Source organism: Microbacterium aurantiacum, assembly GCF_021654035.1.
Taxonomy (GTDB): Bacteria; Actinomycetota; Actinomycetes; order Actinomycetales; family Microbacteriaceae; genus Microbacterium; species Microbacterium aurantiacum.
Genome location: NZ_JAJPDW010000004.1, coordinates 170,384 through 225,654, shown reverse-complemented (window position 1 = coordinate 225,654; position 55,271 = coordinate 170,384). Strand labels below are relative to the sequence as shown.

The following is a 55,271-nucleotide window of genomic DNA, read 5'->3' as shown; positions in this document are numbered from 1 at the left end:
CGCGCGGGAGGTCCGCGTCGCGGGTTCGAGCTCCGCGAGGTCGGTGGCGGGTGGCGGATGTACGTCCGCGAGGACCACGACGACCTCATCGCCGAGTACGTCGGCGGACAGGCGCCCGCGCGCCTGTCCCAGGCGGCCCTGGAGACACTCGCCGTCATCGCCTACAAGCAGCCGGTGACGCGCTCGCAGGTCGCGTCGATCCGCGCGGTCAACGTGGACTCGGTCGTGCGCACGCTCCTGGCCCGCGGCCTCATCACCGAGCTGTTCGCCGACGCCGAGACCGGCGCCATCAACTACGGGACCACCGACGCCCTGCTGGTCCACTTGGGAATCAACTCCCTCGACGAGCTCCCTCCGATTTCGCCCTTCCTGGAGGGAGCGGAGGAGGTCGGGCGCGCCGAGGGCCTGGACGAAGGAGTTCGCCGATGAGCGATGTCGAAGGTGTCCGTCTGCAGAAGGTCCTCGCGGCGGCCGGTGTGGCGTCGCGCCGCGTGGTCGAGGACATGATCGTCGCGGGACGGATCCGCATCAACGGGGTCGTGGTGACCGAGCTCGGCCGCCGCATCGACCCCGAATCGGACCTCGTCGACGTCGACGGCACCGCGGTGCAGCTCGACCAGACCAAGCGCTACGTGATCCTCAACAAGCCGACCGGGGTCGTCAGCTCGATGCGCGATGACCGCGGCCGCCCCGATCTGCGTCCCTTCGTCGAGCCGTATCCGGAGCGCCTGTTCAATGTCGGGCGTCTGGATGCCGAGACCAGCGGTCTGCTGGTCCTCACCAACGACGGCGACCTCGCGCACGTGCTCGCGCATCCCTCGTTCGGGGTGACCAAGGTCTATATCGCCAAAGTCGAGGGTCGTGTCGCGCCGGCCACCATCCAGCGCCTTCTCACCGGGGTCGAGTTGGAGGACGGGCCGATCTCCGCGGACAAGGCGCGGCTCCTCTCCCGCAGCACGGAGGGGACCGGTTCGCTCGTGGAGCTCACGCTGCACTCCGGACGCAACCGCATCGTCCGACGGATGATGGCCGAAGTGGGGCATCCGGTCGTCGAGCTCGTACGGCGCCAGTTCGGACCCCTCCACCTGGGAACCCTGCCGGCGGGCAAGAGCCGCGAGTTGACTAAAGTGGAGCGCGGCGCCTTGCTCACCCTCGCCCGCGGCGCCACTGCTTCCGAGCATCTGGAGACTTGAGTGACCGACGCCACCGTGCTGGCCACGCGCACGCGCGGACCTGTCCGCATCGTCGGCGCCGGCCTCCTGGGATCGAGCATCGGTCATGCGCTGACCGCCTCGGGGGTCGACGTCGCGCTCGCCGACACCTCGCCCGCGCAGCTGCGCCTCGCCGTCGACTACGGCGCAGGTCGGCCGGCGCGGGAGGGGGACACCCCCGTTCTCGTCGTCGTGGCCGTCCCTCCGGATGTCGTCGCCGACGTGGTGGAGCGTGAGCTCGCGGCCTTCCCGGACGCCGTCGTCACCGACGTCGCGAGCGTCAAGCTCGAGCCTCTGAAAGCGCTGCGCGCGCGCGGCGCCGACCTCACCCGGTACATCGGCTCGCATCCGATGGCCGGTCGCGAGCGCGGCGGAGCCATCGCCGCGCGCGCGGACATCTTCGTGGGCCGGCCGTGGGTCGTGTGCCGTGACGAGGAGACCTCCGCCGCTGATCTGACGATGGTCGAGGCATTGGCCCTCGACCTGGGTGCGACCCCGATCGAGATGACCCCGGAAGAACACGACCGTGCGGTGGCCCTCGTCTCCCACGTGCCGCAGATCGTGTCGAGCCTCCTCGCCGGACGCCTGGCCGACGCGCCGGACCGTTCCCTCCAGCTGACCGGACAGGGGCTGCGGGACACCACGAGGATCGCGGCCTCCGCACCGGAACTATGGGTGCAGATCCTGGGGGCGAACGCCGAGCCCGTGCGCGACGTCCTGAGCGCCCTTGCCGACGATCTGGCGACCGTGGCCGAGGCGCTGCGCGCGCCGGACGCGCCCGGCGCGCGCCGCGCCGTCGCCGACACGATCCGGCGGGGGAACGACGGGGTCGAGAGGCTGCCCGGCAAGCACGGTCAGAACCGCCGATTCGAGCAGGTCGTCGTCATGGTCGACGACACCCCCGGTCAGCTCGGCCGCCTGTTCGGCGAGCTCGGCGAGCTGGATGTGAACGTCGAAGACCTGCGCCTGGAGCATTCGCCCGGCGCCCAGTTCGGTCTCGCCGAGATCAGCGTCGTCCCGGGCGCGGTGCGCCGTGCGGTGGACGGCCTCGAGTCGCGCGGCTGGAAGATTGCGAGCACCACCCCATGACCGATTCCATCCTCGAAACGCCGGTGGTCGTCGCCGTCGACGGTCCTGCCGGGAGCGGCAAATCCAGCGTGTCCCGACAGGTCGCGCGTCGCCGGGGCTACGGCTTCCTCGACACCGGTGCCGCCTACCGCGCCCTCGCGTGGCACGCGCTCGAGCACGGGGCGGACACGTCCGATTCGACCGCCGTGCTGGATGTGCTCGGCGACTTCGACTACGCCATCTCGCTCGATCCCGATGACCGCTGGGTGCGGGTGGGGGACGTGGACGTCACCGCGGCGATCCGCGAGCCGAGGGTGGCGGATGCCGTCAGCGGTGTGGCGCGGGTGCCCGCGGTTCGCCAAGCGCTCACCGCACTGTTCCGCGCCCTCGTGGCCGCGTCCGGTCTGCCCGCGGTGGTCGTCGAGGGCCGGGACATCACGACCGTCGTCGCCCCCGACGCGCCGGCGCGGATCCTGCTGACCGCGGCGCCCGAGGTGCGCGCCGCCCGTCGGAGCGCAGAACTGACATCGCAGGATGCCGCGGCGGTCGCCGAGGCCCTGCACCGGCGCGACGCCGCCGATTCGAAGGTGGTCGACTTCCTCGCCGCGGCGCCCGGCGTCGAGGTCGTCGATTCCACCGACCTGGACTTCGATCAGACGGTGGACGCCGTCCTCGCCGTGATCGACCGAGCCTTGGAGGCTTCCCATGCACACTGACGATCGCGAATTCGACGTCCCCGACGATGCTGCGGCATCCGACGCCCTGGCCCAGCACATGGCCGGTCTCGATGACGACCTCGCCGAGCAACGGGCCGCGGCCCTCCGCGCCGGCCTCGACGACTACGCCCTCGAGGCGGAGGACGCCGAACTGCTGGAGGGCGTCCTCTCCGGTGACGGTGAGATCGAGTACCTGCCGGCGCTCCCCGTCGTCGCCATCGTCGGTCGCCCGAACGTCGGCAAGTCGGCGCTGGTGAACCGCATCCTGGGACGCCGCGAGGCGGTCGTGGAGGACACCCCCGGCGTCACGCGCGACCGGGTGACGTACAAGGCCGAGTGGATGGACCGTCGGTTCACCCTCGTCGACACCGGTGGCTGGGAGCCGGATGCCCGCGGCATCGACCGGTCGGTGGCCGCGCAGGCCGAGGTCGCGATCGATCTGTCCGACGTCGTGCTGTTCGTCGTGGACGCCATGGTGGGGGCGACCTCCACCGACGAGCACGTCGTCAAGCTCCTGCGCAAGAGCGGGAAGCCCGTCTTCCTCGTCGCCAACAAGGTGGACGACGCCCGACAGGAGCCCGAAGCCGCGGCGCTGTGGAACCTGGGCCTCGGTGAGCCGTACCCGGTCTCCGCGATCCACGGTCGGGGTGTCGCGGATCTCCTCGACGAGATCATGAAGGTGCTTCCGGAGATCTCCGCCGTCGCCGGTCACGAGATCGGCGGTCCGCGCCGCGTCGCGATCCTCGGTCGCCCGAACGTGGGGAAGTCCTCCCTGCTGAACAAGGCCGCCGGCGAGGAGCGCGTCGTCGTCAACGAGCTCGCCGGTACGACCCGCGACCCGGTGGACGAGGTCGTGGAGGTCGGCGGCAAGCTCTGGCGGTTCGTCGACACCGCGGGAATCCGCCGTCGCGTGCACCTGCAGCAGGGAGCCGACTTCTACGCGTCGCTGCGGACCTCCGCCGCGCTGGAGAAGGCGGAGGTCGCCGTCGTCGTCCTCGATGTGTCGGAGCCGCTCAGCGAGCAGGACGTCCGCATCATCGACCTCGTGCTGGAGTCCGGCCGCGCGCTCGTGCTGGCCTTCAACAAGTGGGATCGCCTGAACGACGACGACATGGAGGACATCGACCGGCGTCGTTACCTCGAGCGGGAGATCGAGCAGGACCTCGCGCACGTCGCGTGGGCTCCGCGGGTGAACATCTCCGCGCGTACGGGGCGTCACCTCGACAAGCTCGTCCCGGCACTGGAGACGGCTCTGGCGTCGTGGGACCAGCGCATCTCGACCGGCAAGTTCAACGCCTTCCTCGCCGAGCTCGTCGCCGAGCACCCGCACCCGCTCCGCGGAGGCAAGCAGCCGCGCATCCTGTTCGGGACGCAGGCGGCCACGCGTCCGCCGACATTCGTGCTTTTCACGACGGGCTTCCTCGACCCCGGCTACCGCCGGTTCATCCAGCGTCGCCTCCGCGAGGTCTTCGGGTTCGAGGGGACGCCCATCGTGACGAACATGCGGGTGCGGGAGCGTCGCCAGCGCTGACCCCGGCGCGTCGCCAGCGCTGACCCCGGCACGTCGCCGGTGTGCCAGGCTTGCGGGGTGACGAACGAGCGACCGACGCCGAGGAACCCCGGTGACGCGTGGGTGCTCGCTCCGGACGGTGCGCGGTACTGGGGGCGTTTCGGCGCCGCCGGACTTCTCGCCGTGGACGCCGCGCGTGGCATCCTGCTGCAGCACCGGGTGTCGTGGAGCCATTTCGGCGATACCTGGGGGCTTCCGGGTGGCGCACGTCATGAGGACGAGACCGCGACGGATGCCGCACTCCGCGAATCCGCCGAGGAGGCGGGCGTGCCGTCGGGGTCGATCCGTCCGCGGCTGCTGAGCGTGCTGGATCTCGGCTACTGGTCGTACACGACGCTCGTCGGTGACGTCGAGAGGCCGTTCGAGCCCACGATCAGCGATCCCGAGAGCACGGCGCTGGAATGGGTGCCCGCCGACATCGTCCAGGAACGGCCGCTGCATCCGGGGTTCGCCACCGCCTGGGTGCGGTTGCGTGAGCTGCTCTCGGTGCGCCCGGCCGTGGTGATCGATGTCGCGAACGTGATCGGCTCCGTCCCGGACGGCTGGTGGCGCGACCGGGCCGGCGCCGCGGATCGCCTGCTGGCCTCGGTGGCGGAGCGTTCGGGCCGCGGCATCCCCGCAGCGGAGCTGTCGCTTCCCGAGCACACGTGGTTCCCCGAGTGGGTGGCGGTTGTCGAAGGGGCGGGGCGCGGGGCATCGGATCTCGACGGCCTCTCCGTCGTCCGAGCGGATCGTTCCGGAGACGACGCGATCGTCGCCGAAGCCCGACGTCTCGGGGACGCCGGGCGTTCGGTGACGGTGGTGACGGCGGATCGGGAGCTGGCGGACCGATGCCGGGAGACCGGCGCCGTGGTGCACGGTCCCCGCTGGCTGCGAGATCTTCTGACCTGAGTCCGGCCGCATCGCCGACGTGTGGTCAGTGTGCGACGACCTCGACCGGCGCCGTGGCGTCCACCGTGGCGTTCCGCACGAAGGCGGCGAGGATGACCGCTGCGCTCGCGACGATGGCCCCGACGAAGAAGGCCGCGTGTACGCCGTCCGCGGTCGCGGCGACCGGGTTCGCCCCCTCCGAGGTCGCCGCCGCGGCCGTCACCGACATCAGGGTGACGAAAAGCGCCGTGCCCGCGGCTCCGGCGAGCTGCTGCAGCGTGCTCACCGTGGCCGAGCCGTAGGAGTACAGCGTCGGCGGCAGCGACCCGAGCGCGGAGGTCAGCAACGGCGTGAAGACGAAGCCGAGACCGAGGTTCAGGGCGACGTGCACCGTGATGATCCAGGCGATCGGTGTGCCGACATCGAACGTCGTCATGCCCCAGAGCGCTGCGGCGGCGACGATCATGCCCGGGAGGACGAGGGGTCGCGGTCCGAATCGGTCGAAGAGCGCACCGACCACCGGTGCGATGACACCCATGACGATGCCGCCCGGGAGCAGCATGAGGCCTACGGTGAGGGTGTCGAGTCCCAGGACCTGCTGCAGGTAGAGCGGCAGCAGGATGAGCGATCCGAAGAGCGCGGAGAAGACCACGGCGACGAGCACGGTCGCGAGGGCGAACGGTCGCGACCGGAAGGTGCGCAGATCGAGCAGGGCCGAGTCGGTCCGCTGCAGGCGGATCTGGCGGAGGACGAAGGCGACGACGGAGACGGCGCCGATGGTGATCGGAATCCAGACCGGGACCGGGGCATGACCGGAGGCCGCTTCACCGATCGAGCTCAGGCCGAAGATGAGTCCGCCGAAGCCGAGGGCGGACAGGATCACCGAGAGGATGTCGAAGCTCGCCGCGCGGGTCTCGGTGACGTTCCGTACCCACAGGGCGCCGAGGGTCAGCGCAACGACGGCAATCGGGAGCACGAGCCAGAACATCCAGCGCCAGTCGAGGACGGAAAGGATGATGCCCGAGACGGTCGGGCCGATCGCCGGAGCGACGGCGATGACGATGGAGATGACGCCCATCATGCGTCCGCGGCGCTCGGGAGCGACGATCGTGAGCACCGTCGTGAACAGCAACGGCATCATGATGGCCGTGCCCGAGGCCTGGACGATACGACCGAGGAGCAGGACTTCGAAGCCCGGGGAGAGGGCGGCGATGAGGGTGCCGACCGTGAAGAGGCTCATCGCCGTGAGGTAGAGGCTGCGAAGCGGGAAACGGGCCAGGAGGTATCCCGTGAGCGGGATGACGATGGCCATGGTGAGGAGGAAGCCGGTGGTCAGCCACTGGGCGGTCGCGGCCGTGATGCCGAGGTCTTCCATCAGTCGGGGGAGCGCGACGCTCATGATCGTCTCGTTGAGGATCACGACGAACGCCGACACCACCAGGAGGGCGATGACGGTGCCGGGACGGACGGCGCGTGCGGGACGCGGGTCTTCGGACGACAGGGGAGGGAGGTTCTTCTCGAGGGTCACGGAGACGCTCTTTCTCGTTCGGGGCGCGCCGCGCGGTCGAGCGCGGGCGAGGACTCATCGAGTATATGGCAGTGACTGCCAACTTGGCGGCGGGTGTAGAATCTTCCGCATGACGACTGACGATTCCGCGCCCGTCGGCCTGCGTGAGCGACGACGGCGTGAGACGCTGCGCGAAGTGGCGGACGCCGCGCTCACGCTCTTCGAGGAGCGAGGAGTCGCCGCGACGACGGTGGATGAGATCGCCGCGGCCGCCGGCATCTCTCCGCGGACGTTCTTCCGCTACTACCCGACGAAGGAGCATGCGCTCTTCCACGAGGACGAGGAGTACCGCACGATCCGCGTGGCACTTCTCGACGACGTGCGCGGGGGAGCGGATCTCGCGGCGGCGATCGAACACGCGTGGGTGCGCCTGTTCGACGACTTCGATCGACGGCCCGACATCCGTGCGCGGGTGCTGAGGGTGCGGCGTGTGATCGAATCGGAGCCCACTCTTCTCGCGCGCGCGGTGACCAATGACATCGACGCTGCGGACGAGCTCATCGATGCGGCGGTGGAGGCCGCCGGGGCCGACGTGGACGTGCTGACCATCCGTGCGACGGTCGCGGCGATGGACGCGATCATCCGTGTCGTGTTCGGCGAATGGGTGCGGCGGTCCGAGCTCGGCGACGCCGCGAGTGCCGGCGAGATCTACCGCGAGGTGATCGCGGGTCTCGCACCGCTCGGCGCGCACCTCTCCCGAGACGCGGGGAAGTAGCCCACGGCGCCCTCCGATGTGCGGTGGCTCGATGGCGGCAGAGCATCGTGAGGTCACGGCCTTCGACGGCGCGACGATCGCGTACACGGTGTTCGCCGGCGCGGAGCCGGCGATCGTCATCCTGCACGGGCTTGCCGGGAGCAGCAACGAATTCGTCCCGACCGCTACTGCCCTGGCGCCGAGGCGGATGATCCTCGTGGATCAGCGCGGTCACGGCGCCAGCACGCGGACGCCCGCCGATGTGTCGCGGCTCGCGTTCGTCGACGATGTCGTACGGGTGATCGAAGCGGAGGAGCACGAGCCGGTCGACCTCGTCGGCCAGTCGATGGGGGCGCACACCGCGATGCTCGTGGCGGCGCACCGACCTGACCTGGTCCGGCGGCTGGTGATGCTCGAGGGCGACGCCGGCGGAGGGTCTGCCGACGACCGTGCCGCGATCGGGTCCTTCTTCCGGTCGTGGCCGGTTCCCTTCGCTGATCGCGCCGACGCACGAGAGCTTCTAGGCGACGGCGCGCTCGCCCGGGCGTGGATCGCCGATCTCGAGCAGCGGAGCGACGGATTGCATCCGCGGTTCCACGCGGATGTGATGGTTCGGACACTCGGGGTATGAGCGCGCCGAACCGGAGTGAGTGGGAAAGTGTCAGTGCCCCCACCCTTGTGGTCTACGCGGACGGCGGCATGTTCACCGAGGAGCAGAAGGCCGACTTCGTCGCTCGAGGACGACGCGTGGCGCGGAGGGATCTCGTCCGTGCGTCCCACGACGCTCACCTGGATGCGTTCGACGAGTGGATCGCCGTCCTCGGGCCGTTCCTCGCGGCAGAGTGACTCGCCCCTCCGGCCGGGTCAGCGTCCGCGGAGCTTCTCGATGTCGCGGCGTTCCCGCTTCGTGGGGCGTCCGGCGCCACGATCGCGCACCGGCACGAATGCGGTGAGTTCCCGGGGTGGCGGTGGTGGCGTGCGGTCCTCCACCGCCTCCGCCGCGACGTTCGCGCCGACACGCTTCACGATCGTCTGGCGGACGACGAGCATCCGGTCGAACCCCGAGATCCGGACGCGCACCTCGTCGCCGGGCTTGACGGTCTGAGCAGCCTTCGCCTTCTCGCCGTTCACGCGCACATGACCGGCGCGGCACGCGGTGGTCGCCGCGGATCGGGTCTTGTACACCCGGACAGCCCACAGCCAGGCGTCGACGCGGGCGGTGGTGGTCATCGGTCCATGATGTCAAACAGCGGGGCGTCCCGGTCCGGACGCGTCACCCGTCGAGATCGAGTGCCACCACGACGCGATCCGGGCGCGAGCGCCCGACCTCCCGGAAGCCTGCAGCGAGGAACGTGGACAGGACCCCGTGGAACAGCGAGTTCGCGGTATGGCGACGGTCGGCCTCGGGGTCGATCGGATACGCCTCGAGGATCCGCGCCCCGCCGTCCCGCGCGAGGCGGATGGCGGCGTCGAGCAGTACGGCGTTGAGCCCTGCGCCACGGTGCTCTTTGCGTATCGCGAAGCAGGTGACGGCCCAGATGGATGCGTCGTCCCACGGCTGCCCGGACACGGATGCGAACGCGCGCGTACGCTCGAGTCGAGGTTGACGCATGCGCGGTCCGACTCGCACCCATCCCGCGGCGACGTCCTCAACGTAGGCGATCAGCCCGGGCGGCGAGCCTGCATCGATCTCGTCGCGCAGCATCCGGCGCCGCTCCTCGGCCGTGGCGGCAGAGAACTGCGCGTTGGTGAGTGTCCACCACTGGCACTGGCAACTCGCCCCATCGCCGCCACCCGCGAGGGCGTGCTGGACGTCGGCGAAGCGATCGGCGCTGGCGGCTTCCACGGAGACCCGGCTCATGCGCGCGACCCTATTCGCGGCATCCGCCCCCCGCCATGCCCGGCGGTCGCACGCGTTCGCGGATGCCGTTCCGACCGGCTAGGATAGGGGAGTTGTCCGCGCACGCGCGGCTTCCGGGATGTGGCGCAGCTTGGTAGCGCACTTGACTGGGGGTCAAGGGGTCGCAGGTTCAAATCCTGTCATCCCGACAAAAAGCCCTGGTGAGAGGCAACTTTCACCAGGGCTTCGTCGTTTCTGAGGGTGGTCACTGGCTGGTCCACTCCCTCGATCTGCTCGATCCGTCCGCCGCTGAAGTGGACCAATCCTGTTGGGTGTCGTCGGCCACGAAGTGGACCAATAGGGGCCCGTGGAGTGGACCAGAATCCGCGCAGGGCGATGCTCCGGCCCATTCTGGGAGGGTCTGAGCGGGGCTCGGGAGGCGATCACAGGCGGGGTCCGTCGCGGCGGGTGGTGTCCCTTCTGGTGGGGGCTGCGGACAGGAACTGGTTGGCCTGTCGGGCTGCTTCGGCGAGGTGTCGGTGGTCGGGGTGCAGGTAGCCCTTGGTGGTCTCGATCGACTGGTGCCCGAGTATCTCTTGGAGCACGTGCAGGGCGATGCCGGCGTCGGCCATCCAGGTCGCTCCGGTGTGCCGGAGCCCGTGCCGGGTGAGGTTGTCGAACCCGAGCTTTGCCACGAGGTCGTCCCAGTGCGTCGCGTCCCGGACGGTCGCGGTGGTGAGGACCCCGCCGCGTGGCCCGCGCAGGAGCGGATCGTCGGGCTCCTTGCCGTCAGTGAGACGTTCGAGGCTGGGTTCGAGCGCGTAGAGCATCGGGACGGGGCGGTCTCTTCGGCCTTTGGTCTGCTTGGTGACGAGGCCGCCTTTGCCGGGGTAGTGCTGGCGCCTGATCCACACGATGCGGTTCCCCCAGTCCACGTCCCCGGCACGAGCCCTGCGACCTCGGAGCCACGGGCGGCGAGGAGGGCGGCGAGCATGACGTGATCGGAATACGACTGGTGCACCTTCCCGCACGCGGTGGCGAGCTTCTGCAGTGTCGAAAGGTCCGGCAGGGCGTACTGGCGGAGCGCCCCGGTGGTGTGGGCGATGTGCTTGCCGAGGTTGCGGCGGGCGCGGTGCTTGGCCGGATTGATCGAGATGATGTCGTCACGGACGGCCTCGTCCAGGACCCGGACCAGGGGTGCGATGGAGTTCTTGATGGTCGAGGCGGAGTGCTCGGCCTCCCAGCCGTCGATAGTGCGGTCGGTCATCCCAGCGGTGATCGCGCCGGTCCCACGCACAGGATGCTGTTGCCGCTGTCGGCGCTGGGGGAGCGATCTTCCTCATCTGGGTCGACACGTTCGCACGCTCGGCATTCGCTCCGCACGAAGTGCCGGTCGGCGTCATCACCGCTTTGCTCGGTGCACCGGTCTTCGCGCTCGTGCTGCGCCGGGCGGCTAGAGGATGACGATGCTGACAGCCCGTGACATCGTGTGGTCCGCGGGGGGGCCGCGCGATCCTCGACGGTGTCACGGTGGAGGCTCACGCGGGCCAGGTCCTGGGCATCCTCGGGCCCAACGGCGCCGGAAAGACCTCGCTGCTGCGCATCCTCGCAGGCCTGCGCCGGCCCGAGACCGGGGCGGTCACCCTCAGCGGCCGAGATCTTCGAGGCATGCGACGCCGAATTGTCGCCCGACGCCTCGCGATCGTCGAGCAGTCCCCGGAAGTGCACGGCGACATCACGGTGCAGGAGACGGCGGCATTGGGACGCACCCCGCACCGTGGAACGTTCGCGGCCCTGGACCGAGAGCACCGCGCTGCGATCGAACGCGCCCTCTCCCTGACGGGAATGTCACCCTATCGATCGCGGACGTGGCGCAGTCTGTCCGGGGGTGAGCAGCAGCGAGCGCAGCTCGCGCGTGCGCTGGCGCAGAACCCGGAGGTGCTCGTGCTCGACGAACCGACGAACCATCTCGACATCCGGTACCAGCTAGACGTGCTCGCGCTCGTCGCCTCGCTGGACATGACGGTGATCACGGCGCTGCACGACCTCAATCTCGCCGCGCGATTCTGCGACCGGATCGTGGTGCTCCATGGTGGACACGTCCGGGCGTCGGGTGCGCCGGCCGATGTGCTCACTCCCGAGCTGCTGCGCAGTGTCTATGACGTGGACGCCGTCGTCGCGACCTCGCCCTACACGGGATCCCAGGTCGCGACCTATCTCGGAGCGGTCGCGGATCGCGCCGTGCGAGCAGCCGACTGACAGGGGTTGGGGCGGAGGTAGCTCGCGTGCACTCCGCCCAGCGCCAGCCGGCTTCGACGCGTCATCGGGGCGCGACGTGATCCGGTGACGCCCTCCGCTCGGGGCGGAGCCGGCGGGGGAAGAGCGGCAGCTTCCCCTGACTCAGGAGAATCCCGACGAGCACGACGGCGGCGCCGAGCGGCTGAGACCAGGTGAGCCGCTCGCCCAGCACCACCGTGCCGAGGAGGATGCCGACGACCGGTGTGACGTAGGTCACTGTCGAGGCGGAGGTCGCGCCCCAGTCCCGGACGATGTTCGCGTTCCACACGTACGCCAGCCCGGTTCCCACGACGCCCAGCGCGAGCAGGAGAGCACGATGCCGGGCGAGAGCGTGAAGGGCCCGCGCGCGGTGAACGGCGTCAGGATCAGCATCACGGTCGCTGCGAGCCCGACCTGCACGGTCGCGACGGCGACGGCCGGGTATCCCCGTGGCGAGACGAAGCGCCGGAGGTAGACGAACGCGATCCCGTAACTGGCGGTCGCGCCGAGGCAGGCGAGTTGCCCGGGTGGAGCGACGCCTCCGGACGGACCGTCCCAGGGCGCCAGGACGAAGAGCACGCCGACGAACCCGGCCGCGAGGCCCATGACCCGAGTCGCATCGGGCCGTTCCGAGGGAAGCGCGACGAGCGCGACGAGCATCGTCATCAACGGCGTCGTCGCATTGAAGATGCTTGCGATGCTCGAAGGCACGTGCTGCTGAGCCCAGGCGAACAGGAGGAAAGGCGCAACGCACAGAAGCACCGCCACGACGAGGAGATGCAGCCACGCGATCGGATCCCGGGGGAGCCGCTGCCGGATCACGAGACACACGATCACCAGCGCGATCGCCCCGGCGGTCAGACGCGCCAGCACGATCTGGGCGGGGGACAGGCCCTCGAGCCCGACGCTGACGAAGAAGAAGCTCGATCCCACGCCGCGGCCAGAGCGCGTACTGGACCGCCGTCCGGACCTCACGTCGCGTTCCGGGGCTCGTGGGATCTCCGCTGTCCATAGGTCTCATGCTGGCCGCACCGGAATCTCGCGTCTGGCGGGAATCCGCCGTCGCACTCGGATCCGATCCGGCGCGTTCGGTGAGCGCACGTGCCGCCCGGAGGATCAGGTGAGCGAGGACCGGGCTTCGTCCGCCGGGGGAGACGTCGACGCCCATCCGGACTGCCGGAGGCGTTCGACCCCGTCGAGGAGGATGTCGAGGGCGAAACGGAACTCCGCATCCGCGTCGCACTCGTCGCCCGCGCGGGGTGCCGACGTCGCCATGCGCACGATCGCCGGATACTGCTGCGCGTACACTCCCATCGCCTCAGCGCGCTGATCGGCGTCCTCGGGGAGTTCCGGCGTGGGAAGGACATCGCGGGTGAGCCCCCACATGCGGATGCTGAGGGCGTGCATGGCATGGTGGACCAGGTCCGCCGACAGGCCGCCCCGGAAAAGGATGGCCATCAGGGCGTCCATGTGCGCGAGGACGGCGGGTCCGGCTGTGGCCCGCGTTTCAATCGCCTCGGGGGACCACGCATGCCGTCTCATGAGGGAGCGCGCCGAGAGGATGCGCCGTCGGAGCGCGGCCCTCCAGTCCTCCTCGGCAGCGGCCGATGGGTCGGCGATGCAGGCGGCGAGCCGATCCACCATCTGGTCGATCAGCTCCTCGCGGTTGGCACCATCCCTGGCAGCCGGCCTCGTCGATCCGTCGAGGTCCGCGACTTCCGGGCCGCACGCCCCGACCGCAGGCAGCGGGCGAGCTCGCGGCGCAACTGCCCGCGTCCCTGCACGAACAGGGACTGGTAGATCGTCTCGTGGCTCACGTGCATCTCCGGGTCATCGGGATGCTCCAACCGTAGGCGGGCGGCGATTTCCTGCGGCGACCACAGTTGCTCTAGCTGCGTCGTGACAACCTCGAGCAGCCGTCCACCGCAAGCTTGAAGGGCTTCGGGTGGCGGGCCTGCTCTCGTGCGTCCTCATGCGCCCGCCACGCCGAGTACTCCTCCCGCCCGCCGCCGCGCTTGACCTCGCAGTTGACCGTCGACACCGCCCGCCCCAGGGTGAGCGCGATCGCGGTCAATGTGTCACCGCGCGCGAGACCAACCAGGATCTCCTCACGGTCGAGGATCGTCAGATGCCCCTCGCGTGGCTCCCAGCCGAACGGTTTCCCGTCGAGGTGACGCCCTTCCCGCGCCATGCGGCCGACCATCGGGGTCGTGCAGCCGACCTCGCGGGCGATATCGATGAGCCGCCACCCCTTCGAGTGGAGACGGAGCGCGAGCTGCTTCTGCTCGCGACTGAGATGACCATGCTTGCCCTGCAACGAATGCCTCCCGAGATCAGCGCCTGCCTCATCTCACAACACCCATTGCGCTGACCGCTTGAATCCGCCGACTCGAAGATCCATGCCCGGATCACCGGTGCGCTGTATCTGGTGACCCACGTGACGGCTGTGACCGCCGTCATCGCTTACGGGGATGCCGGCGGCATCCGGCTGGGCGTGGCGCTCGAGCTCGTGCTCGCGCTCGGCTGCCTCGGCACAGGCGTGCTGCTGTGGCACCTTCTCCGCTCGTACGGACCCGTCCGTGCGGCCAGCTTCGGCGCTCTGCGGCTCATGGAGGCGGCGGTGATCGGCGCGGCGACCCTCCCGATGCTCGCCATCGCACTCACCGGGAGCTTCGGGCAGCCGCTCGGCGACGCGTTGGTGGAGGTGCACCGCGCCGGCTTCCTGATCGGTCAGGGCATGATCATCAGCGTCAACACGATCATCCTCGGATGGCTGCTCCTCGACGCCCGGGTCGGTCCGCGCGCCCTGGCATTCCTGGCCGTGGCCGGGGGAGTGATCGTCCTGATCGGCCATGGCCTTCAGCTCTTCGGCGTGATCGAGATGGGCGTCCCGATCGCGGGTCTGACGGCGGTTCCGATCTTCGTCTTCGAGATCTGGTTCGCCGTGTACCTCCTCGTCCGCGGACTCCGTCGTCGTGACCCCGTCACCGACGCTCGTTCCGTGGCAGCCCGCGCCTAGGGCGCTCCACCCGAGCCGGAGGCGCCGAAGGCACCGGTGCCTCCGGCGGGATGGAGCGCGTGGCAGTCGTGCTTCGTCCATGGGTCGGGCCGGATGCCCGAAGGCTGTTCGCGGCTGCCCGGAGGGCACCCGCCCCGACCGTGCAGGCTAGAACTGCACGGCATAGCCGCCGCCGGCGACCCACTCGTCCCACGCCGGCTTCGACCAGGCAGCGCCGAGCTCGATGCGCACCCCTTCGGGTGAGATCAGGTACACGAAGCGGATGCGGCCCTCTTCGTCGGTGCCGTGCGCCTCGCGTGTGTATCCGGCCGCCTCGAGGGACGCCGCGTCGGCGTCCAGATCGTCGCTCCAGTAGGCGAGGTGGTGCAGTGCGTGCCCGTCGTTGTCCGTGGTCGACCAGATCCCGGTGGCGGCTTCGATCATCTCCCACTGCGGCGCCTGAGCGCAGGAGGCCGCCCACCGCACGGCAGAGGTCTCCTCGCGTCCTCCGCGTGTGATCGTGACGTCCCGGTGGAGCACGCTCGTCCACGCGAGGTCCATGTCGTTACGAGAACGCTCGATCGCACGGTCGAGATCGTCGACGACGATCCCCACGTGCCACGTCGTGCTGAAGTCGATGGTCATCGTTGGCCTTCCTCTGAACTCTGGCTTGACACTACGCGCGATAGTAACGTTCTCGCAAACGCGGACTTTTTGACCAAAGGTGCTTGACGTCATGCGTAGTGGCGTGCAAAAGTGCGATGGCAACGTTCTCGCTGACCGCACGCTCGACATTCTTCATCCGTCGGCCGGCCACGGTCAGGCATCGGCAACGATCCGAGAACGAAGCCATCACCACGCAACCGCCATACACGCCCTCCCAGCGTCGGTGGTCCCAGAATGGGAACGCTGTCGCACAATCGGGGAACGTTCCCGCACCTAAGGAGCACGACGCAGATGACCACCACCGCCCTCCGACCCGTGGAGCCCGACCTCGTCGAGGTGCTGCAGGGCGCCGTCGCCCAGCGCGGCACCGCCCAGCAGATCGCCGCCGAAGCGGTCCGCCGCCAGGTCGACCGGGTCTTCTTCGTCGGCGTCGGAGGCTCCTGGGCCTCCTCGGTCCCGGTCACGCTCGACCTGCAGCACGCCGGTCTGCCGTTCCCCGTGCTCAACGTGAACGCCAGCGAGTTCACGGCGCTCACGCTTCCCCTCGTGGGCCCCACCTCGCTCGTCATCGCCGCCTCGCACAGCGGAGGCACGCCGGAGACCGTCGAGGCGGCGCGGCTCGCCGCAGCGCGCGGAGCCCTCGTCGTCGGTGTCGCCACCGACACGGACAACCCGCTCGGCGAAGCATCCGCATTCCAGCTGAGCTACGGCAGCGCGCGCACCGTGACGAGCTCGAAGTACGTGCTGCTCAGCGAACTCGCCCTCGCGCTCCGCGAAGCCCACGGAGCACCGGCCGACGGGATCGCCGCGACCCGCACGGCGCTCGAGGCGATCCCCGAGGCGACCCTGGCCGCAACGCTCGCGGCCGACGACCAGCTCGCCGAGATCGCGCGGTCTTACGGCGATGCCGACAACGTCTTCGTGCTCGCGTCCGGACCGCTCACGGGCCTGGCCTACCTTCTCTCCGTCTGCTACCTCGTCGAGATGCAGTGGAAGAAGTCCACGCACTTCACGACGGCCGACTTCTTCCACGGGCCGTTCGAACTCGCCACCGAGGGTCAGCCGTACATCCTGTTCGCCGGCGCGGACGCCACGCGGGCGCACACCGAGCGTGCCCAGCGATTCCTCGACACGCACAACCCGGAGTACCGGGTCCTCGACGCGACCGCCCTGGAGCTCCCCGGCATCGCGCGGGAGCAGCTGCCGGCGGTTCAGCACATCCCCATGGCCTCGATCACCATGCGCCTTGCCGACCACTTCGAGGCGGCCACCGGCCACAACCTCGACGAGCGCCGGTACATGCACCGAGTCGAGTACTGACCGAGATGCGCATGGCCAGCGTCGGCGACAACTGCGTCGACAGATATCTCGAGGAAGGCATCGGGTTCCCCGGGGGCAGCGCGGTGAACGCCGCGGTGTTCGCCGCGCGGCTCGGCGTCGACTCCGCGTACCACGGCATCGTCGGCTCCGACGCCGAAGGACAGGGCATCGTCGATGCGCTGCGCGCCGAGGGGGTCGATGTCAGCGGGGTCCGCGTCTCGGACGAGCAGACCTCGATCACCGACATCCGGATCGACGAGGACGGCAACCGCGTCTTCACCGCGTACGTCCCGCCCATGAGCCACGTCGTCCTCGGCGATGCCGAGCTCGAAGCCCTCGCCGGTCACGACTGGATCCACACCGGACACTCCAGCCGCACCCTCGCGCAGATCCCGGCGCTCAGTAGGCTGGCGCCGGTCATGTTCGACTTCTCGTACACGAGCGTCGAGACCGCCAGCGACGTCGTCGATCACCTCGCCATCGCCGCGTTCTCGCGCGAGACCGAGTCGGAGGAGGCCTGCTTCGCGCTCGCCCGCGATGCTGTCGAGAGGGGCGCTCGGATCGCCGTGGTCACCCGCGGCGCTCGCGGAGCGATCGCGACCGACGGCCGCACGAACCACACGCAGGCCGCCGCCCCGGTCGACGTCGTCGACACGACCGGAGCCGGCGACGCGTTCCAGACGGCGTTCGCACGCGCCGCCTTCAGCGGTGCGTCGATCCCGGACGCGCTCGAGGCCGCCACGGCGTTCGCCGCCACCGTGTGCACGTACCGGGGCGCCTTCGGGCATCCGACGCCCCTCGAAGAGAAGGAGGTGCTCCGTGACCGCTGACGCACTGAAGGTGTCGGGCATCACGAAGTCGTACGGCCATGTGCAGGCGCTGCGCGGGGTGAACCTGTCGGTGCGCCCGGGGGAGGTCCATGCCCTCCTGGGAGACAACGGCGCCGGCAAGTCCACCCTCATGAAGGTCATCGCGGGCGCCGTGGTGCCCGATGAGGGCACGATCGAGGTCAACGGCACGACCCAGTCGTTCAAGGTCCCCAAGGATGCTCAGGATGCCGGGATCGAGACGGTCTACCAGGACCTCGCTCTGGCCCCCAGCCTGACGCCGGGAGAGAACCTGTTCCTCGGCCGGGAGCTGCTCAAGCCCGGCTTCCGCGGACGCCTCGGCATGGTCGACCGCAAGGCGATGAACCGCCGGGCGGAGACGGAGCTGTCGCAGCTCGGCGCGAAGATCCAGCGCTACGACAGCGAAGTCGAAATGATGTCGGGCGGTCAGAAGCAGGCCGTCGCGGTGGCGCGAGCCTCGCTGTGGGGCACGTCGCTCATCATGATGGACGAGCCCACCGCCGCGCTCGGTGTCGCGCAGACCGCGTTCGTGCTCGAGCTCATCGAGCGCGTGCGCGACGAGCGCGGGCTTCCCGTGCTGCTCATCTCCCACAACCTGCCCGACGTCTTCCGGGTCGCCGACCGCGTGACCGTCCTCCGGCTCGGCCGCGACGTGCTCACGGCGTCGATCGACGACGTCACCACCAACGACCTCATCGCGGCGATGACCGGTGTCGCCGACGTCGACCCGAACAGGAGCCACGCATGACCGAGGCCACGCTCACGCAGCCGCAACGGCGCTTCTCGCCGGGCCGCCTCCTCACGAGCGGCAGTCTGTCGGAGCTGACGATCTTCGCGCTCCTGGTGCTGATCGTCGTCGCCTTCAGCCTGCTCACTCCGCCCGGAACGTTTCTGTCGGTGCAGAACATCGAGTCGATCGCGCTCACGGGCTCGCAGCTGGCCCTCATCGGCGCCGGCGTGACGTTCCTGCTCATCGCGGCTGGCATCGACCTCTCCGTCGGCTCGATGGTCGCGTTCTCGTCCGTGGCGGCGGCACAGGTGATGTCGACCATGACCGCGAACCTCCTGGGCGAGGAGCGCACGCTGTGGGCCGTCCTCGGGCCCGTGCTCCTCGGTGCGCTCGTCGCGGTCCTCGTGGGCACGGGCTGGGGCGTCGTCAACGGACTGATCGTGACCCGGACGAAGATCCCGCCGTTCGTGGCCACGCTCGCCACGAGCACGCTCATCCTCGGGCTCACGCAGATCTGGTCCGGCGGCGTCAACGTGACCGGCGCACCCGTCGAACTGCAGACCGCGTACGGCATGGGGAAGTTCCTCGGAGTGATCCCGTACCCCGTGCTCACCGCCGCGATCGTGGTCGCCGTGCTCTGGTTCGTTCTCGCGAAGACCCGCTTCGGACTGCGCAACTTCGCGATCGGCGCCAACCCCGAGTCCGCTCGCCGCGCGGGCATCAACGTCGACCGCCACCTCATCGTCGTCTACGGCATGGTGGGTCTGCTGTCCGGCATCGTCGGGACGATCGACGTCGCCAGGTACACCACGGCGACCATCTCGGGATACACCGGCACGGCGCTGGCCGCGATCACCGCCGTGGTCATCGGCGGCACGAGCCTCTGGGGCGGTCGCGGACGGATGTCCGGAACGATCGTCGGAGCGTTCATCCCGGCGACCCTCACGAGCGGCTTCGTCGTCATGGGCCTGCCCCCGTTCTGGCAGAACGTCGCCATCGGCGTCGTCCTGCTGCTGGCGGTCTGGGCCGACCAGTACCGCCGGAGCCGAGCGGCCCGCGGCTAGCCCGCGAAGGCGGACGGGCGACGAGCCCGAACGCCCCCGACCTGCACCACCTTCCCATCCATGTCCCTAATCAACGCCCGAAGGAGCAACACAATGAACAAGACCCGTGTGGTCACCGGTGCGAGCATCGCCGCCGTCGCCGGACTCCTCCTCCTCACCTCGTGCGCATCGAACAGCGCCGGGTCGCCCTCGGCGGACCCCGGCGACGGCGACACGCTCGAGATCGCCATGGTCCTCAACAGCCAGACCCGGCCGTTCTACCAGACGATGATCGCCGGTGCGGAAGAAGCGGCCGAGGAGCTCGGCGTCAACCTCACGTGGCAGGGCCCGGCCGAGGAGAGCGCCGCGAACCAGACGTCCATGCTGCAGCAGGTAGCCGCGGGCAAGCCCGACGGCATCATCTTCTCCGCATCCGACTCCGTCGCCCTCTCCGCGCCCCTGAAGGCGATCTTCGACGGCGGGACACCCGTCGTGACCGTCGACTCGGACGTCGCCGACCCCGCCGCCCGGCTCTTCACGATCAAGTCGGACGGCCAGGAGAGCGGGACGCTCGCCGCCGAGCGCGCCAACGAGGTCACCGGCGGTGAGGGGAAGGTCGGCTACCTCGGGTACACGCCCGGCATCGAGAGCATCGACCTGCGCCTGTCCGGCTGGGAGGAAGCGCTCAAGCAGTACCCCGGCCTCGAGAACGTCGGCAATGAGTACGCCGGTCTCGACATCTCGGAGAACCAGCTGAAGGCGACGGGCCTCATCTCCCGCGTCCCCGACATCGACGCCATCTACACCTCCTGGGGCAACGCGTGCATCGGCGCCGCCCAGGCGGTCAAGCAGGCCGGGAAGTCGGGCGACATCGCGCTCATCTGCGTCGACGCCGACAAGGAGCAGGTCGATCTGCTCGCCGCAGGCGACGTGGATGCGCTCACGATCCAGCAGGCCGCCGAGATGGGCCGCCAGTCGGTGACCCGCCTCGTGGAGTACATCCGCAACGGCACCGAGAGCGACGACGTGCTGGTCACGCACGTGCTCGCCACCCAGGAGAACATGAACGAGCCCGAGATCGAGGCCCTGTTCTACCGCTGATCGAGGCCGGTTCACGCACCCCGATCCAACCGCAGAGAAGAAGAGAAGCAACATGACAGCACGCCTGGGAATCGACGTCGGCGGGACCTTCACCGACATCGTCGTCATCGACGACGAGGGCAACCGCCTCGTCGAGAAGGTGCCGTCGACCCCGCACGACGCGTCGATCGGCATCCTCGACGGCATCCGGCGCATCGGCCAGACGCGGGGAGTGGATGTCGCCGAGCTCGGGATCTTCGCGCACGGCTCGACGGTGGCGACCAACGCCCTGCTCGAGGCGAAGCTCCCGCCGACGGCCCTCATCGTCACGGAGGGCTTCGGCGATGTGCTCGAGATCGGCACGCAGCTGCGGCCCGCCCTGTTCGACCTCACGGCCGAGAAGCCGCCGGCCTACGTGCCTCGCGACCTCGTCTTCGAGGTGGCCGAGCGGGTCGACCGCCTCGGCGGCGTCGTCCGTGAGCTCACGGACGAGGCGATCGCCCGGGTCGTCGAGCAGGTCCGCGACGCCGGAGTCGAGGCCGTCGCGGTGTCGCTGCTGTTCAGCTTCCGGAACTCCGAGCACGAGCGGCGGATCGCAGCGGCCCTCCGCGAAGCCCTTCCGGACCTCGCGGTCGCCATCAGCAGCGAGGTGGCGCCGGAGATCAAGGAGTACCCGCGGTCGTCGACGGCGGCGGTCAGCGCAGCGCTCCAGCCGCTCGTGGCCCGCTACATGCGCGGCATCATCGACGGCGTCGGCGACGTCGGGCTGACCGCACCGCTGTACATCATGCAGTCGAACGGCGGCGTGATGACGGCTGAAGAGGCCGCACGCAACGCCCACCGCATGGTCCTGTCGGGACCGGCGGCAGGCGTGTTGGCGGCCACCAAGGTCGCGCAGGAACCCGGATACGGGAACCAGATCACGTTCGACATGGGGGGCACCTCGACCGACATCGCGCTGATCCACGAGGGTCGCGCGCAGATCGAGCGCGAGACGCTGTTCGAGGGCCGGCCGCTGCTGGTCCCGCAGTTCGACATCCACACGATCGGCTCGGGCGGCGGCTCGCTCGCCCGGGTCGACCGTGCGGGACTGCTGCGGGTGGGCCCGGAGAGCGCGGGCGCGATGCCCGGGCCCGCCAGCTACGGCCGGGGCGGCACGCGGCCGACGACGACCGACGCGCACGTCGTGCTCGGCCGCATCGATCCGAGCCGGTTCCTCGGCGGCGAGATGGCTCTCGACGTCGAGGCGGCCCGGCGGGCGGTCGAAGAGCACGTCGCCGTCCCGCTCGGAATCACGGTGGAGGAGGCCGCGGTCGGCATCCTCGAGGTCGCGGACTCCATCATGGCCCGCGGCGTGCGGGTCGTGAGCGTGAACCGCGGGTTCGACCCGCGCGAGTTCCAGCTGCTGCCGTTCGGCGGCGCCGGTCCCATGCATGCTGCGAACGTGGCGCGCATGGTCGGCGTGGGCGGCGTCCTCATCCCGTCGAACCCGGGAACGCTCTCGGCCGTCGGCCTGGCCGACTCCGACCTGAAGTACGACTTCACCACCGTCGTCGACCGGGGCCTCGCGGATGTCGACGCGAGCGACATCGAAGCGGCCTTCGCCCCGCTGATCGCCGAGGCCGAGTCGCGGCTCGCGCCCAGCGGCGTCGCGGCCGTCACGCACCTGCGCATCGGCCGGTTTCGGTACGCGTGGCAGGACAACGACGTCGAGGTCATCCTCGGCTCGAAGCCCATCGACGACGCGCTGCTGCAGGAGGGCATCGCGCGCTTCCACCGGCAGCACGAGTTTGAGTTCGGTCACAGCGACCCGGACGAACGCGTCGAGCTGGCCGCCCTCTCGATCGAGTCGACGGGCGTGCTCCAGACCGGGGCATCCGCCGCACCAGCCGCCGAGCCGCACGAGCACGCCGCGCAGCCGGCCACCACCCGGACCGTCTACTTCAAGGACGCCGGATGGGTCGACACGGCCGTGTTCGAGCGCTCCAGCCTCGCGGCAGGCGCCACGTTCGCGGGTCCCGCGATCGTCGAGGAGCGGGAGGCCACGACGGTCGTCCCGCCCGGAGCGTCGGGTCGCGTCGACCACCTCCTCAACCTCATCCTCACCTTCGACCAGGAGGGCTGACATGACCGTCACGCTCGAACACCAGTGGCGCACGGACGCCATCACCGTCGAGGTCGTACGCCACGCCCTCGAGACCATCGCCGAGGAGATGGGCTCGTCGCTCCGGCGGACGGCGCTCAGCGTCGTCGTCAAGGACATGCGCGACTACGGATGCGCCGTGTTCGACGCTCGCGGCGGCCTCATCGCCGCCGCGCTCGACATCCCCACCCTGCTCGCCTCCATGTCGCCGGCGCTTCGTTCGTGCATCGACAAGTGGGGGGACGACATCCACCCCGGCGACGTCTTCGTCACGAACCACCCGTACCAGGGGGCGTGCCAGACGAACGACATCAACCTGTTCGTGCCCGTCTTCGACGCAGCGGATCAGCTCATCGGCTTCACGGGCGTCATCGCCCACCACGCCGACTGGGGCGGCCGCACGCCGGGCACCGCCGCGGCGATCTCGCAGTCGGTGTTCGAAGAGGGCGTCCTGCTGCCGGCGCTCAAGCTCGAGGTGCGCGGTGTGCCCGAGCGGAATCTGCTCGACATCATCGACGCGAACACGCGGCACCCGAAGCAGAACAAGGGCGACCTGCGGGCCCAGGTCGCGTCGGCGCGGGCGGGTGCCCGCCGGTTCCGCGAGCTGGCCGACCGCTACGGTTCGGAGACGCTGCGGAATGCGATCGCCGACCTGTTCGACTACACCGCCGAACGCACCCGCGCTGAGATCGCAGCGCTGCCGGATGGCACCTATACCGCGAACGGGTACCTCGACAACGACGGGATCGTGCTCGACGAGCCGGTCTACATGCAGGTCGACGTCGTCATCAGCGGCGACTCCATCTCGTTCGACTTCGGAAGCAGCGCTCAGCAGATGCGCGGCGGCATGAACATCCCGATCTCCACCACGTGGTCGGTCGTGCACTATGCCGTGAAATGCCTCATGCCCAACGAGGTGCCGTTCAACGAGGGCTCGCTCGCGCCCGTCGTGGTGAACGCGCCCCTCGGAACGGTGACCAACCCCCGGTTCCCCGCCGCCGTCGGTGACCGTCACCTGGCATCGCAGCGTCTGGCGTCGGTCGTGACGAGGGCGCTCGTGCAGGCCGCACCCGGGCGGACGTCGGCGAGCTGGTTCGTCGGCTGGCCCGTGCTGGTGTGCGAATCGCGCTCGCCGAAGTCGGGCGACGGCGTCGTCCTCCTCGCGAACGTCGCGGGCGGTGCCGGTGCCACGGCGAGCCACGACGGTGCGGATGCCGTCGACGTGCACATGGCGAACTGCTCGCTGATCCCTGCGGAGATCATCGAGTCCAACTACGAGCTGCGCATCGAGCAGTACTCGCTGATCGCCGACTCCGGCGGCGCCGGCAAGTACCGCGGCGGGCTGGGGATCCGTGCCGACTACCGCAACATCTCCGAGCAGCCGCTGCGCTTCCTCTCCGAGGCGGAGCAGACCGATCCGGCCTTCGCGCCGGAGGGCCTCGCAGGCGGCGGTGCGGGCGCGAGCGCTTCGCTCGTGCTCATCACGGCAGACGGGATCGAGCACGAGCGGCCCTCGAAGGGCCAGGGCGTGGCGCAGCAGGGCGAGATCGTGAGCCTGCGCGCGGGAGGGGGCGGCGGCTACGGCGACCCCGCGACGCGTGATCGCATCGCCATCGAGGAGGATCTGCGCCGCGGGAAGACCACCCGGTGACGATTCCCGTGCGGCTGGGACCGCCCGAGCACCTGGGCCTCGTCGTTTCCGACATCGAGGCCGCGCTCGGGCGGTTCCGCGCGCTCGGTCACCGGTTCGCCCCCGTGACCGAGCCGCTTGCCCGCATCCGCCGCCCCGGCGGTGCCGTCGAGGAGACGCCCCTGCGGTACGCGACGAGCGGTGGTGAGCTGCCCTACGTGAAGCTCATCCAGGAGGTTCCGGAGAGTTTCTGGCAACAGGACCGGCCGGGCGTGCCCTGGCACCACGTCACCTACTGGGCCTACGACCTCGACGAGGCGACCGCGCGTCTGGTCGCCGACGGGTTCGCCGTGGAGGCAGACGGCCTCGAACCGGATGACCGCGTGCGGTACCGCTTCCTTCGCACGCCCGAGGGAGCGCGGATCGAGCTCGGGCTGCGCGTGAACCGCGATGCCTTCGAGGCGTGGGCCGGCGAGGCGATCTGACGGAGCGGATCGCGCCGGCTTCACGAGCCGGCGCCGGATGCGCTCAGGCTCGCGCGCCGGGGGCTGCGGTCGATTCCCGCTCGATGAATTTCGTGGGGAGGTTCACGATCTCGGGTTGGGACTCCTCACCGCCGAGCCGTGCGATGAGCCGTTCGGCGGCGAGCTGACCGATGCGGTACACGGGCTGCTCGATGACCGACACCGGCGGCTGGACGAGCTCCGTCCATTCGAGGTTGTCGAACCCGATGAAGGAGACGTCTTCGGGGATCCGCAGTCGCAGGCGCCGGATGGCCTGGTACGCGCCGAGGGCCATGGTGTTGTCGATCGCAACCACTGCGGTGGCGGGGTCGGGCTCGGTGAGTCCTGCAAGCGTGGCGCGGATCGCCGATTCGACGCTGTACTCGCCGCTCTGGAACACGAGCCGCGGGTCCACCGGGATGCCGGCCTTGACGTGGGCCCGGAGGTAGCCGGCGAGGCGGGCGGAGCTCGGGTTGAGGCTGAACAGGTCGACCTGTTCGAGATCGGCGTCCCGGAAGATCGCCTGCCAGTTGGACTCGCGCGGCTCGCGCAGCTCGGCGACGATCGCGACGCGCCGGTGGCCGAGGGAGAACAGGTGCGCGACGGCGCGCTGCGTCGCATCGGGGCCGTCGACGAGCACGGCGTCGGTGGGCAGCTGTGAGCTCGCCCGGTCGACCATGACGACGGGCTTGCCGGTGGCGACGGCATCGGCGAGGTGCTCGACGTGCTGAACGTCGGCGGGTGAGACGATGATGCCGTCGACCCGCTTGTCGAGCAGCAGGTCGAGAGCGGCGGTCTCACGGTCGGAGCTCTCGTCGCTGTTGGTCAGCAGCACGCTGTAGCCCGCCGCCTCTGCGGTGTCGGTGATGCCCCGCATGATCCCGGAGAAGAACGGGCTGTGGATATCGGCGCAGATCACGCCGATGGTGTCGGTGCGGCCGGAGATCATGCTCTGCGCGAGCCGGTTGGGGCGGTAGCCCAGAGCGTCGGCCACCTCGGCCACATGGCGGCGGGTCTTCTCGCTCACGCGGCCGTAGTTGCCGAGCGCGCGGCTCGCAGTGGAGACGGAGACGCCCGCGCTCTCGGCGACGTGCTGGATTGTCGGCGACCCATGCTTCATAGGAGAACGTTATCGCACGCGGACCGCCGCGACGGGGACAACGCACCGCGCTCAGGGCAGGGCCAGCCCGAGAGTCCGGCGGACGATGTCGAGTGCGAGCATGCCGGCTCCCTGGGCGCTGCTCGTCTCGCCGAGGTCGCCCGCCAGCGGCAGCGGCCGTCCGAGCTGGGCGAGGTGGGAGCCGACACGGTCGAGCAGGAGCGCGTTGTTGCCGAGACCGCCGCCGAGGACCGCGACGGCGGGATCGGTGACCGAGATGATGCGGTCGCGTCTGCGCTCCCGTCGTCGACGAAGAGAACCTCGAAGCCGCCCGCGGGCGGACTCTGACGGTCGAGGCAGTCCAGCAGCGGGCGGATGTAGGGGCCGGGCGAATAGACGGGCACGATGACGCTCACCGCAGGATCCGTCACCGCATCACCACCGCCTCTCAGCGCACGCTTGGCTGTCACCTTATCGTGGCCGCGCGGAAGGATCCCATCGTCGCGCTGCGATACGAGTGACCCTCGCGCGAAGAGGGCGGGCCGCCCGGCGCGGTCCGTCCTCCTCGCCGTCCCGTGCCGGGGCGGCGCCGACGCTCGGACCGGCATCGCGACGTGCTGCGGCTCAGCCGCCATCGGCACCGCGCTGATCGATATGCTCAAGGGTTCCTTGAGTGCTTAGCGACCTGGCAGACCAGCGTCAGGGGAGGGGCGAGAGAGGCAGGGACGTTCGCGGATCAGGCACCAGTCGCGGACGCACACGTGAGTGACCGGAGCCGTTCGCGAGGCCGGCGCGTTCGCACACGGCGACCCGCTACTGACACACCATCCGCGTCGGCAGTCAGCTGCGGCGCGGGTCAAGTCCCCGGTAGTGGTGTAGCGCTCGGTCCTTCGGTTTGAGGGTTAGTTAGGCGCTGAGTTCGAGGATGCTGTCGGTCACCTCCTCGGGGCTGGTGTCGGCGATGAGGGTGAGTCGGGACTTGGCGAGAATGTCGAGGCCGAGGTAGCGGCGCCCTTCGGCCCATTCGTCGGTCTGTTCGGCGAGAACGGCGCCGACGAGGCGGATGATCGCGTCGCGGTTGGGGAAGATTCCGACGGAGTCGGTGCGGCGGCGGATCTCGCGGTTGAGGCGTTCGTTGGGGTTGTTGGACCAGATCTGCTGCCAGAGCCCTTGGTCGGCGCGGTCCTCGCCGAGCAGCACGACGAATGGGCTGAACAGCGACGCTACCTCGGCCTCGACGCCCTCAGCCGAGCCCGCCGCGTCGGCGAACCCGACCCCGAACCCGAGGAGGTCCCTGAACCCGACTACCGCGCCCTCTCCGCATGACAAGACGAGGGATCACACGCGAACGGACACCACTCAAAAGGACTTGACCCACCAGGGCAGGTTCTGCCAACAGCCCACCGGACCGGAATGAGAAAAGGGCCCGCCTTCGGCGAACCCTTTTCTCATTCCCGCGAGTGGGTTATCGCGGTGGGGCGCATCCCGCCGTGACCGTGTCGCTATGCTCAGGATCAATCACCGGACCTGACGACGCTCCCGGGAGCGATCGGCGGCGTACCCCAGCACCCGGTGTACTCCCCGAGAGGAAAGTCACGCCATGACGGACGTTCACCCGAGTCGTTCCCTTGCCGACGCGCCCCGTGCCGACGACGGATATTACGGCCCCGACAGTGTGTCGTGGCGCGTCTTCGCCGACCCCGGTTCCGCGTTGGGAGCCAAGAACGCGGTCTTCCTCCAGATGCTGGATGCCGGCATGATGACCCACTTCGAACGGGTCTCGCTCACGTCGGAAGGACCGGAGGCGATGGCGGCCCGTTTCGACCGCACGTCGGCGTACCTCCGCGATTCGATCTACGCGGACAAGGCGCACGCGGATGCCGCAGCCGCCCACGTCGACATGCTGCACGAGCGTGCGAGCTGGACGAATCCCGAAACGGGCGAGGTCGTCAGCGCCAAGCAGCCGGAATGGCAGCGGTGGACGTGGTGGACCTACATCTGGTCGGCGGTGCGCGGGTACCAGGAATTCGGTCCCGGCCTGTCGACGGCGGATGCCGATCGGGTGGTCGTGGAATCCCGCATCGGTGCGCAGAAGCTGCACGTGCCCGGCCCGTACTTCGAGACGTTCGCCGAGCTCGACAGCTACATCCGGACGGAGCTGCCGAAGAAGTCGCTGACGATCTTCGCCGCGCTCGCCGGCCACTCGTTGCGGCACCCCGACGTGAAGGGGCCGGTGGCGAAGTGGGCGACGCGGCGGGTGCTGAACGGCGTCCTGTCGCTTCTTCCCCTGGAAGCACGGTACTTCTTCGCCGTCGAGGACCGCAGCGACAAGGAGTTCGCCCGCGGCGCGCGTTTCACCAAGTGGATCGCGAAGCTCTCCCGCAAGAACCAGACCGCCGAGCAGCTCATCGCGCAGGCGATCGGGGAGACGATCGCGGCCCCGTATCGGAAGGTGAGGGCGAAGAAGCCCGTCGCCGCGGCGTGAGGCCGCGGCGCGCCGTCAGGCGTGCGGGAGGAGGGATCGCACCGGGACGGCCGGGTCGACCAGCTGATCGGCGACGACGGGCGTGCGGCGGTCGATCAACCGCCGCGCGGCCCGCACCGCCAGGGGATCATCCACGCTGACGGCACCGACGAGGCGGTCGCCGTCCACGACGAAGACGGTCGGGTGCAGTCCCGGGCGCACGACCTCGCGCGCCGTGCCCGCCATGGCGCCGACGACCTCGACGTGATGTCCGTAGCGGTCCGACCAGAACCAGTCGGCACCGCGACCCGCGGGCGGGAGGCCCAGGATGGCGTCGGCGACATCCTGGCCGTCCGCCCGAGCCGCATCCCAGTGCCCGCTGCCGGGACGGAGCACGCCGTCCTTCCACCGCCGGGCGACGTCGCCCACGGAGTAGATGCCCGGCGCCGACGTCAGGCCGCCGTCCTGGACGACGATTCCGTCATCCACGTCGAGCCCGGCCTCCCGCGCGACGATCGGATCGGTCACGACACCGGTGGCCACGAGCACACCGTCGACCTCGACGGCGTCGCCCCCGGTGAGGTCGACACGCAATGCCCCGCCCGTGGGGACGACGCCGGCCACGGTGTCGCGACGGCAGTCGACACCCGCGGCGCCGTGCATGGCGTGCAGGTGCGCGGCCATCGTCGGGCCGAAGGCGCGTGTGCCGGGGACCGCGGAGGGATCGATGAGGGTGACCTCCGAGCCTGCGGTCCGCAGCGCCGCGGTGGCCTCGGCCCCGATGAGTCCCGCGCCCACCACGGCGATGCGACGTCCCTTCAGCGCATGGAGGGCTTGGGCATCGGCGTAGGTCTGCAGTGACAGGACGCCCGGCAGGGTGCCGCCGGGGAAGGCCGCAGGTCGGGGGGCGGTGCCCGTCGCGAGCACGATCACGTCTCCGGCGAGGAGGGCGCCGTCGTCGAGCCGGAGTGTGCGGGCGGCGGCGTCGAGTGCCACGACGGTACGTCCGGTGTGGACCTCGATCGACGCCTGCGCGAGGGCCTCCGGGGCGGCGAAGGCGAGCGACGACAAGGGGGCGCCGTCGACGAGGACCGTCTTGGAGAGCGGGGGCCGGTCATAGCAGGCCGCCTCCCGTTCGACGATGACGATCTCACCGTCGAAGCCGCGGTCCCGAAGGGTGGACGCCACCGTCCACCCCGCGATCCCTCCGCCGGCGATGAGGACTCGCCGCGGCGCGCTCACGCCAGGCGCTCAGGATTCGGCGTGAGCATCAGCTCGTCTCCGACCACCTCGACGGTGTGGACGCCGACCCCCCGCGTCGCGGGTTGGGTGAGGGCCGCACCGTCGGCAAGACGGAACGTCGCCGCATGCAGAGGGCACTCGACGCATCCGTTCTCTATCCAGCCCTGGGCGAGGGAGGTCTGCTCATGCGTACAGGTGTTGTCGATCGCGTAGTAGCGACCGGCGCTGAAGATCACGGCGATGTCATCCAGGGTGCCGGCCGTGGCACGCGGCACGACGAGCGCGGCATCCTCATCGATGTCGCCCACGACTGCGACCTTGATCGCTTGTCCCGGCGAGGGGGAAATGCTCATGGCGCCACCGTAGCAGCGGCGTCGAGGGGCCACCGGTCGACGAGGACGCGCGCCGCGCAGCCGTGAACTCTTCACGGGACGGACGCGCCTGCGTCATCTTCTCCGCCATCGCTCCTGGCATGCTCAGACCATGCAATCCCAGCGGATGGTCGTGGTCGGAGCGGGGCCTGTGGGGTCAGCGGTGGCATGCCGGGCCGCGGAGCAGGGGTCCTCCGTGGTCGTCGTCACACGCTCCGGCCGTGGCCCGGACATCGACGGCGTGCGCCACATCGCCCTGGACGCGACCGACCGCGCGGCGCTCAGCGCGGCATCCGCCGGTGCCGACGTCATCGTCAACTGCGCCAACCCCGGGTCGTACCAGGCGTGGGAACGCGAGTGGCCGCCCCTCGCGGCGGCGATCCTCGGCGCCGCGGAGGACGTCGGCGCGGTCCTGGTCACGCTGAGCAACCTGTACGGCTACGGCCCGGTCGACGCGCCCATGACGCGGCACATGCTTCTTCGACCCTCCGATCACAAGGGCGCCCTTCGTGCGCGCATGTGGGAGGACGCCCGCGTGGCGCATGAGGCCGGAAGGGTGCGGGCCACGGAGGCCCGCGCTTCTGACTACATCGGTCCGACCGCGCCGACAGCGAGTTCGATCCTCGCCCGCTACGCCGCCGCGACGCTCGCGGGGAAGCCCGCGACGGTCTTCAGTGACCCCGACCAGCCGCACGCGTGGACCGCGGTCGACGACATCGCCGCGACGCTCCTCGCGCTGGCGCAGAACGAGCAGGCCTGGGGGAGCCCATGGATCGTCCCCTCGAGCCCGCCGACGACGGTCCGCGGGGTGTTGAGCGAACTCTCCCGGCTGTCCGGTGCCCCGGCTCCGCGCCTGCGCACACTTCCGCGCCCGGTGGTCCGGATGGGGGGATGGGTGGTGCCGATCCTTCGCGAGCTGGAAGGCGTCCTGTACCAGTTCGACCGCCCGTTCCTCGTCGACACGGCGGAGACGACGGCGGTGCTCGGCATCCGTGCCACGCCGTGGCCGACGGTCCTCGCCGAAACCGCCGTGGCCTGGCGCGACCGCGCGGTCGGCTGAGGGGCCTCAGAGCGCGGAGATCCGTACCCGCCAGCCCAGGCGCTCGAGAGCCGCGCGCAGGCGCTCGGCCTGATCCGCGGCATCCGTCAGAGAGGCGGTCGACCAGACGTCGATCGCGAACGGCGGCGGCTCCCCAAAGCGGGGAAGCTCCACCTCCGCCCACGCCGAAGGCCCCAGCGGGACCCGGGGGAACGCCGTGCCCGCACCCTCGACGACCCCGTCGGCCGCGAAGGCGATCGCGTCGAGGGCGTCGAGTTTGGTGATCGGCAGATGCACGACGAGCGTGATGACGTGCCGCTCGGGATGAGCGGCCGCCGCGGCGTTCCTCCGGGTCTTCCTCACGCCGCCAGAGTGGGGTAGTCCGTGTAGCCGCGGGCGTCGGGGCCGTACACCGTGGCCTGGTCGACGGGGTTCTCCTCGGCCCCGCGCTCCCATCGCTCCACGAGGTCGGGGTTGGCGATGGCCGGTCGGCCGACCGCGACGAGATCGGCGATGTCCTCATCGATGACGCGGATCGCCTCGTCGCGCGAGGTCACGCGTCCGAAGCCCGAGTTCGCGATGAAGATGCCGCCGAAGGCGCGGCGCAGCTCCTGCGGGAGGGCGCCGGAGGGGTCCTCGTGGAGGATGCTCAGATACGCCAGCCCCAGGGGTGCGAGCCCCTCGACCAGAGCCAGGTAGGTCGCGCGGGTCTCATCCGCGTCGCGCTCCCACACGTCCTGGATGTTGTGGGCGGGGGAGATGCGGATGCCGACCCGCTCGGCTCCGATCTCCTCGACGACCGCCCGTGCGACCTCGATGACGAAACGGGCCCGGGCCTCGGGCGAACCGCCGTATCCGTCCTCGCGGCGGTTCGACGCGGGGGAGAGGAACTCGTGGAGGAGGTAGCCGTTCGCGGAGTGCAGCTCGACGCCGTCGATGCCGGCGTCCACGGCGCGCCGAGCGGCACGGACGATCTCGTCGCGCACCGTCGCCAGCTCCTCGGTCTCCAGCGCGTGCGGAACCGGGAAGTCGACCTTCGATCCGTCGGCGAGCCGCGTCTGGCCCTCGATCGCGATCGCCGAGGGCGCGACGATCCGCGCGGTGCCGGTGATGCCGGTGTGCGAGACCCGGCCGCCGTGCATCACCTGCATGAAGACGGTGCCCCCGGCGGCGTGCACGGCATCGGCGACACGAGCCCATCCCGCAGCCTGTGCGTCGGTGGCGATGCCGGGCTGCCCGGGGTACGCGCGCGACTCGGCGCTCGGGAACACGCCCTCGGTGACCAGCAGGCCGATCCCGGCGCGCTGGGCGTAGTACTGCGCCACCAGATCACCCGGCACACCGGCCTCATCCGCGCGAAGACGGGTCATCGGCGCAAGCGACACGCGGTTGCGCACGGTGGTGGAGCCGACGGTGGTGGGGGAGAAGAGCGTCACGGAGAATGTCCTTTCGTTGACCATTGTTCCGGGCCGGGACAACGGTCGGGTCGTGATCGCTATTCCTGGGAGCCCCCTGTCAACCCCGCCGCGCGGCGGGCCCACGGGTCGTACCGTGAGGGCATGGACACCTCCCCTGAGAAGGACGCGCAGCGCGCGACGGATCGGCACGACCAGTTGACCACGGCGCCCGCGGCGACCGAGGAGGACGCCGCGCCCCGCATCCGCGTGACCGAGCACGACGGCATCCGTCGGATCGACATCGACCCGGATGCCGCGGTGCGGCCCGGAGTGGGGCAGACCGGCGCTGATGCCGGGGAATCCGGATCATCCCGCTGATCCGACTCGCCTTCGGGTCACCGGGCGACGGGCACCTGCAGCTCGGTCAACTCCGCGATCCTCAGCGCCCGCGGAAGGGAGCGCCGCGGGGGTGTGACGGACGCGCCGGGTCTCGGGTCAGGCGGACGGGACCTCGCCGGGCAGTGCCTTCTCGATCGCGGCGATCACCTCGGGGGCGTCGGGCTTCGTGCGAGGGGAGAAGCGCGAAACCTCGCCGTCTGGGCTGATGACGAACTTCTCGAAGTTCCAGCTGATCCCCCCGGCCTTGCCGTCGTCGGTCGGCACGGTGGTCAGCTGCTGGTAGAGGGGATGCGCCTTCTTGCCGTTGAGTCGGACCTTCTCCGACATCGGGAAGGTCACTCCCCACGTCGTGGAGCAGTACTCCTCGATCTTCTCCTCCGAGCCCAATTCCTGGAGGAACTGGTTGCTGGGGAACCCGATGACGGTGAAGCCGCGCGGACCGTATTCCTTCTGCAGCGCTTCGAGGGTCTCGTACTGCGGCGCGAGACCGCACCGTGATGCGACGTTGACGACGAGCGCCGCACGTCCACCCGTCAGCTCACCGAAGGTCGTCTCTTCGCCGCGGATGGTGGTGATGGGGATGTCACGAAGGTCCATCCCCGCATCATCCCGCGCCGGGTGGTCGCGCGGCCCGATGTCGGCCCGGTTCTCAGCCGATTCTTACGGGCGCGCCGCGCAGACCCTAGGCTGGCGGCATCCGGGAGGGGATGTCCCATGAGGAATCGGTCTGTGCGCATGCTGGTCATCGCCCCGCTCGTGGCGCTGTTGTTGACCGTCGGGGGATGTGCCGCCCCGGCGGCGACCTCGCCGACGCCGGGGAGCACCGCGGGTACCGCCCCCGCTGTGACGGTGTCGGCGTCCACGGCACCCGTGTCCGCCGTGGACCTGGCCGCCGGCGAGATCGACGAAGGGGTGGCCGTCGATGTCCCCGACGCGGGAGAAGGCGTCGGCGTCACGTTCCGTGAGATCACGCTCGCGCCCGGCGCGAGCACGGGCGTGCACTGCCACCACGGTCAGCTGATCGCGGTGGTCCAGGCGGGCGCGCTGACCCACTACGCCGACACGCATCCGGGCGGCGTGCGCGTCTACGCCGCCGGTGAGGCGATCATCGAGGGCGCGTACTACCCCCACGAAGGCGTCAACGAGGGCGAAGAGCCCGTCGTCCTGTGGGTCACCTACATCATCCCGGAGGGGGAGCCGCTCGCGGAGACCGACCTCGCCCGCTGCGACCCCTGAGCCGTGGCGTCGGGTTGCGGGGGACTGGCAGCCGGGTGAGCATGGACGCATGACGGACGCGCCCGACCCCGCCGCCGACCCCGACCGGGCGGCATCTGCGTCCTCGCGTCGCCGGTGGCCGTGGATCGTCGGTGGAATCGCGACCCTGACGGTTACGGTGGGTGCGGCGCTCGCCGTGTCGGGATTGACTGCCGGGCCCGACGCGGGACCGACATCGGCGCCGATGCCGACAGTCGCGGCGACCCCGTCGCCCGTACCCACCCCGACTCCCACCCCGACGATCACGGAATTCCCCGCGAACACCGTTGCGTACGATCCCGCGGGGCTGGCGCAGGTGGATGTCTTCGCCGTCAACGCGGGGCTTCCCGTCGACGACGACCCGTACGCGGTGCCGAGCGAAGCGATCGCGACTCCCCGCGCGGCGGGCGCTCCCGTCTTCGCCGATCCGACGGCTGAGCCGATCGGCTTCCTCCCGGCGACCCTCCCCTTCGACGGGACGTCGGTTCCGGTCGTCGAGCGGCAGGAGCACTGGCTGAAGGTGCTCCTCGTCGGACGACAGTCCGTTCCCTCGCAGGGGAACGCCGCGCAGGTCGCCGGGTGGGTCCGAGCCGCCGACGTCGACGTCGTCCCCTCCGACGCGCACGTCGAGGTCGCGATCGGCGCGCGCACGATCGACATCGTGCGCGGCGAGGAGCGGCAGACGATCGCGACGGACTTCGCCTGGGGCACCGAGGCCACGCCGACCCCGCTCGGGCGGTCGTACATCATGACCACGCGCGTCGTGCCCGAGTTCGGCTATACCCGCGGGCACCCCATCGTGTACCTGTCGGTGCAGTCCCCGACGCTCGACGGCTTCGGCGGAGCGGATGCCGCGGTCACGGCGTTCCACTACCACGATGAGCGATCGGGGGCGATCTCCAACGGCTGCGTGCGTGTGGATCCCGCCGCGATCGCTGCGCTCGCCGAGCTGCCGGAGGGCACCCCGGTCCTGATCACGCCGTGACGGCCGACTACTTGCTCACCAGGTGGAATCGCCGCGCATGACCGCGTCCGAGCCGCCGTCGATGAAGATCACCTGCCCGCACAGGTGCGCATTCTCCTCGCTGACCAGCCACGCGAGAAGGTAGGCGGCGTCCCGCGGCGGGAAGATCCCGTTGAGCGGCATCGGCACCATCTGCAGGATCGCCTCCCGGGCCTGCTCCGTGCTCGTGAACTGCTCGGTCATCGCCGTCGACACGACCCCCGGGGCGATCGCGTTCAGCGGGATCCCTGCACCTGCCCAATCCGGGGTCGGTGCGTGGCGCCGGATCCAGCGGGCGAGGGCACGCTTCGTAGTCCCGTAGATCGCGTTCGCCTCCTCCGGTGAGCCTGCCGCCAGTTCACGCGCCCGGCTGAGCGCCGCGTCCTCGTCGCCGTCGAGCAGTCGATCGAGGAGCGCGTCGTCCGGTGGATACAGCGATGCCATGGACGCCGTGGCCACGGCGCGGGGCGCGGGGGACTCGGCCAGCAGCGGTCGGAGTCCTTCGAGCGTGGCGACGGCGCCGAAGTAGTTGACGGCCGCGGTGGCGACGGTCGGTGACGCGAGGCCCGCGTTGGCGATCACCCCGTCGACGGCGCCGCCGGAGAGGTCGCGGACGCCGTCGACGAGCGCTCTCCGCCCCTCCGGCGTGGTGAGATCCGCATCGACGTCGCTCCCGCGCAGGTCGACGCCGATGATCCGGTTCCCCCGCTCGGCGAGCAGCTCCGCCGTGGCCCGCCCGATTCCGCTCGCGGCACCGGTGATGACGATCGTGCGTGTCATGCTTCCGTCCTCCATTCCCGTCCGGCGCCGATGCCGAAGGCAGCTGGGATGCGCCGACACCTCGAGTGTCCTCCGACCCGCGCGGATGCCGCCAGGGCCGGGGCCGTGAATATCGCGTCGCCCGTCGGGCACGTCGCGCGTGACATGCTGGGCGAGGACTATCGAGGAGGATCCATGCAGCAGCGACCCTTGGGGCACACCGGACGGAACGTCTCGGTGATCGGACTCGGCACCTGGCAGCTCGGCGCGGACTGGGGAGCGGTCACCGAAGAGGACGCCACCGCGGTGCTCGCGGCATCCGTCGAGCAGGGCGTGACCCTGTTCGACACGGCCGATGTCTACGGCGACGGGCGCAGCGAATCGATCATCGGGCGATTCCTCGCACAGCGTCCTGGCCACGACATCACGGTCGCGACGAAGATGGGGCGACGGATGCCCCAGGAACCGGAGAACTACAGCCCGGACAACTTCCGCGCGTGGACCGAGCGCTCGCGACGCAACCTCGGGGTGGACACGCTCGACCTCGTCCAGCTGCACTGCCCCCCGTCGGCGGTCATCGAGGCGGACGGCACGTTCGACGCCCTGGACGCCCTGGTCGCGGAGGGCGCGATCGCGGCCTACGGGGTCTCGGTGGAGACGGTGTCGCAGGCGCTCGCCGCGATTTCCCGGCCCGGCGTGACGAACGTCCAGATCATCGTCAACCCGTTCCGGCTGAAGCCGCTCGACGAGGTCCTCCCGGCCGCAGCGACCGCCGGTGTCGCGGTGTTCGCCCGTGTGCCTCTGGCATCGGGCCTGCTGTCGGGGCGCTACACCTCCGACACGGCCTTCTCGTCCGACGACCACCGCAGCTACAACCGCCACGGTGAGGCTTTCGATCGCGGCGAGACCTTCTCCGGCGTCGACTACGACACGGGAGTGGCGGCCGCGTCCGAGCTCGCGGCCGCGCTGCCGGAGGGCGTGACCCTGCCCGCCGCGTCGCTCGCGTGGATCGCGGCGCAGAACGGGATCACGAGTGTCATCCCGGGCGCGCGGAACGTCCGGCAAGCACGCTCGAACGCCGCCGCCGCGGACCTCCTCGACGGCGGGTTCGATCTCGCCGCCTTCGATGCGGCCGTCCGGCGCGTCTACGACGAGCGACTCCGCGCGGAGATCCACCCCCAGTGGTGACCGGTCTGCGCGCGCGGTTGTCCACAGGCCGCCCGCGCAGACGTCCAGCGGAGGTTAGCCTCTGCTCGTGCTCATCGAGATCCTCCGCGGCGGCATCCTGCTCGCCTTTCTCGGGTGGGGTGCCGTCCTCGCGATGATCGATGTGCGCACGCACCGGCTTCCCAACCGCATCGTGCTCCCCGCCTACCCGATCGCGCTCGTCGCGCTCGGGTTGCTGGCGGTCGCCGAGGGTGATGGGCCCGCGTTCCTCCGCGCGCTCCTCGGTGGGCTCGTCCTGTTCGGCGCCTACGCCGTGCTCCGCGGCATCCGGGGCAGCGGACTCGGCGGCGGCGACGTCAAGCTCGCCGGTGTCCTCGGCCTCCTCCTCGGCTTCGCCGGGTGGGGGAGCCTCCTGGTGGGCGCGGCATCGGCCTTCGTCGCGGGCGGCCTCTACGCGATCGCGCTCCTCCTTCTCCGCCGCGCCGATCGTCATACCGCGATCCCCTTCGGCCCGTGGATGCTCCTCGGCGCGTGGATCGGGCTTCTCCCGCCCCTGCTGCAGGGGACCGCTCCCCTCTGATCCCCTCTGTCACACATCCGCGGGCATGTCGAGCCCCGGGACACGCGATCGACCGTGGGTATCGTGGCGCACATGGCAGACCTGATCGCGAAAGTGACCGCCTGGGCGCTGGCGCTCCGACCCGTGCGGACCTTCCTGCACTACTCCGAGCGCCGAGGGGCGATGCTCGCGGACGCGATCACGTACCGCGCGCTGTTCTCCGTCTTCGCCGGGGTGTTGTTGGGGTTCTCGTTCGCGGCGCTGTGGTTGAGCGACAACCCGGTCGCCTGGCAGTCGCTCATCAGCGCCGTCGACTCCGCCATCCCCGGTCTGCTGGGGGAGGGCGGGCTGATCGACGTCGACGACATCGCCGCCCCCGCGGGACTGACGGTCGCCGGCATCCTGTCGCTCGTCGGCCTCCTCGGCGCGGCGATCGGCGCCATCGGATCGCTCCGCTCGGCGCTGCGGGCGCTCGCCGACCGCGTCGCCGAGGACACGCTCTTCATCTGGGTGATCCTGCGGAACCTCGCCCTGGCCGTCGCGATCGGCGGGGGCTTCGTGCTCGCCGCCGCAGCGACCTTCGCGGGCACCGCCTTCATCGGCAGCGTCCGGGAGTGGATCGGCATCGGCGACGGTGCGCTCGTCGAGATCGCGACTCGCGGCTTCTCCATCGTGGTGGTCTTCCTCCTCGACGCCGGGCTGATCGCCCTCGCCTTCGTGACACTCGCCGGGGTGAAGGCGCGCCCGCGGACGATCATCGGCGGGGCGGCCCTCGGCGGAGTCGGGCTGGTCGTTCTGCAACAGCTGTCCGGACTTTTCGTCGGAGGCGCCGGATCCAACCCGCTCCTGGCCTCCTTCGCCGCTCTCATCGCACTCCTGCTCTGGTTCAATCTGTCGGCGCAGGTGATCCTCCTCGCCTCTTCCTGGATCATCCTGGGCGTCGCCGAGGACGCCGATCGGGTCCGCGAGCGCCACGGTGCGCCCACGTTCATCCTGCGACGCGTGCGCAAGGCGGAGAACGCCGTCCGGGTGGCCACCGAAGAGCTCGCCGCGGCACGGGAAGCGGCGGAGGCCGAGCGCGAAGCGACCCTCGCCCGGGCGACGGATGCCGCAGCGGTCGGCGCAGCGAAGGACGACACCCGTGGCTGAGGCTCGGTCGATCGTGCCGCTGTTTCACGCCGACGCGATTCGGAGGGCCGAGAAGCCGCTTCTCGAGGCGGGCGAGCCGCTCATGCGTCGCGCGGCGGCGGCGCTGGCGGCGATCGCTCACGCAGAGCTCGAGTCCGCGGGCGAGCAGATCCCGAGCGGCACGCATGTCCGACGTCCCCGTGTCCTCATCCTCGCCGGACCCGGCGACAACGGTGGCGACGCGCTGTACGCGGCCGTCGAGCTGACCGACGAAGCCGACGTCGACGTCCTCCTCGTCAGCGACCGCTTCCACGAGGCGGCCTTCGCTGCGGCGATCGGCGTGGGGGTCCGTCGGGTGGAGATGTCTGCGGCGCGGGATTCCGCATCGCAGTACACGCTGATCCTCGACGGGATCGTCGGCATCGGAGCGTCGGCGGCTCTGCGCGGAACCGCGCGCGAGGCCGTCCGGGTGCTCCGCCCGCTCGTGGAGAGCGCCGAAACGAGCGTGATCGCGGTCGACCTGCCGAGTGGTGTGGATCCCGACACCGGAGCTCATGACGACGTCGTTCTGCCGGCATCCGTCACCGTCACGTTCGGTGGGGTGAAGGCAGGACTCATCGGTGGCGACGGTGCTCCGGTCGCGGGGCGTGTCATCCTGGTCGACCTGGGGCTGGACCTCCCGCCCGACGACGCCGTGGGGAGCGGGGAAATCAGCGGAATCGTGACCGGCTGACGATCCTCTCCCGCCGACCCGGCGCCTTCGCGCGACGTGTCGAGTTCATTAAGGTCTGCTGGATCTTTCCCTGCCGGTATGCGTCCGGGCCCTCGCACCGCTATTTTCTTGTCGTGCCCGATCAAATCTCGCCTGTCTCGAGCAAGCCGTCTCACGCGCTCGCACTCGCCCCCGTCCCCACGCCTCCCAGCACGGTCGACGGCTTCGTCAAGCAGTTCCTGGAGAACCTCAATCTGGAGCGGGGCGTGACCCTCTCCACAGCGAGCCCGAATGACCGATACATCGCACTCGCCACCACCGTGCGCGACTTCCTGGTCGCCCGATGGCTCGAGGACATCCGGCGGCAGAAGGAGGCGCAGGCGAAGGGCGTCTGCTACCTCTCGGCCGAGTATCTGCTCGGTCGTCAGCTCGACAACAACCTCCTCGCCACACGCCTGACCGACATCGCCACCGAGGCTCTGGCGGCGTGCGGCATCGACATCGACGAGCTGCGCGCGCTGGAGGTCGAGCCGGGCCTCGGCAACGGCGGACTCGGTCGCCTCGCCGCCTGCTTCATCGATTCGCTCGCGACGATGAGCGTCCCGAGCGTCGGATACGGCATCCGGTACGAGTACGGCATCTTCCGGCAGACCTTCGTGGACGGCCAGCAGGTCGAGCAGCCGGACGCGTGGCTCACGCTCGGGTCTCCGTGGGAGTTCGCCCACCCGGAGGCCGCCCAGACCATCTCCTTCGGCGGATACACCGAGACGTTCGATGAGGGCGGCGTCACCCGCAGTCGCTGGGTGCCGGGCTGGAACGTCCAGGCTGTGCCGTACAACTACATGGTGCCCGGGTACCACAACGGACGCGTGAACACCCTCCGCCTCTGGCGGGCCGTCGCCACCGACGCCTTCGACCTGCGGATCTTCAACTCCGGCGACTACGAGAAGGCGGTTCGCGCGCAGACCTACGCCGAGAACATCTCCAAGGTGCTCTACCCGGAGGATTCCACACCCCAGGGCAAGGAGCTGCGCCTGCAGCAGCAGTACTTCTTCGTCGCCGCGTCCATCCGCGACTTCCTGGACCACATGCTCACCCCGGGCTTCGACCTCTCCAAGCTCCCCGACCGGGTCATCTTCCAGCTCAACGACACCCACCCCGTGATCGCGGTCCCGGAGTTCATGCGCGTCCTCGTCGACGAGGAGCACATGGAGTGGGATGCGGCGTGGGAGATCACGCAGCAGTGCTTCGCGTACACCTGCCACACGCTGCTGCCGGAGGCCCTCGAGGTGTGGTCGGTGGAGCTTCTCGGCCGGCTCCTGCCGCGGCACCTGGAGATCATCTACCGCATCAACGACGAGTTCCTCGCCGCGGTGCGGGAGCGCTTCGGCGACGACGAGATGCGCATCCGGAACATGTCGATCATCGCGGAGTTCCCCGAGCGATCGGTGCGGATGGCGTACCTCGCCACCGTGGCCGGCGCGAAGGTCAACGGCGTCGCGGAGCTGCACTCGCAGCTGCTGCGCGAGAAGGTCCTCCCCGACTTCGACGAGTTCTACCCGGGCAAGTTCACCAACGTCACCAACGGGGTCACGCCCCGCCGGTTCCTGCGTCTGGCGAATCCGGGCCTGGCCGGCCTCATCACCGACGCGCTCGGTGCGGGCTGGACCGTCGACCTGGAACGTCTGCGGGGCCTGGAGTCCTTCGCGGAGGACCCGGAGTTCCGCGCCCGCTTCGCCGAGGTCAAGGCTGCGAACAAGCGCGTGCTGAGCGATGTGCTGCGCGCGCGGGACGGGTTCGAGGTCAGCGACGGGCACATGCTCGACGTGATGGTCAAGCGCTTGCACGAGTACAAGCGGCAGATGCTGAAGGTGCTGCACATCGTCACGTCCTACGAGCGGATCGTCTCCGGCCGTGTGCGGGCGGAGGACGTCCAGGGACGCGCCTTCATCTTCGGGGCCAAGGCCGCGCCGGGCTACGTCATGGCCAAGCGCATCATCCACCTCATCAACGCCGTGGGGGAGGTCGTCAACAACGACCCCCGCGTCCAGGGACGTCTACAGGTCCTCTTCCCGCCCAACTACAACGTCACCCTCGCCGAGCGCGTGATCCCCGCCGCCGACCTGTCCGAGCAGATCTCCCTCGCCGGCAAGGAGGCCTCGGGCACGGGGAACATGAAGTTCGCCCTCAACGGCGCTCTGACCATCGGCACGGACGACGGGGCGAACGTCGAGATCCGCGAGCTCGTCGGAGACGACAATTTCTTCCTCTTCGGCATGACCGAGCCCGAGGTCGAGGAGCTGTGGACGCGCGGGTACAAGCCCGCGGAGTTCTACCAGCAGGACGACGATCTCCGACGTGCGATCGACCTGATCGCGTCGGGTGCGTTCTCGGACGGCGACCGCACGGTCTTCGAACCGGTCGTGTCGAACCTGCTGTACGACGACCGCTTCATGGTGCTGGCCGACTACGCCTCGTACATCCGGGCGCAGGATCGCGTCGACGCCGCGTACGCCGACCAGGACGCCTGGACCAAGGCCGCGATCCTCAACATCGCCCGGTGCGGCTTCTTCTCGTCGGACCGTTCCATCCGCGACTACATCGACCGGATCTGGCACACGCCGCCGATGCTGTGAGCGTCGCCGCGCACGACGCCCGCTGACGCCGAGTCCCGTCGGCGTCAGCGGGCGTAGCGCTCGACGAAGGTCCGGAGCATCCGAGAGGGTTCGCTGACGGAAGCGCGCCGGACGGCGGCGAGGGTGAGGTCGAGCTCGTCCGCCGCGAAGTACCCGTAGTCCGCGTAGGCGTGGATGCGGGTCGTGATCCCGGCGAGGTCCAGCTCCGGGTGGAACTGGGTCGCGTAGACGTTGCGGCCGACGCGGAACATCTGCACCGGGCAGGTCGTCGACGAAGCCAGGAGCGTCGCCGACGGGGGAAGCCGCGAGATGGCCTCCTTGTGTCCGACGAAGGCGGAGAAGGATGCCGGCATGCCGGCCACCAGCGGATCCACCCGGCCCTCGTCCGTGAGCGTCACCTCGACCACGCTGATCGGTTCGGAGTGGACGCGGTCGATGACCGCACCCTGGTGTGCGCCCAGCGTGCCCACGCCGTAGCACGCACCCAGGAACGGGACGTCGCGCGCGACGACCTCGTCGAGCAACGCGGCGAACTCGCGCTCCACGCGGACCTGCACGCCCGACTTCCGCTCCGCGGGATCGGACGCGTTGAACGGTCCGCCGCCGACGAAGATGCCCGAAAGGGAATCGAGGTCGAACGCGGGCATCGGGCGGGATTCCAGCCGCACCCGGAGGAGGTCCCGTTCCTCCAGGCCGGTGTAGCGCAGGAACAGCGCGTACTCCTCGTCGGCGGGCACGTCCTCGGCACGGGTGGACAGGAGGACGAAGGGCTTCACGTGACCACGATAGTCGGCCGCGCGCAAGTGCCTGATCCCGCCGGCGGGGGCGGACTATGCTCGCGGCATGGCTATCGCACGACTGCATCAAGGACCCCTCGACGGACAGCTCCTCCCGCTGGAGGAGGACGACCTCGAGCGCCTCATCGTCCCTTACAGCGAGACCCAGGTCGTCTACGAACGCAAGGGCGAGCCGGAGCACACCGGGGACAGCGACGGACCGACCGAGATCAACTACTGGTTCATCGAGGCGCAGGACGACATCGATCCGGCGAGCGATTCGGTGTGAGCGCGGCTGTCGACCCCTCGGCCGAGCCCTCCGCCGATGGGGGACCGTCGCGGACGGTGGAGATCGAGCTGAAGTTCGATGTGGACGACTCTGTCGACCTCCCGGACTGGACGGTTCTGCCCGGGGTCAGCGCGGTCGGCGATCCCGAGCTGCGCGACCTCGACGCGCTGTACTTCGACACCCTCGACTTCGCGTTGGCGCAAAGCGGGTACGCGCTGCGGCGTCGCCTCGGCGGCCCGGATGCCGGCTGGCACATCAAGGGCCCGCGGGTGCGTGGAGCGCGCGTCGAAGTCGGCTGGCCGTTGGACGCGGACGAGCCTACGGGCGCGGAGCCACAGGGCATCGGCGTGGTTCCGGCTGTTCCGGATGCCGTTCGTGCCGCGGTCGCGGAGATCGTGACCGGCACGGTCGGTCCCATCGCCCGACTGCGGAACACGCGAACCGCGTACGCCCTGACGGATGCCGCGGGCGGCATGGTGGCGGAGGTCGTCGACGACCACGTGTCCGCGCTGGACGCCCGCACCGGCGCGGAGCGTCGATGGCGCGAGTGGGAGGTCGAGCTCGGCCCCGCGGCGCCGGCGGACGACCACGAACGCGCGGCCTTCTTCGCGGCGGTCGTGGAGGCGGTCACCGCGGCGGGCGGCCGGGAAGCGGCCTCCGCGTCGAAGCTCGCGCGCGCCCTCGGCTACTGACGGCAGACACGCAGAAGGGGGCGCGGGCTGGATGCCCGCGCCCCCTTCTGCGTGTCTGATCAGAGATTGATCATGTGTCCCGCGAGGCCGTGGAACGCCTCCTGGAGGCCCTCCGACAGCGTGGGGTGGGTGTGGATGTTCCGGGCCGCCTCGAGCGCGGTGAGGTCCCACTTCTGCGCGAGCGTGAGCTCGGGGAGAAGCTCCGAGACATCGGGGCCGATGAGGTGACCGCCGAGGAGCTCGAGGTGCTCTCCGTCGGCGATGAGCTTGACGAAGCCGATCGGCTCGCCGAGACCGTTGGCCTTGCCGTTCGCGGAGAACGGGAACTTCGCGACCTTCACGTCGTAGCCGGCGTCGCGCGCCTGCTGCTCGGTGAGGCCGAAGGACGCCACCTGCGGCGAGCAGAACGTCGCCCGCGGCATCATGCGGTAGTCGCCGAGGGTCATCGTCTCGGCCTTGCCGATGGTCTCCGCGGCCACGACGCCCTGGGCTTCGGCCACGTGCGCGAGCTGGAGCTTCGCGGTGACGTCGCCGATCGCGTAGATGTGGGGCACGGAGGTGCGCATGTGGTCGTCGATCTCAATGGCGCCGCGGTCGGTCAGCTTCACGCCGGTGGTCTCGAGACCGAAGCCCTCCACGTTCGGCGCGAACCCGATGGACATCAGGACCTTGTCGGCTTCGATCGAGCCCTGGGCGCCGTCCTTGCCGGTGTAGGTGACGGTGACCTTGTCGCCGGAGTCGACGACCGTCTCGACCTTGGTGGAGGTCAGGATGTCGACACCGTACTTCTTGTACTGGCGGGCGATCTCCTTGGACACGTCGGCGTCCTCGTTCGGCAGTGCACGGTCGAGGAACTCGATGATCGTGACCTTCACGCCGTAGTTGGTCATCACGAAGGCGAACTCCATGCCGATGGCGCCGGCGCCGACGATGACGATCGACTCCGGAAGTTCGCGCGTCATGATCTGCTCTTCGTAGGTCACGACGTTCTCGCTCAGCTCGACGCCCGGCAGCAGTCGCACCTTCGAGCCGGTCGAGATGATCGCGTTGTCGAAGGTCACCTCGTCGGTGGAGCCGTCGCTCTTGGCGACCGTGAGGGCGTTCGGGCCCGTGAAGGTGCCGCGACCCTCGTACTCGGTCACCTTGTTCTTCTTCATGAGGAAGTGGATGCCCTTGACGTGGGTGTCCGAGACCTTCCGGCTGCGATCCCACGCGACGCCGAAGTCGAAGTGGACGTCACCCGAGATGCCGAACAGTTCGGCCTTGTCGTGGAACGTGTGGGCGAGGTCGGCGTTCTTCAGGAGAGCCTTCGAGGGGATGCACCCGACGTTCAGGCACACACCACCCCAGTACTTCTCCTCGATGATCGCGACCGTGAGGCCGAGCTGGGCGGCGCGGACGGCCGCGACGTACCCGCCGGGGCCTGCGCCGAGGATGGCGACGTCGTAGTGAGGCATGGCTCCCAGCCTATCGCCCGTCGGCGGCGTCGGAACCGTGTCCCGCGCGCGCTCGATCGCGCCGCGCGCGGGACACGATCAGGTACGCCACGGCGGCGGCGACGAGGAGCAGGATCACCACGCCGCCGATGATCCAGGGGGTGGCCGAGGACGCCGGCTCGGTCGTCGTCGGTTCCGGAGTCGTCGACTCCACCGGGGTCACCGTCGGCTCCGTGTTCGGCGTCGGTTCTGCCGTGGCCGTCGGCGACGCCGTCTCGGTGGGGGTCGGCGCCGGGGGAGCGGACACGGTGAACGAGAATTCGCCGGAGATCGGGTGCCCGTCGCTGGAGACCACCTTCCACAGGACCGTCACCTCGCCGGATGCCGTGCCCGCCAGCGCCTGGGACAGGGTGGTGCCTTCGACGACGGGCGCCCCGTCGTTCAGGGTCGTGCCGGCGGCATCCGTCACCTGGATCTCGGACGCCCCCTCGTCGGGCGCGATGTCCGCGCTGAAGGTCAGCGTCAGAGCAGCCGGGAGCGTCTCCACGGCGGATCCGGCAGCGGGGTCGCTCCCGACCAACTCGTCGTGCGCCGCGGCCGGGGACGCGGGAAGGAGCACCGCCGCGAGCAGGACCGCGAACGCCAGCCACGCGGCGGCGAGGGTCTGTCGAGTGGAGCGGCGGGCAGGAAGGGAGGCGTGTGCGGTCATCACGCGGATGAGGGTATCGACCCTCGTTCCACGGAACCTGAACGGGGTGGCGACGTAACGACTCGCGCTCGTCGTCCGGCTCTCATCCGGGTCCGCGCATCGGCTAGGCTGGCACCTCGAAAGGAGCACCACGTGGAGGACTACCGCCGGCCAGAGCCGGACGACATCCGTCGCTCTGCCGATGCACGAGGCGACATCGTCGGCTCCGATCGCGGAAGCGACATCACCCAGACGTTCGGGCACGACTCCGATCTGTCGTTCGTGCCGTTCGGCAGCGACCTCGGCGAGGCCGAGCTGGAGGCGATCGACGCTCTGCCGTCGGGCGCCGCGCTCCTGATCGTCCGCTCGGGTCCGACCGCCGGCGCACGCTACCTCCTCGACTCGGACGTGACGACGGTGGGGCGGCACCCCGAGGCCGACATCTTCTTCGACGACGTCACGGTGTCCCGTCGCCACGCGGAGATCACCCGCCAGGGGGCCGCGTTCGAGCTCGTCGACCAGCGCTCCCTCAACGGAACCTACGTCAACGGCGAACGGGTCGATCGTGCGACGCTCACCAACGGCGCCGAGGTGCGGGTCGGGAAGTTCCGACTGAACTTCTTCGTCTCGCCCGTCGACCTCGCCGCGTCCTCGGAAGGCTGATGCCGGCCGCTGCCGCCCGCGAACGCTCGTCGTCCGCGGGTCTCCTGAGCATCGGCCAGGTCCTCGCCCGGCTGTCGCCGGATTTCCCGGCGCTCACCTCCAGCAAGCTCCGCTTCCTCGAGGTTCAGGGGATCGTCACCCCGATGCGCACCGAGTCGGGGTACCGCAAGTTCTCCATGGCGGATCTCGAGCGGCTGCGCCTCGCCCTCACGCTCCAGCGCGACCACTATCTGCCCCTCTCGGTCATCCGCGACTATCTCGCCGACGTCGACGCGGGACGCGACCCGGCGACGCCCACGGCCGTGCCGCCGCCGTCCATCGTCCCCGCGCCCCGTCGCTACCGTCGGGACGAGCTGCTGTCGGCCTCCGGCGCGGCTCCGCAGCTCCTCAACGATGCGATCAGCACCGGGATCATCACGGCCGCGGAGTCGTACCCCGAGCAGACCGTCGCGCTGATGCGATCGCTGGTCGCCCTCGACCGCCACGGCATCGAGCCGCGCCACGTCCGCGCCCTCCGCCAGAACGCCGATCGCGATGTGGCCCTCGTCGAGCAGGCGCTGGCGCCCATGCTGCGTCGCACCGACGCCGCCTCCCGCGGTCGTGCGGGCGAAGTCGCCGGAGAACTGACCCGCCGTCTCGACGAAGTGCGCGCCACGTTCGTGCGCGCTGCGCTCGACAGGCTGCTGTCCTGACCGTGGTGGGCGACACGCCGAGACCCGATCGCCGGATGTCGTTGCCGGAGGGCTCCGGCTCACCTAACGTGGAGACATCCGAATCTAAGGGGGACGAGCATGAGCGCTCGTGAAGCGGCCGACGAACAGCCTTTCGTCGCCGACCTCCTTTTCACCGACGGTCTGCCCCAGATGGACGACGAGGTCGGCTACCGCGGGGCCGTCGCTGCACGGGCCGCCGGCATCACCTATCGGCAGCTGGACTACTGGGCCCGTACCGAACTCGTCGAGCCCACCGTCCGCGGTGCGAGCGGGTCAGGCTCGCAGCGTCTCTACGGTTTCCGCGACATCCTCGTCCTGAAGCTCGTCAAGCGACTCCTCGACACCGGGATCTCCCTGCAGCAGATCCGCACCGCGGTCGACCAGCTGCGCGCCGCGGGGATCCGCGACCTGGCCGGAACGACGCTTATGAGCGACGGGGCCTCGGTCTACCTCTGCACCTCGAACGACGAGGTCATCGACCTGGTCAGCCGCGGGCAGGGTGTGTTCGGCATCGCCGTCGGGAAGGTGCTGCGCGAGGTCGAGTCGACACTCGTCGATTTCGACGCGCAGACGCCCGAGATCATGGACGAGCTCTCCGCCCGTCGCGCCGCGCGCACGGCCTGATCGGCCGTCGCCTCGCCCCGTCTCGGGGCGATCCTCCGCACGTCGTCAGGTGGTGCCGGCGCCGGGGACCGGGATGCGTCCGGTGCGGATGATGCGGTCGAGGAGGGCGTCGAAGTCTGCCGCGAGCTCCTGAGCGGAGTCGCCGGGCCAGATGTGCAACGGCTTCGCCGCGCCCTGAGCCTGCTGGAGCGAGGTGCGCTCGGGCAGCTGGGGCGTCAGTACGAGCGGGCCGAACATGTCGCGGAGCTCCTTGATGCGGAACTGGTGCTCGATCGACTGGGGGCGCACGCGGTTGACGACGATCCCGAGCGGTTGCAGGCGCGGGGAGAGGCCGCGGCGGATCTCTTCGATCGCCCGCAGCGCACGGTCGGCGGCGGCGACGGAGAACAGACCGGGCTCGGTGACGACGACGACCCGGTCGGATGCCGCCCACGCGGTGCGGGTGAGCGCGTTGAGCGACGGGGCGCAGTCGATGAGGACGAGGTCGTACTCGTTCTCGATCGTCGCGAGCGCCTCCTCGAGCTTCCACACGTCGCGGACGGAGGGGTGCGGACCGTCGAAGTTGATCGCGGACGGACTGCCGATCATCACGTCGATCGTGCCCGGGTGCACCTTGGCCCAGCCGCTGGAGGTGATCGCCTGCTTGACGACCTTGTCCTTCGGATTCGCGAGGACGTCGGCGACGTTCAGACGCCCCGCCACCTGGATGTCCATGCCCGTCGACACGTCGGACTGGGGGTCGAGGTCGACGACGAGCGTCCGGACTCCCCGCGCGAATGCGGCGGAAGCGAGTCCCAGCGTCACGGTCGTCTTACCCACCCCGCCTTTGAGCGAGCTGACGGAAAGTACGTGCACAAGGCCCTACGTTACCGTCCCCTAGGCTGAGAGCACACTCAGCCCGTCCGCACCTCACCGCTCGGAGGTCGAATGTTCCGCAAGATCCTGGTGGCCAATCGTGGAGAGATCGCGATCCGCGCCTTCCGCGCGGCATTCGAGTTGGGAGCCCGCACGGTCGCGGTGTTCCCGTACGAGGACCGCAACTCCCTCCACCGGCTGAAGGCCGACGAGGCGTACCGGATCGGCGAGGAGGGGCACCCCGTCCGGGCCTACCTCGACGTCGACGAGATCATCCGCGTCGCCCTCGAATCCGGCGCGGACGCCGTCTACCCGGGCTACGGCTTCCTTTCTGAGAACCCCGAGCTGGCCGAGAAGGCCGCCGCCCACGGGATCGCGTTCATCGGGCCGCCGGCATCCGTTCTCGAGATGGCGGGCAACAAGGTCACGGCCAAGGCGCACGCCGTCGCCGCGGGCGTTCCCGTGCTCCGCTCGACCGAGGCCTCCGACGACGTCGACGTCCTCCTCGGCCAGGCCGACGACATCGGCTTCCCGATCTTCGTCAAGGCGGTCGCCGGCGGCGGCGGTCGGGGCATGCGCCGCGTGGAGACCGCAGGGGAGCTCGCGCCCGCTCTCGCCGAGGCGATGCGCGAGGCGGGGAGCGCCTTCGGCGACGCCCGGGTGTTCCTCGAGCAGGCCGTGCAGCGGCCTCGCCACATCGAGGTCCAGATCCTCGCCGACACGACCGGGGAGACGGTCCACCTGTTCGAGCGGGACTGCTCGCTGCAGCGCCGGCACCAGAAGGTCATCGAGATCGCGCCGGCTCCGAACCTCGACCCGGGCGTCCGCGACGCGCTGCACGACTACGCCGTGGCGTTCGCCCGTTCCATCGGCTACCAGAACGCCGGGACCGTGGAGTTCCTCCTCGAGACCGCGGGTCCCCGCGCGGGGGAGGTCGTCTTCATCGAGATGAACCCCCGGATCCAGGTCGAGCACACCGTCACGGAGGAGGTCACCGACGTCGACCTCGTCCAGTCCCAGATGCGCATCGCCGCGGGCCAGTCCCTCCAGGACCTCGGGCTCACGCAGGATCGCATCCATCTCCGGGGGTCGGCGCTGCAGTGCCGCATCACGACGGAGGATCCGTCCCAAGGGTTCCGACCCGACACGGGCAAGATCACCACCTACCGTTCGCCGGGTGGTGCCGGAATCCGCCTGGACGGCGGAACGACCGCCGCCGGCGCGCAGATCAGTCCCCATTTCGACTCGATGCTCGCCAAGCTCACCTGCCGCGGACGCGACTTCGGTGCCGCGGTGGTCCGCGCCCGGCGCGCCCTGGCGGAGTTCCGCATCCGCGGGGTGTCCACGAACATCCCGTTCCTGCAGGCGGTCCTCGACGACGCATCCTTCATCGCCGGCGATGTCAGCACCGCGTTCATCGACGAACGGCCGCACCTCGTGCGCGGCCGCGAATCCAAGGACCGCGGTACGAAGATCCTGAACTGGCTCGTCGACACCACGGTCAACAAGCCGCACGGCGACAACCCGCTCACGGTGGACCCGCGCCTGAAGCTGCCCGCCCTCGACCTGACGGCTCCCGCGCCCGAGGGATCGCGTCAGCGTCTTCTCGCACTCGGACCCGAAAGATTCGCGCGCGACCTGCGGGCGCAGACCGCCCTCGCCGTCACCGAGACGACATTCCGCGACGCGCACCAGTCCCTCCTCGCCACGCGCGTGCGGACGAAGGACCTCGTCACCGTCGCGCCCTACGTGGCGCGACTGACCCCGCAGCTCCTCAGCGTCGAGGCGTGGGGAGGCGCGACCTACGACGTCGCGCTGCGGTTCCTGGGCGAAGACCCGTGGGAGCGCCTCGACCGCCTGCGGCAGGCCCTGCCGAACGTCGCGATCCAGATGCTCCTGCGGGGCCGGAACACCGTCGGGTACACCCCGTATCCGACGGAGGTCACCGATGCGTTCGTCGCCGAGGCCGCTGCGAGCGGCATCGACATCTTCCGGGTGTTCGACGCGCTCAACGACGTCGCTCAGATGCGTCCGGCGATCGACGCCGTGCGCGCGACGGGAACCGCCGTCGCCGAGGTGGCCCTGTGCTACACCGGCGATCTGCTGAACCCGGCGGAGGACCTGTACACGCTGGACTACTACCTCCGGCTCGCGGAGCAGATCGTCGAGGCGGGCGCGCACATCCTCGCGATCAAGGACATGGCGGGTCTGCTGCGGCCGGCGGCGGCGAGCCGCCTGGTGTCGGCGCTGCGCGAGCGCTTCGACGTCCCCGTCCACGTGCACACGCACGACACCGCGGGCGGTCAGCTGGCCACGCTCCTCGCCGCCAGCGCCGCCGGAGCGGATGCGGTCGACGCAGCCGCCGCACCGATGTCGGGCACGACCAGTCAGCCGTCGCTTTCGGCGCTGGTGGCCGCCCTCGCCCACACCGAGCGCGACACGGGGCTCGATCTCGACGCGGTCGGCGACCTCGAGCCCTACTGGGAGGCCGTGCGGCACCTCTACGCGCCGTTCGAGTCCGGGCTGCCCGGGCCGACCGGTCGGGTCTACCACCACGAGATCCCGGGTGGGCAGCTGTCCAACCTGCGCCAGCAGGCGATCGCGCTCGGCCTGTCCGAGGACTTCGAGCTCATCGAGGACATGTACGCCGCGGCGAACCGCATCCTCGGCCGTGTGCCGAAGGTCACCCCGTCGTCGAAGGTCGTCGGCGACCTCGCGTTGCACCTCGCCGCGGTCAAGGCCGATCCGGCCGACTTCGAAGCGAACCCGGGCGCGTACGACATCCCCGATTCCGTGATCGGCTTCATGGCGGGCGAACTCGGCGACCTCCCCGGCGGCTGGCCGGAGCCCTTCCGCAGCAAGGTGCTCGCGGGCCGCGACATCCGTATCGCGGTGACCCCGCTGACGGACGCCGAGGCCGACGCGCTGACCGAGGACCGCGCCACGCGCCGGCAGACTCTCAATCGCCTCCTCTTCCCCGGACCCACCCGCGCCTTCGCGCAGGTGCGCGAGGTGTTCGGCGACGTGAGCGTGCTCGACACCGCCGACTACCTGTACGGGCTCGCGCCCGGCACCGAGCACGTCGTGGAGATCGAGCGCGGAGTGCAGCTGTTCGTCGGGCTCGAAGCCATCGGCGAGGCCGACGACAAGGGCATGCGGACCGTCATGACCACCCTGAACGGGCAGCTGCGACCGGTGTTCGTCCGCGACCGGAGCATCCAGGTCGAGGCGCGGCAGGCGGAGAAGGCGGATACGACGCGACCCGGTCAGATCGCCGCCCCGTTCTCCGGCGTCGTCACGCTCAAGACCGGTGTCGGTGAGCGCGTGAGCGCCGGCGACGCGGTCGCGTCGATCGAGGCGATGAAGATGGAGGCGGCGATCACCGCCCCCGTCGACGGGGTGGTGGAGCGGCTCGCGATCGGGCCGACCGCGCAGGTCGAGGCCGGAGACCTTTTGGTCGTCGTCCGCCCCGCCCAGTAGCCTGGAGCGCGGCGAGATCGCCGCCCCCTGGCTTTTGGAGACACCTGCAGTGACGCCCGACCATCCCGACCATCCCGCCGACGACGCCGAGAACGGCATCCTCGCCGACACGGGCAGCATCGACTCCGCCCCCCTCGGGCTCCTGGGAACCCCGACGGCGCACGTCCCCGTGCAGCTTCCGAGCGAACCGGAGGAGGACGACCTCGACGAAGACGAGGTCATCAGCGGCGAGGTGCCTTTCGTGGTCGAGATCCCGGCCGACACGGCCGAGGCGGAGATCGTGGACGACGCCGACGGCAGCGCCTCCGTGATCGACGGGCCCGGGGAGGAGCGCTCCGACACCGAGCACGCCGCCGACTCCACCGGTGAGGATGTCGAATCCTCGCCGGCCGTCGAGGACGGGGGGAGCGAGGTCGCCCTCTCCCGTCACGACGACGAGGACATCCACGACGCGGAGATCGTCGAGACCGGGTCCGTCGCCGCGGCTCCGGTCACGGCATCCGTGCCGGTGCAGCCCTCGGGCGACCCCGTCACGGGGGCGCAACCGGTCGCCCCGGCTCCCGCGTCGTCGACGACGCCCGCGCCCTCGACGACGCCCGCGCCGGCGATGACGCGCGCAGAGGCCCACGCCGCCGCGGCCCACGACAAGCCTCGTCGTCGCTCCGAGGTGGCGTTGACGTCGAAGCGGCTCGGCGAGTTCGAGCCCGACCGGGAGACCGCCGACCTCCTCACCGCCGACCGTCTGCTCGATCCGAGCCGCACCACGCGTCCCGAGCCTGACGGCGTGTGGCAGCACCTGATCTATTCGCTCTCCGGTCGTCGCATCAATCTCGGCGACGGCAAGCGCGCGCGGGCGCGCAAGGAGCTCGACCGCCGCATCTCTGCACCTCTGGCCGGCGGTGCGCGGTTCGTCCCCGTGCTCTCGCGCAAGGGCGGGGTCGGCAAGACGACCATCACCACCCTCCTCGGCATGGCGCTCGCGGACGCGCGCGACGACCGGATCATCGCCGTCGACGCGAACCCCGACCGCGGGACGCTCGCGGAGCGCATCTCGCGCACGAGCAACCGCACTGTCCGCGACCTGGTGCGCTCCCGCGCCGACGTCTCCGGGTACAACAACCTGTCGGCGATCGTCGCGCGCGACGAGACCCGCCTCGACGTCCTCGCGTCGGACACCGACCCGCACGTCTCGGAAGCCTTCAGCGACACCGACTACCGGCAGGTGGCCGAACTCGCCGCCCACTACTATTCGGTGGTCCTCACGGACACCGGCACCGGCATCGTCCACTCGGTCATGGGGGCGACCCTCGACCTCGCCGATCAGGTGGTCATCGTCGCGGGACTCAGTGTGGATGAAGCGCGCCTGGCGTCGGAGACCCTCACGTGGCTCGAGACCAACGGGTACGCGGAGCGCGTGCGTTCCGCCGTCGTGGTGCTGAACAACTCCCGTCCCGGGCGCCCGGTCGTCCAGCTCGAGGAGTTGGAAGCCCACTTCCGCTCGCGTGTGCGCAGTGTCGTGCGGATGCCGTACGACCCGCTCATCGCGGCCGGGAGTGCGATCACCTTCCGTGATCTGCAGCCCGAGACGCGGCAGGCCGCGCGCGAGATGGCGGCGACCGTGGTCGAGGGACTCCGCTCCCTGGCGTCGGCGGCCTGAGCATGGCCGTACGACCCATCCGCGTCTTCGGCGACCCCGTGCTGCGTGCCGCGTGCGCGTCGATCGACGCGATCGACGACGGGGTGCGCGCGCTCGTCCAGGATCTGCTGGACACCGTCGCCGTCCCTGGCCGCGCCGGCGTCGCCGCACCGCAGATCGGTGTCGGCGTCCGCGCCTTCAGCTACAACATCGACGGCGACATCGGCTACGTGCTCAACCCCGTTCTGGTCGAGGTGGCGGGGGAGCCCTCCCGCATCGGCGAGGGATGCCTGTCGGTGCCGGGTCTCTGGCACGACGCCCTGCGGTACCCGCGGGCGAAGGTGGTGGGCATCGACCTGAACGGCGACGAGGTCGTTCTGGAGGGGGAGGGACTCATGGCCCAGGCCCTCCAGCACGAGACCGATCACCTCGACGGGATGCTGTATCTGCAGCGCCTGGCGCCGGAGGACCGACGCCAGGCGATGAAGCAGATCCGGGAGTCTGAGTGGTTCTGACCCTGCGGGTCAGAACCACTCAGACTCCCGGCTACGTCCGCTCCTCGGCGCTCCTCAGCTGATCGACGTGGACGTCGTGTTGACGGGAACCGTGTAGAGCTCCTCGATCTGCGCCGCAAAGTCGTTCATGATGACGTTTCGCTTGATGCTCATCTTCGGCGTGAGGTGCCCGCTCGCCTCGGTCCACTCGGTGGGGAGGATGACGAACTTCCGGATTGACTCGGCGCGCGAGACGCCCTTGTTGGCGACGTCGATCGCCCGCTGAACCTCGGCGCGGACGGCGTCGTTCTTCGCGGCATCCTCCAGCGACATGTCGGAGGGGAGGCCGTTGTTGCCGAGCCAGGTCGGGAGCATCTCCGGGTCGAGGGTGATGAGGGCGGAGATGAACGGCTTCTGATCACCCACGACGACCACCTGACCGACGATCGGGTTGGCGCGGATGGGGTCCTCGAGCCCGGCGGGGGCGACGTTCTTGCCTCCGGCGGTGACGATGATCTCCTTCTTGCGCCCGGTGATCTTCAGGAAGCCCTCCTGATCGAACTCGCCCAAGTCGCCCGTCCGGAACCACTCGCCGTCGAACGCCGCAGCGGTCGCCTCGGGATTGCGCCAGTACTCCTTGAACACGTTGATGCCGCGGACCTCTACCTCGCCGTCGTCCGCGATCCGGACGCCGACGCCGGGCAGTACGGGGCCGACGGTGCCGATCTTCGACTTCGTCACGAGGTTCACCGTGGCCGGCGCGGTCGTCTCGGTGAGGCCGTATCCCTCGAGGATCACGACTCCCAGGCTGTGGAAGAAGTGCCCCAGACGCGGCCCGAGCGGCGCTGATCCCGACACGGCGTGGCGGACACGGCCGCCCATCGCCGTGCGCAGCTTGCTGTACACGAGCTTGTCGAACAGT

59 protein-coding genes, 1 tRNA gene and 3 pseudogenes (2 of these 63 running past the window's edge) are annotated in these 55,271 nt (G+C 70.1%); 40 read left to right on the top strand and 23 right to left on the bottom strand.

Annotated features, from left to right (window positions below; translation table 11 throughout):
• The 6 genes in view from scpB to LTL01_RS10990 are tightly spaced (at most 58 nt apart) and all read left to right on the top strand, a layout consistent with a single transcriptional unit that may run on beyond the window.
• Positions 1–429: the 3' portion of an SMC-Scp complex subunit ScpB gene (scpB, locus tag LTL01_RS11015; RefSeq protein ID WP_236968597.1), read on the top strand. 177 nt of this gene lie to the left of the window's left edge; 429 of the gene's 606 nt are visible here — the last part of the coding sequence; the start codon falls outside the window, past its left edge; its stop codon occupies positions 427–429.
• Entirely contained in the window at positions 426–1,193 is a 768-nt protein-coding gene (locus LTL01_RS11010) for a pseudouridine synthase (protein ID WP_236968596.1), read from the top strand. Before scpB ends, LTL01_RS11010 begins: the two co-directional genes overlap by 4 nt.
• Complete coding sequence (locus LTL01_RS11005) at positions 1,194–2,300, top strand: prephenate dehydrogenase (protein ID WP_236968595.1); 1,107 nt, start codon at positions 1,194–1,196, stop codon at positions 2,298–2,300.
• Complete coding sequence (gene cmk, locus LTL01_RS11000) at positions 2,297–2,995, top strand: (d)CMP kinase (RefSeq protein WP_236968594.1); 699 nt, start codon at positions 2,297–2,299, stop codon at positions 2,993–2,995. Before LTL01_RS11005 ends, cmk begins: the two co-directional genes overlap by 4 nt.
• A gap of 58 nt (positions 2,996–3,053) precedes the next feature.
• Positions 3,054–4,526: a ribosome biogenesis GTPase Der gene (gene der, locus LTL01_RS10995; protein WP_372461341.1), complete on the top strand. Its 1,473-nt coding sequence runs from the start codon at positions 3,054–3,056 to the stop codon at positions 4,524–4,526.
• Positions 4,527–4,583: 57 nt separating this feature from the next.
• On the top strand, positions 4,584–5,456 hold the full coding sequence (locus tag LTL01_RS10990; RefSeq protein ID WP_236968592.1) for an NUDIX domain-containing protein: 873 nt from the start codon (positions 4,584–4,586) through the stop codon (positions 5,454–5,456).
• A 25-nt stretch (positions 5,457–5,481) separates the two neighbouring features.
• Here the strand turns inward: LTL01_RS10990 and LTL01_RS10985 are convergent, their stop codons facing one another.
• Complete coding sequence (locus LTL01_RS10985; protein WP_372461337.1) at positions 5,482–6,963, bottom strand: MDR family MFS transporter; 1,482 nt, start codon at positions 6,961–6,963, stop codon at positions 5,482–5,484.
• Positions 6,964–7,072: 109 nt separating this feature from the next.
• On the opposite strand from LTL01_RS10985, the gene LTL01_RS10980 reads away from it, so the two are divergent.
• Genes LTL01_RS10980 through LTL01_RS10970 form a run of 3 tightly spaced genes read left to right on the top strand, consistent with a single transcriptional unit; the run spans position 7,073 to position 8,542 of the window.
• Positions 7,073–7,717 carry a TetR family transcriptional regulator gene (locus LTL01_RS10980; RefSeq protein WP_236968591.1) on the top strand — a complete coding sequence of 215 codons (645 nt, stop codon included), beginning with the start codon at positions 7,073–7,075 and terminating at the stop codon, positions 7,715–7,717.
• 31 nt (positions 7,718–7,748) lie between these two features.
• Positions 7,749–8,327, top strand: a complete 579-nt coding sequence (locus LTL01_RS10975; RefSeq protein WP_236968590.1) for an alpha/beta fold hydrolase — start codon at positions 7,749–7,751, stop codon at positions 8,325–8,327.
• Positions 8,324–8,542 (top strand): hypothetical protein, encoded by a 219-nt coding sequence (locus LTL01_RS10970; RefSeq protein ID WP_236968589.1) that lies wholly within the window; start codon positions 8,324–8,326, stop codon positions 8,540–8,542. Before LTL01_RS10975 ends, LTL01_RS10970 begins: the two co-directional genes overlap by 4 nt.
• An 18-nt stretch (positions 8,543–8,560) precedes the next feature.
• On the opposite strand, the gene LTL01_RS10965 is transcribed toward LTL01_RS10970, so the two are convergent.
• Positions 8,561–8,926: an RNA-binding S4 domain-containing protein gene (locus tag LTL01_RS10965; protein ID WP_236968588.1), complete on the bottom strand. Its 366-nt coding sequence runs from the start codon at positions 8,924–8,926 to the stop codon at positions 8,561–8,563.
• A 43-nt stretch (positions 8,927–8,969) separates the two neighbouring features.
• Positions 8,970–9,557 (bottom strand): GNAT family N-acetyltransferase, encoded by a 588-nt coding sequence (locus LTL01_RS10960; RefSeq protein ID WP_236968587.1) that lies wholly within the window; start codon positions 9,555–9,557, stop codon positions 8,970–8,972.
• 114 nt (positions 9,558–9,671) lie between these two features.
• On the opposite strand from LTL01_RS10960, the gene LTL01_RS10955 reads away from it, so the two are divergent.
• Positions 9,672–9,745, top strand: a tRNA-Pro gene (locus tag LTL01_RS10955).
• A gap of 234 nt (positions 9,746–9,979) precedes the next feature.
• Here LTL01_RS10955 and LTL01_RS10950 read toward each other — a convergent pair.
• The gene (locus LTL01_RS10950; RefSeq protein WP_236968586.1) at positions 9,980–10,450 is read right to left on the bottom strand and encodes a site-specific integrase; all 471 of its coding nucleotides are present in this window, start codon (positions 10,448–10,450) and stop codon (positions 9,980–9,982) included.
• A gap of 418 nt (positions 10,451–10,868) precedes the next feature.
• On the opposite strand from LTL01_RS10950, the gene LTL01_RS10945 reads away from it, so the two are divergent.
• Together LTL01_RS10945 and LTL01_RS10940 are read left to right on the top strand one after the other, a co-directional pair.
• On the top strand, positions 10,869–11,000 hold the full coding sequence (locus tag LTL01_RS10945; protein WP_372461340.1) for an iron chelate uptake ABC transporter family permease subunit: 132 nt from the start codon (positions 10,869–10,871) through the stop codon (positions 10,998–11,000).
• A gap of 66 nt (positions 11,001–11,066) precedes the next feature.
• Complete coding sequence (locus LTL01_RS10940) at positions 11,067–11,795, top strand: ABC transporter ATP-binding protein (protein ID WP_236968585.1); 729 nt, start codon at positions 11,067–11,069, stop codon at positions 11,793–11,795.
• A gap of 61 nt (positions 11,796–11,856) precedes the next feature.
• On the opposite strand, the gene LTL01_RS14875 is transcribed toward LTL01_RS10940, so the two are convergent.
• The 4 genes and pseudogenes from LTL01_RS14875 to LTL01_RS10925 all read right to left on the bottom strand — a co-directional run.
• Positions 11,857–12,102, bottom strand: a complete 246-nt coding sequence (locus tag LTL01_RS14875; RefSeq protein WP_308195185.1) for an EamA family transporter — start codon at positions 12,100–12,102, stop codon at positions 11,857–11,859.
• On the bottom strand, positions 12,048–12,746 hold the full coding sequence (locus LTL01_RS10935) for a DMT family transporter (protein WP_308195183.1): 699 nt from the start codon (positions 12,744–12,746) through the stop codon (positions 12,048–12,050). Before LTL01_RS10935 ends, LTL01_RS14875 begins: the two co-directional genes overlap by 55 nt.
• A gap of 183 nt (positions 12,747–12,929) precedes the next feature.
• On the bottom strand, positions 12,930–13,457 hold the full coding sequence (locus tag LTL01_RS10930) for a TetR/AcrR family transcriptional regulator C-terminal domain-containing protein (RefSeq protein ID WP_272877980.1): 528 nt from the start codon (positions 13,455–13,457) through the stop codon (positions 12,930–12,932).
• Positions 13,458–13,483: 26 nt separating this feature from the next.
• A pseudogene (locus LTL01_RS10925) lies at positions 13,484–14,130 on the bottom strand (transposase); the annotation flags it as partial.
• Positions 14,131–14,250: 120 nt separating this feature from the next.
• Here LTL01_RS10925 and LTL01_RS10920 point away from each other — a divergent pair.
• Complete coding sequence (locus LTL01_RS10920) at positions 14,251–14,832, top strand: DUF4386 domain-containing protein (RefSeq protein ID WP_236968583.1); 582 nt, start codon at positions 14,251–14,253, stop codon at positions 14,830–14,832.
• A 147-nt stretch (positions 14,833–14,979) separates the two neighbouring features.
• Here the strand turns inward: LTL01_RS10920 and LTL01_RS10915 are convergent, their stop codons facing one another.
• Positions 14,980–15,456, bottom strand: a complete 477-nt coding sequence (locus LTL01_RS10915) for a VOC family protein (protein ID WP_236968582.1) — start codon at positions 15,454–15,456, stop codon at positions 14,980–14,982.
• Between the two features lie 312 nt (positions 15,457–15,768).
• Here LTL01_RS10915 and LTL01_RS10910 point away from each other — a divergent pair, with 312 nt between their 5' ends.
• From LTL01_RS10910 to LTL01_RS10875, 8 genes are all read left to right on the top strand, one after another.
• A complete protein-coding gene (locus tag LTL01_RS10910; RefSeq protein WP_236968581.1) occupies positions 15,769–16,797 on the top strand; it encodes an SIS domain-containing protein in 1,029 nt (342 codons plus the stop codon).
• Positions 16,798–16,808: 11 nt separating this feature from the next.
• On the top strand, positions 16,809–17,627 hold the full coding sequence (locus tag LTL01_RS10905; RefSeq protein ID WP_236968580.1) for a PfkB family carbohydrate kinase: 819 nt from the start codon (positions 16,809–16,811) through the stop codon (positions 17,625–17,627).
• A complete protein-coding gene (locus LTL01_RS10900) occupies positions 17,617–18,393 on the top strand; it encodes an ATP-binding cassette domain-containing protein (protein WP_236968579.1) in 777 nt (258 codons plus the stop codon). Before LTL01_RS10905 ends, LTL01_RS10900 begins: the two co-directional genes overlap by 11 nt.
• Positions 18,390–19,439, top strand: coding sequence for an ABC transporter permease (locus tag LTL01_RS10895; protein WP_236968578.1), 1,050 nt, complete (start codon positions 18,390–18,392; stop codon positions 19,437–19,439). Before LTL01_RS10900 ends, LTL01_RS10895 begins: the two co-directional genes overlap by 4 nt.
• A 93-nt stretch (positions 19,440–19,532) precedes the next feature.
• Positions 19,533–20,519, top strand: coding sequence for a substrate-binding domain-containing protein (locus tag LTL01_RS10890; RefSeq protein WP_236968577.1), 987 nt, complete (start codon positions 19,533–19,535; stop codon positions 20,517–20,519).
• A 52-nt stretch (positions 20,520–20,571) separates the two neighbouring features.
• Entirely contained in the window at positions 20,572–22,623 is a 2,052-nt protein-coding gene (locus tag LTL01_RS10885) for a hydantoinase/oxoprolinase family protein (RefSeq protein WP_236968576.1), read from the top strand.
• Between the two features lies 1 nt (position 22,624).
• Entirely contained in the window at positions 22,625–24,292 is a 1,668-nt protein-coding gene (locus LTL01_RS10880; protein WP_236968575.1) for a hydantoinase B/oxoprolinase family protein, read from the top strand.
• Positions 24,289–24,756 (top strand): VOC family protein, encoded by a 468-nt coding sequence (locus LTL01_RS10875; protein ID WP_236968574.1) that lies wholly within the window; start codon positions 24,289–24,291, stop codon positions 24,754–24,756. Before LTL01_RS10880 ends, LTL01_RS10875 begins: the two co-directional genes overlap by 4 nt.
• Before the next feature lie 43 nt (positions 24,757–24,799).
• On the opposite strand, the gene LTL01_RS10870 is transcribed toward LTL01_RS10875, so the two are convergent.
• The 3 genes and pseudogenes from LTL01_RS10870 to LTL01_RS10865 all read right to left on the bottom strand — a co-directional run.
• Positions 24,800–25,894 carry a LacI family DNA-binding transcriptional regulator gene (locus LTL01_RS10870; protein ID WP_236968573.1) on the bottom strand — a complete coding sequence of 365 codons (1,095 nt, stop codon included), beginning with the start codon at positions 25,892–25,894 and terminating at the stop codon, positions 24,800–24,802.
• A complete protein-coding gene (locus LTL01_RS14940; RefSeq protein ID WP_372461339.1) occupies positions 25,891–26,481 on the bottom strand; it encodes a glycosyltransferase family 2 protein in 591 nt (196 codons plus the stop codon). The genes LTL01_RS10870 and LTL01_RS14940 overlap by 4 nt, the downstream gene beginning before the upstream one ends.
• A 298-nt stretch (positions 26,482–26,779) precedes the next feature.
• Positions 26,780–27,040 (bottom strand): annotated as a pseudogene (locus LTL01_RS10865) (transposase); the annotation flags it as partial.
• A gap of 3 nt (positions 27,041–27,043) precedes the next feature.
• Here LTL01_RS10865 and LTL01_RS10860 point away from each other — a divergent pair.
• Positions 27,044–27,199: pseudogene (locus LTL01_RS10860) on the top strand (IS256 family transposase); the annotation flags it as partial.
• Between the two features lie 274 nt (positions 27,200–27,473).
• On the top strand, positions 27,474–28,358 hold the full coding sequence (locus tag LTL01_RS10855; RefSeq protein WP_236968572.1) for an oxygenase MpaB family protein: 885 nt from the start codon (positions 27,474–27,476) through the stop codon (positions 28,356–28,358).
• Between the two features lie 15 nt (positions 28,359–28,373).
• Here the strand turns inward: LTL01_RS10855 and LTL01_RS10850 are convergent, their stop codons facing one another.
• Both LTL01_RS10850 and LTL01_RS10845 read right to left on the bottom strand, forming a co-directional pair.
• Positions 28,374–29,579, bottom strand: coding sequence for an NAD(P)/FAD-dependent oxidoreductase (locus LTL01_RS10850; protein ID WP_236968571.1), 1,206 nt, complete (start codon positions 29,577–29,579; stop codon positions 28,374–28,376).
• Positions 29,576–29,932 (bottom strand): Rieske 2Fe-2S domain-containing protein, encoded by a 357-nt coding sequence (locus LTL01_RS10845; protein ID WP_236968570.1) that lies wholly within the window; start codon positions 29,930–29,932, stop codon positions 29,576–29,578. Before LTL01_RS10845 ends, LTL01_RS10850 begins: the two co-directional genes overlap by 4 nt.
• A gap of 130 nt (positions 29,933–30,062) precedes the next feature.
• Here LTL01_RS10845 and LTL01_RS10840 point away from each other — a divergent pair, with 130 nt between their 5' ends.
• The gene (locus tag LTL01_RS10840; protein WP_236968569.1) at positions 30,063–31,010 is read left to right on the top strand and encodes an NAD-dependent epimerase/dehydratase family protein; all 948 of its coding nucleotides are present in this window, start codon (positions 30,063–30,065) and stop codon (positions 31,008–31,010) included.
• Positions 31,011–31,016: 6 nt separating this feature from the next.
• Here the strand turns inward: LTL01_RS10840 and LTL01_RS10835 are convergent, their stop codons facing one another.
• Both LTL01_RS10835 and LTL01_RS10830 read right to left on the bottom strand, forming a co-directional pair.
• Positions 31,017–31,352: a hypothetical protein gene (locus tag LTL01_RS10835; protein WP_053547237.1), complete on the bottom strand. Its 336-nt coding sequence runs from the start codon at positions 31,350–31,352 to the stop codon at positions 31,017–31,019.
• The gene (locus LTL01_RS10830; protein ID WP_236968568.1) at positions 31,349–32,425 is read right to left on the bottom strand and encodes an alkene reductase; all 1,077 of its coding nucleotides are present in this window, start codon (positions 32,423–32,425) and stop codon (positions 31,349–31,351) included. Before LTL01_RS10830 ends, LTL01_RS10835 begins: the two co-directional genes overlap by 4 nt.
• 123 nt (positions 32,426–32,548) lie before the next feature.
• Here LTL01_RS10830 and LTL01_RS10825 point away from each other — a divergent pair, with 123 nt between their 5' ends.
• Positions 32,549–32,764, top strand: coding sequence for a hypothetical protein (locus LTL01_RS10825; protein WP_053547239.1), 216 nt, complete (start codon positions 32,549–32,551; stop codon positions 32,762–32,764).
• 117 nt (positions 32,765–32,881) lie between these two features.
• Here LTL01_RS10825 and LTL01_RS10820 read toward each other — a convergent pair whose 3' ends face one another.
• The gene (locus tag LTL01_RS10820; protein ID WP_236968567.1) at positions 32,882–33,382 is read right to left on the bottom strand and encodes a glutathione peroxidase; all 501 of its coding nucleotides are present in this window, start codon (positions 33,380–33,382) and stop codon (positions 32,882–32,884) included.
• Between the two features lie 117 nt (positions 33,383–33,499).
• Between LTL01_RS10820 and LTL01_RS10815 the strand changes: the two genes are divergently transcribed.
• On the top strand, positions 33,500–34,021 hold the full coding sequence (locus LTL01_RS10815) for a cupin domain-containing protein (RefSeq protein WP_236968566.1): 522 nt from the start codon (positions 33,500–33,502) through the stop codon (positions 34,019–34,021).
• Between the two features lie 49 nt (positions 34,022–34,070).
• Positions 34,071–35,024, top strand: a complete 954-nt coding sequence (locus LTL01_RS10810; protein ID WP_236968565.1) for a L,D-transpeptidase — start codon at positions 34,071–34,073, stop codon at positions 35,022–35,024.
• Between the two features lie 15 nt (positions 35,025–35,039).
• On the opposite strand, the gene LTL01_RS10805 is transcribed toward LTL01_RS10810, so the two are convergent.
• The gene (locus tag LTL01_RS10805) at positions 35,040–35,822 is read right to left on the bottom strand and encodes an SDR family oxidoreductase (RefSeq protein WP_236968564.1); all 783 of its coding nucleotides are present in this window, start codon (positions 35,820–35,822) and stop codon (positions 35,040–35,042) included.
• 174 nt (positions 35,823–35,996) lie between these two features.
• On the opposite strand from LTL01_RS10805, the gene LTL01_RS10800 reads away from it, so the two are divergent.
• The 5 genes from LTL01_RS10800 to LTL01_RS10780 all read left to right on the top strand — a co-directional run bounded on the left by LTL01_RS10800 (position 35,997) and on the right by LTL01_RS10780 (position 42,003).
• Complete coding sequence (locus LTL01_RS10800; RefSeq protein ID WP_236968563.1) at positions 35,997–36,989, top strand: aldo/keto reductase; 993 nt, start codon at positions 35,997–35,999, stop codon at positions 36,987–36,989.
• 67 nt (positions 36,990–37,056) lie between these two features.
• A complete protein-coding gene (locus LTL01_RS10795) occupies positions 37,057–37,548 on the top strand; it encodes a prepilin peptidase (protein WP_236968562.1) in 492 nt (163 codons plus the stop codon).
• A gap of 72 nt (positions 37,549–37,620) precedes the next feature.
• Complete coding sequence (locus tag LTL01_RS10790) at positions 37,621–38,676, top strand: YihY/virulence factor BrkB family protein (protein WP_236968561.1); 1,056 nt, start codon at positions 37,621–37,623, stop codon at positions 38,674–38,676.
• The gene (locus LTL01_RS10785; RefSeq protein WP_064319344.1) at positions 38,669–39,388 is read left to right on the top strand and encodes an NAD(P)H-hydrate epimerase; all 720 of its coding nucleotides are present in this window, start codon (positions 38,669–38,671) and stop codon (positions 39,386–39,388) included. The genes LTL01_RS10790 and LTL01_RS10785 overlap by 8 nt, the downstream gene beginning before the upstream one ends.
• A 113-nt stretch (positions 39,389–39,501) precedes the next feature.
• Positions 39,502–42,003 (top strand): glycogen/starch/alpha-glucan phosphorylase, encoded by a 2,502-nt coding sequence (locus LTL01_RS10780; protein WP_236968560.1) that lies wholly within the window; start codon positions 39,502–39,504, stop codon positions 42,001–42,003.
• 44 nt (positions 42,004–42,047) lie between these two features.
• Here the strand turns inward: LTL01_RS10780 and LTL01_RS10775 are convergent, their stop codons facing one another.
• Positions 42,048–42,779, bottom strand: coding sequence for a glutamine amidotransferase (locus LTL01_RS10775; RefSeq protein ID WP_236968559.1), 732 nt, complete (start codon positions 42,777–42,779; stop codon positions 42,048–42,050).
• Positions 42,780–42,846: 67 nt separating this feature from the next.
• Here LTL01_RS10775 and LTL01_RS10770 point away from each other — a divergent pair, with 67 nt between their 5' ends.
• Both LTL01_RS10770 and LTL01_RS10765 read left to right on the top strand, forming a co-directional pair.
• Positions 42,847–43,068 (top strand): response regulator, encoded by a 222-nt coding sequence (locus LTL01_RS10770; RefSeq protein ID WP_236968558.1) that lies wholly within the window; start codon positions 42,847–42,849, stop codon positions 43,066–43,068.
• Positions 43,065–43,760, top strand: coding sequence for a CYTH domain-containing protein (locus LTL01_RS10765; protein WP_236968557.1), 696 nt, complete (start codon positions 43,065–43,067; stop codon positions 43,758–43,760). The genes LTL01_RS10770 and LTL01_RS10765 overlap by 4 nt, the downstream gene beginning before the upstream one ends.
• A 59-nt stretch (positions 43,761–43,819) precedes the next feature.
• On the opposite strand, the gene lpdA is transcribed toward LTL01_RS10765, so the two are convergent.
• Positions 43,820–45,217, bottom strand: coding sequence for a dihydrolipoyl dehydrogenase (gene lpdA / locus LTL01_RS10760; RefSeq protein WP_236968556.1), 1,398 nt, complete (start codon positions 45,215–45,217; stop codon positions 43,820–43,822).
• 10 nt (positions 45,218–45,227) lie between these two features.
• On the bottom strand, positions 45,228–45,905 hold the full coding sequence (locus LTL01_RS10755) for a copper resistance CopC family protein (RefSeq protein ID WP_236968555.1): 678 nt from the start codon (positions 45,903–45,905) through the stop codon (positions 45,228–45,230).
• Between the two features lie 132 nt (positions 45,906–46,037).
• Between LTL01_RS10755 and LTL01_RS10750 the strand changes: the two genes are divergently transcribed.
• The 3 genes from LTL01_RS10750 (at position 46,038) to LTL01_RS10740 (ending at position 47,884) form a co-directional block, all read left to right on the top strand.
• Positions 46,038–46,547, top strand: a complete 510-nt coding sequence (locus tag LTL01_RS10750; RefSeq protein ID WP_053547251.1) for an FHA domain-containing protein — start codon at positions 46,038–46,040, stop codon at positions 46,545–46,547.
• The gene (gene ftsR, locus LTL01_RS10745) at positions 46,547–47,239 is read left to right on the top strand and encodes a transcriptional regulator FtsR (RefSeq protein WP_236968554.1); all 693 of its coding nucleotides are present in this window, start codon (positions 46,547–46,549) and stop codon (positions 47,237–47,239) included. The genes LTL01_RS10750 and ftsR overlap by 1 nt, the downstream gene beginning before the upstream one ends.
• A 99-nt stretch (positions 47,240–47,338) precedes the next feature.
• Complete coding sequence (locus LTL01_RS10740; protein WP_053547253.1) at positions 47,339–47,884, top strand: MerR family transcriptional regulator; 546 nt, start codon at positions 47,339–47,341, stop codon at positions 47,882–47,884.
• Positions 47,885–47,929: 45 nt separating this feature from the next.
• Here LTL01_RS10740 and LTL01_RS10735 read toward each other — a convergent pair whose 3' ends face one another.
• Positions 47,930–48,739, bottom strand: a complete 810-nt coding sequence (locus tag LTL01_RS10735; RefSeq protein WP_236968553.1) for a ParA family protein — start codon at positions 48,737–48,739, stop codon at positions 47,930–47,932.
• Positions 48,740–48,811: 72 nt separating this feature from the next.
• Here LTL01_RS10735 and LTL01_RS10730 point away from each other — a divergent pair, with 72 nt between their 5' ends.
• Genes LTL01_RS10730 through LTL01_RS10720 form a run of 3 tightly spaced genes read left to right on the top strand, consistent with a single transcriptional unit; the run spans position 48,812 to position 54,370 of the window.
• On the top strand, positions 48,812–52,219 hold the full coding sequence (locus LTL01_RS10730; RefSeq protein ID WP_236968552.1) for a pyruvate carboxylase: 3,408 nt from the start codon (positions 48,812–48,814) through the stop codon (positions 52,217–52,219).
• A 49-nt stretch (positions 52,220–52,268) separates the two neighbouring features.
• Complete coding sequence (locus tag LTL01_RS10725; protein ID WP_236968551.1) at positions 52,269–53,876, top strand: MinD/ParA family ATP-binding protein; 1,608 nt, start codon at positions 52,269–52,271, stop codon at positions 53,874–53,876.
• 2 nt (positions 53,877–53,878) lie between these two features.
• Positions 53,879–54,370, top strand: coding sequence for a peptide deformylase (locus tag LTL01_RS10720; RefSeq protein WP_236968550.1), 492 nt, complete (start codon positions 53,879–53,881; stop codon positions 54,368–54,370).
• A 54-nt stretch (positions 54,371–54,424) separates the two neighbouring features.
• Here the strand turns inward: LTL01_RS10720 and LTL01_RS10715 are convergent, their stop codons facing one another.
• Positions 54,425–55,271 carry the end of an AMP-dependent synthetase/ligase gene (locus LTL01_RS10715; protein WP_236968549.1) on the bottom strand. Its footprint extends 980 nt past the window's final position, so the window shows 847 of its 1,827 coding nt (coding positions 981–1,827); its start codon lies beyond the right edge, outside the window; it ends in the stop codon at positions 54,425–54,427.

Bases quoted from the DNA above. Each gene is read 5' to 3' on its own strand.
- LTL01_RS11010 (WP_236968596.1), top strand. From the start codon at position 426: ATGAGCGATGTCGAAGGTGTCCGTCTGCAGAAGGTCCTCGCGGCGGCC.
- cmk (WP_236968594.1), top strand. From the start codon at position 2,297: ATGACCGATTCCATCCTCGAAACGCCGGTGGTCGTCGCCGTCGACGGT.
- der (WP_372461341.1), top strand. From the start codon at position 3,054: ATGGCCGGTCTCGATGACGACCTCGCCGAGCAACGGGCCGCGGCCCTC.
- LTL01_RS10980 (WP_236968591.1), top strand. From the start codon at position 7,073: ATGACGACTGACGATTCCGCGCCCGTCGGCCTGCGTGAGCGACGACGG.
- LTL01_RS10975 (WP_236968590.1), top strand. From the start codon at position 7,749: ATGGCGGCAGAGCATCGTGAGGTCACGGCCTTCGACGGCGCGACGATC.
- LTL01_RS10970 (WP_236968589.1), top strand. From the start codon at position 8,324: ATGAGCGCGCCGAACCGGAGTGAGTGGGAAAGTGTCAGTGCCCCCACC.
- LTL01_RS10965 (WP_236968588.1), bottom strand. From the start codon at position 8,926: ATGACCACCACCGCCCGCGTCGACGCCTGGCTGTGGGCTGTCCGGGTG.
- LTL01_RS10960 (WP_236968587.1), bottom strand. From the start codon at position 9,557: ATGAGCCGGGTCTCCGTGGAAGCCGCCAGCGCCGATCGCTTCGCCGAC.
- LTL01_RS10930 (WP_272877980.1), bottom strand. From the start codon at position 13,457: ATGGTGGATCGGCTCGCCGCCTGCATCGCCGACCCATCGGCCGCTGCC.
- LTL01_RS10915 (WP_236968582.1), bottom strand. From the start codon at position 15,456: ATGACCATCGACTTCAGCACGACGTGGCACGTGGGGATCGTCGTCGAC.
- LTL01_RS10910 (WP_236968581.1), top strand. From the start codon at position 15,769: ATGACCACCACCGCCCTCCGACCCGTGGAGCCCGACCTCGTCGAGGTG.
- LTL01_RS10905 (WP_236968580.1), top strand. From the start codon at position 16,809: ATGGCCAGCGTCGGCGACAACTGCGTCGACAGATATCTCGAGGAAGGC.
- LTL01_RS10895 (WP_236968578.1), top strand. From the start codon at position 18,390: ATGACCGAGGCCACGCTCACGCAGCCGCAACGGCGCTTCTCGCCGGGC.
- LTL01_RS10890 (WP_236968577.1), top strand. From the start codon at position 19,533: ATGAACAAGACCCGTGTGGTCACCGGTGCGAGCATCGCCGCCGTCGCC.
- LTL01_RS10885 (WP_236968576.1), top strand. From the start codon at position 20,572: ATGACAGCACGCCTGGGAATCGACGTCGGCGGGACCTTCACCGACATC.
- LTL01_RS10880 (WP_236968575.1), top strand. From the start codon at position 22,625: ATGACCGTCACGCTCGAACACCAGTGGCGCACGGACGCCATCACCGTC.
- LTL01_RS10870 (WP_236968573.1), bottom strand. From the start codon at position 25,894: ATGAAGCATGGGTCGCCGACAATCCAGCACGTCGCCGAGAGCGCGGGC.
- LTL01_RS14940 (WP_372461339.1), bottom strand. From the start codon at position 26,481: ATGCCGGTCCGAGCGTCGGCGCCGCCCCGGCACGGGACGGCGAGGAGG.
- LTL01_RS10855 (WP_236968572.1), top strand. From the start codon at position 27,474: ATGACGGACGTTCACCCGAGTCGTTCCCTTGCCGACGCGCCCCGTGCC.
- LTL01_RS10845 (WP_236968570.1), bottom strand. From the start codon at position 29,932: ATGAGCATTTCCCCCTCGCCGGGACAAGCGATCAAGGTCGCAGTCGTG.
- LTL01_RS10840 (WP_236968569.1), top strand. From the start codon at position 30,063: ATGCAATCCCAGCGGATGGTCGTGGTCGGAGCGGGGCCTGTGGGGTCA.
- LTL01_RS10825 (WP_053547239.1), top strand. From the start codon at position 32,549: ATGGACACCTCCCCTGAGAAGGACGCGCAGCGCGCGACGGATCGGCAC.
- LTL01_RS10820 (WP_236968567.1), bottom strand. From the start codon at position 33,382: ATGGACCTTCGTGACATCCCCATCACCACCATCCGCGGCGAAGAGACG.
- LTL01_RS10815 (WP_236968566.1), top strand. From the start codon at position 33,500: ATGAGGAATCGGTCTGTGCGCATGCTGGTCATCGCCCCGCTCGTGGCG.
- LTL01_RS10810 (WP_236968565.1), top strand. From the start codon at position 34,071: ATGACGGACGCGCCCGACCCCGCCGCCGACCCCGACCGGGCGGCATCT.
- LTL01_RS10805 (WP_236968564.1), bottom strand. From the start codon at position 35,822: ATGACACGCACGATCGTCATCACCGGTGCCGCGAGCGGAATCGGGCGG.
- LTL01_RS10800 (WP_236968563.1), top strand. From the start codon at position 35,997: ATGCAGCAGCGACCCTTGGGGCACACCGGACGGAACGTCTCGGTGATC.
- LTL01_RS10790 (WP_236968561.1), top strand. From the start codon at position 37,621: ATGGCAGACCTGATCGCGAAAGTGACCGCCTGGGCGCTGGCGCTCCGA.
- LTL01_RS10770 (WP_236968558.1), top strand. From the start codon at position 42,847: ATGGCTATCGCACGACTGCATCAAGGACCCCTCGACGGACAGCTCCTC.
- lpdA (WP_236968556.1), bottom strand. From the start codon at position 45,217: ATGCCTCACTACGACGTCGCCATCCTCGGCGCAGGCCCCGGCGGGTAC.
- LTL01_RS10755 (WP_236968555.1), bottom strand. From the start codon at position 45,905: ATGACCGCACACGCCTCCCTTCCTGCCCGCCGCTCCACTCGACAGACC.
- ftsR (WP_236968554.1), top strand. From the start codon at position 46,547: ATGCCGGCCGCTGCCGCCCGCGAACGCTCGTCGTCCGCGGGTCTCCTG.
- LTL01_RS10740 (WP_053547253.1), top strand. From the start codon at position 47,339: ATGAGCGCTCGTGAAGCGGCCGACGAACAGCCTTTCGTCGCCGACCTC.
- LTL01_RS10730 (WP_236968552.1), top strand. From the start codon at position 48,812: ATGTTCCGCAAGATCCTGGTGGCCAATCGTGGAGAGATCGCGATCCGC.
- LTL01_RS10720 (WP_236968550.1), top strand. From the start codon at position 53,879: ATGGCCGTACGACCCATCCGCGTCTTCGGCGACCCCGTGCTGCGTGCC.